The sequence below is a fragment of the Shewanella colwelliana genome (genome assembly GCF_001735525.1).
GTDB classification, from domain to species: Bacteria; Pseudomonadota; Gammaproteobacteria; order Enterobacterales; family Shewanellaceae; genus Shewanella; species Shewanella colwelliana.
The window spans coordinates 1-57,671 of record NZ_MCBT01000008.1 but is presented as its reverse complement, the minus strand read 5'-3'; the positions used below and the strand labels follow the sequence as shown (position 1 = coordinate 57,671).

56 protein-coding genes, 1 pseudogene and 1 riboswitch are annotated in these 57,671 nt (G+C 46.9%); of the genes and pseudogenes, 32 read left to right on the top strand and 25 right to left on the bottom strand.

What is annotated here, in order from left to right; genetic code table 11:
* Positions 1-145: 145 nt before the first annotated feature.
* Positions 146-538, bottom strand: a complete 393-nt coding sequence (locus tag BEL05_RS02960) for an H-NS histone family protein (protein ID WP_028763516.1) — start codon at positions 536-538, stop codon at positions 146-148.
* Between the two features lie 297 nt (positions 539-835).
* On the opposite strand from BEL05_RS02960, the gene BEL05_RS02955 reads away from it, so the two are divergent.
* The 3 genes from BEL05_RS02955 to BEL05_RS02945 all read left to right on the top strand — a co-directional run bounded on the left by BEL05_RS02955 (position 836) and on the right by BEL05_RS02945 (position 4,520).
* Complete coding sequence (locus BEL05_RS02955; RefSeq protein ID WP_028763517.1) at positions 836-1,585, top strand: electron transfer flavoprotein subunit beta/FixA family protein; 750 nt, start codon at positions 836-838, stop codon at positions 1,583-1,585.
* Positions 1,585-2,508, top strand: a complete 924-nt coding sequence (locus tag BEL05_RS02950) for an electron transfer flavoprotein subunit alpha/FixB family protein (protein ID WP_069670218.1) — start codon at positions 1,585-1,587, stop codon at positions 2,506-2,508. The genes BEL05_RS02955 and BEL05_RS02950 overlap by 1 nt, the downstream gene beginning before the upstream one ends.
* Before the next feature lie 148 nt (positions 2,509-2,656).
* Positions 2,657-2,873, top strand: a riboswitch (Lysine riboswitch).
* A 78-nt stretch (positions 2,874-2,951) separates the two neighbouring features.
* Positions 2,952-4,520 carry a Na+/H+ antiporter NhaC family protein gene (locus tag BEL05_RS02945; RefSeq protein WP_069670217.1) on the top strand — a complete coding sequence of 523 codons (1,569 nt, stop codon included), beginning with the start codon at positions 2,952-2,954 and terminating at the stop codon, positions 4,518-4,520.
* An 81-nt stretch (positions 4,521-4,601) separates the two neighbouring features.
* Here BEL05_RS02945 and BEL05_RS02940 read toward each other — a convergent pair whose 3' ends face one another.
* Complete coding sequence (locus BEL05_RS02940; protein WP_069670216.1) at positions 4,602-6,740, bottom strand: M3 family metallopeptidase; 2,139 nt, start codon at positions 6,738-6,740, stop codon at positions 4,602-4,604.
* A 264-nt stretch (positions 6,741-7,004) separates the two neighbouring features.
* Here BEL05_RS02940 and BEL05_RS02935 point away from each other — a divergent pair, with 264 nt between their 5' ends.
* Complete coding sequence (locus BEL05_RS02935; RefSeq protein ID WP_028763521.1) at positions 7,005-7,583, top strand: thymidine kinase; 579 nt, start codon at positions 7,005-7,007, stop codon at positions 7,581-7,583.
* A 147-nt stretch (positions 7,584-7,730) separates the two neighbouring features.
* On the opposite strand, the gene BEL05_RS02930 is transcribed toward BEL05_RS02935, so the two are convergent.
* The 8 genes from BEL05_RS02930 to BEL05_RS02895 all read right to left on the bottom strand — a co-directional run bounded on the left by BEL05_RS02930 (position 7,731) and on the right by BEL05_RS02895 (position 16,358).
* On the bottom strand, positions 7,731-8,387 hold the full coding sequence (locus tag BEL05_RS02930; protein ID WP_028763522.1) for a 3-oxoacid CoA-transferase subunit B: 657 nt from the start codon (positions 8,385-8,387) through the stop codon (positions 7,731-7,733).
* Positions 8,388-8,398: 11 nt separating this feature from the next.
* Positions 8,399-9,106, bottom strand: a complete 708-nt coding sequence (locus tag BEL05_RS02925; protein WP_028763523.1) for a CoA transferase subunit A — start codon at positions 9,104-9,106, stop codon at positions 8,399-8,401.
* Between the two features lie 47 nt (positions 9,107-9,153).
* Positions 9,154-10,044 carry a hydroxymethylglutaryl-CoA lyase gene (locus BEL05_RS02920; RefSeq protein ID WP_069670215.1) on the bottom strand — a complete coding sequence of 297 codons (891 nt, stop codon included), beginning with the start codon at positions 10,042-10,044 and terminating at the stop codon, positions 9,154-9,156.
* Entirely contained in the window at positions 10,041-12,080 is a 2,040-nt protein-coding gene (locus BEL05_RS02915) for an acetyl-CoA carboxylase biotin carboxylase subunit (RefSeq protein ID WP_069670214.1), read from the bottom strand. The genes BEL05_RS02920 and BEL05_RS02915 overlap by 4 nt, the downstream gene beginning before the upstream one ends.
* 55 nt (positions 12,081-12,135) lie before the next feature.
* On the bottom strand, positions 12,136-12,942 hold the full coding sequence (locus BEL05_RS02910) for an enoyl-CoA hydratase-related protein (protein ID WP_069670213.1): 807 nt from the start codon (positions 12,940-12,942) through the stop codon (positions 12,136-12,138).
* A 51-nt stretch (positions 12,943-12,993) separates the two neighbouring features.
* Positions 12,994-14,601: a carboxyl transferase domain-containing protein gene (locus BEL05_RS02905; protein WP_028763527.1), complete on the bottom strand. Its 1,608-nt coding sequence runs from the start codon at positions 14,599-14,601 to the stop codon at positions 12,994-12,996.
* 91 nt (positions 14,602-14,692) lie between these two features.
* Positions 14,693-15,862, bottom strand: a complete 1,170-nt coding sequence (locus BEL05_RS02900) for an isovaleryl-CoA dehydrogenase (protein WP_069670212.1) — start codon at positions 15,860-15,862, stop codon at positions 14,693-14,695.
* A gap of 100 nt (positions 15,863-15,962) precedes the next feature.
* On the bottom strand, positions 15,963-16,358 hold the full coding sequence (locus BEL05_RS02895) for a MerR family transcriptional regulator (RefSeq protein WP_028763529.1): 396 nt from the start codon (positions 16,356-16,358) through the stop codon (positions 15,963-15,965).
* Between the two features lie 404 nt (positions 16,359-16,762).
* Between BEL05_RS02895 and BEL05_RS02890 the strand changes: the two genes are divergently transcribed.
* The 6 genes and pseudogenes from BEL05_RS02890 to BEL05_RS02865 all read left to right on the top strand — a co-directional run bounded on the left by BEL05_RS02890 (position 16,763) and on the right by BEL05_RS02865 (position 20,844).
* Positions 16,763-18,667: a propionyl-CoA synthetase gene (locus BEL05_RS02890; protein ID WP_069670211.1), complete on the top strand. Its 1,905-nt coding sequence runs from the start codon at positions 16,763-16,765 to the stop codon at positions 18,665-18,667.
* Between the two features lie 137 nt (positions 18,668-18,804).
* Positions 18,805-19,137: a VOC family protein gene (locus BEL05_RS02885; protein WP_069670210.1), complete on the top strand. Its 333-nt coding sequence runs from the start codon at positions 18,805-18,807 to the stop codon at positions 19,135-19,137.
* A 33-nt stretch (positions 19,138-19,170) separates the two neighbouring features.
* Positions 19,171-19,551: pseudogene (locus BEL05_RS21140) on the top strand (GFA family protein).
* Between the two features lie 102 nt (positions 19,552-19,653).
* Positions 19,654-20,070: a GNAT family N-acetyltransferase gene (locus BEL05_RS02875; RefSeq protein ID WP_028763532.1), complete on the top strand. Its 417-nt coding sequence runs from the start codon at positions 19,654-19,656 to the stop codon at positions 20,068-20,070.
* A gap of 50 nt (positions 20,071-20,120) precedes the next feature.
* Positions 20,121-20,570: a hypothetical protein gene (locus BEL05_RS02870; protein ID WP_028763533.1), complete on the top strand. Its 450-nt coding sequence runs from the start codon at positions 20,121-20,123 to the stop codon at positions 20,568-20,570.
* A gap of 82 nt (positions 20,571-20,652) precedes the next feature.
* A complete protein-coding gene (locus BEL05_RS02865) occupies positions 20,653-20,844 on the top strand; it encodes a DUF3185 family protein (RefSeq protein ID WP_028763534.1) in 192 nt (63 codons plus the stop codon).
* Positions 20,845-20,913: 69 nt separating this feature from the next.
* On the opposite strand, the gene BEL05_RS02860 is transcribed toward BEL05_RS02865, so the two are convergent.
* A complete protein-coding gene (locus BEL05_RS02860; RefSeq protein ID WP_069670209.1) occupies positions 20,914-21,912 on the bottom strand; it encodes an NADP-dependent oxidoreductase in 999 nt (332 codons plus the stop codon).
* Positions 21,913-22,109: 197 nt separating this feature from the next.
* Between BEL05_RS02860 and BEL05_RS02855 the strand changes: the two genes are divergently transcribed.
* Entirely contained in the window at positions 22,110-22,598 is a 489-nt protein-coding gene (locus tag BEL05_RS02855; protein WP_083250284.1) for a MarR family winged helix-turn-helix transcriptional regulator, read from the top strand.
* Positions 22,599-22,849: 251 nt separating this feature from the next.
* A complete protein-coding gene (gene gnd / locus BEL05_RS02850) occupies positions 22,850-24,391 on the top strand; it encodes an NADP-dependent phosphogluconate dehydrogenase (RefSeq protein WP_069670208.1) in 1,542 nt (513 codons plus the stop codon).
* 91 nt (positions 24,392-24,482) lie between these two features.
* Here gnd and BEL05_RS02845 read toward each other — a convergent pair whose 3' ends face one another.
* On the bottom strand, positions 24,483-26,015 hold the full coding sequence (locus tag BEL05_RS02845; RefSeq protein ID WP_028763538.1) for a DUF3612 domain-containing protein: 1,533 nt from the start codon (positions 26,013-26,015) through the stop codon (positions 24,483-24,485).
* A 190-nt stretch (positions 26,016-26,205) separates the two neighbouring features.
* On the opposite strand from BEL05_RS02845, the gene BEL05_RS02840 reads away from it, so the two are divergent.
* Positions 26,206-26,754, top strand: a complete 549-nt coding sequence (locus BEL05_RS02840; protein WP_069670207.1) for an aldolase/citrate lyase/malate synthase family protein — start codon at positions 26,206-26,208, stop codon at positions 26,752-26,754.
* Between the two features lie 63 nt (positions 26,755-26,817).
* Here BEL05_RS02840 and BEL05_RS02835 read toward each other — a convergent pair whose 3' ends face one another.
* Positions 26,818-27,693: a 1,4-dihydroxy-2-naphthoate polyprenyltransferase gene (locus tag BEL05_RS02835; RefSeq protein WP_028763540.1), complete on the bottom strand. Its 876-nt coding sequence runs from the start codon at positions 27,691-27,693 to the stop codon at positions 26,818-26,820.
* Positions 27,694-28,102: 409 nt separating this feature from the next.
* Between BEL05_RS02835 and BEL05_RS02830 the strand changes: the two genes are divergently transcribed.
* The 6 genes from BEL05_RS02830 (at position 28,103) to ompW (ending at position 34,379) form a co-directional block, all read left to right on the top strand.
* A complete protein-coding gene (locus tag BEL05_RS02830) occupies positions 28,103-29,020 on the top strand; it encodes an SDR family NAD(P)-dependent oxidoreductase (protein WP_028763541.1) in 918 nt (305 codons plus the stop codon).
* 108 nt (positions 29,021-29,128) lie between these two features.
* The gene (tesB, locus tag BEL05_RS02825) at positions 29,129-29,992 is read left to right on the top strand and encodes an acyl-CoA thioesterase II (RefSeq protein ID WP_069670206.1); all 864 of its coding nucleotides are present in this window, start codon (positions 29,129-29,131) and stop codon (positions 29,990-29,992) included.
* An 18-nt stretch (positions 29,993-30,010) separates the two neighbouring features.
* On the top strand, positions 30,011-30,409 hold the full coding sequence (locus BEL05_RS02820; RefSeq protein WP_028763543.1) for a YbaY family lipoprotein: 399 nt from the start codon (positions 30,011-30,013) through the stop codon (positions 30,407-30,409).
* A 166-nt stretch (positions 30,410-30,575) separates the two neighbouring features.
* Positions 30,576-32,777 (top strand): glucosidase family protein, encoded by a 2,202-nt coding sequence (locus tag BEL05_RS02815; RefSeq protein ID WP_069670205.1) that lies wholly within the window; start codon positions 30,576-30,578, stop codon positions 32,775-32,777.
* A gap of 65 nt (positions 32,778-32,842) precedes the next feature.
* Positions 32,843-33,460 carry a nucleotidyltransferase family protein gene (locus BEL05_RS02810; RefSeq protein ID WP_245686927.1) on the top strand — a complete coding sequence of 206 codons (618 nt, stop codon included), beginning with the start codon at positions 32,843-32,845 and terminating at the stop codon, positions 33,458-33,460.
* A 271-nt stretch (positions 33,461-33,731) separates the two neighbouring features.
* Positions 33,732-34,379: an outer membrane protein OmpW gene (gene ompW / locus BEL05_RS02805; protein ID WP_069670203.1), complete on the top strand. Its 648-nt coding sequence runs from the start codon at positions 33,732-33,734 to the stop codon at positions 34,377-34,379.
* Positions 34,380-34,442: 63 nt separating this feature from the next.
* Here the strand turns inward: ompW and BEL05_RS02800 are convergent, their stop codons facing one another.
* Positions 34,443-35,225 carry an SDR family NAD(P)-dependent oxidoreductase gene (locus BEL05_RS02800; RefSeq protein ID WP_028763546.1) on the bottom strand — a complete coding sequence of 261 codons (783 nt, stop codon included), beginning with the start codon at positions 35,223-35,225 and terminating at the stop codon, positions 34,443-34,445.
* Between the two features lie 119 nt (positions 35,226-35,344).
* Here BEL05_RS02800 and BEL05_RS02795 point away from each other — a divergent pair, with 119 nt between their 5' ends.
* From BEL05_RS02795 to BEL05_RS02775, 5 genes are all read left to right on the top strand, one after another.
* Positions 35,345-35,746 carry a YbaY family lipoprotein gene (locus BEL05_RS02795; RefSeq protein ID WP_028763547.1) on the top strand — a complete coding sequence of 134 codons (402 nt, stop codon included), beginning with the start codon at positions 35,345-35,347 and terminating at the stop codon, positions 35,744-35,746.
* Positions 35,747-35,824: 78 nt separating this feature from the next.
* Positions 35,825-36,778, top strand: coding sequence for a homoserine O-acetyltransferase MetA (gene metA / locus BEL05_RS02790; protein ID WP_069670202.1), 954 nt, complete (start codon positions 35,825-35,827; stop codon positions 36,776-36,778).
* A complete protein-coding gene (locus BEL05_RS02785; RefSeq protein WP_028763549.1) occupies positions 36,775-37,308 on the top strand; it encodes a GNAT family N-acetyltransferase in 534 nt (177 codons plus the stop codon). The genes metA and BEL05_RS02785 overlap by 4 nt, the downstream gene beginning before the upstream one ends.
* Positions 37,309-37,481: 173 nt before the next feature.
* Positions 37,482-38,102, top strand: coding sequence for an NAD(P)H-dependent oxidoreductase (locus BEL05_RS02780; RefSeq protein ID WP_069670201.1), 621 nt, complete (start codon positions 37,482-37,484; stop codon positions 38,100-38,102).
* A 2-nt stretch (positions 38,103-38,104) separates the two neighbouring features.
* Entirely contained in the window at positions 38,105-40,057 is a 1,953-nt protein-coding gene (locus BEL05_RS02775) for a monovalent cation:proton antiporter-2 (CPA2) family protein (protein ID WP_069670200.1), read from the top strand.
* An 81-nt stretch (positions 40,058-40,138) separates the two neighbouring features.
* Here BEL05_RS02775 and BEL05_RS02770 read toward each other — a convergent pair whose 3' ends face one another.
* Complete coding sequence (locus BEL05_RS02770; protein WP_069670199.1) at positions 40,139-40,972, bottom strand: RluA family pseudouridine synthase; 834 nt, start codon at positions 40,970-40,972, stop codon at positions 40,139-40,141.
* Positions 40,973-41,188: 216 nt separating this feature from the next.
* On the opposite strand from BEL05_RS02770, the gene BEL05_RS02765 reads away from it, so the two are divergent.
* A complete protein-coding gene (locus BEL05_RS02765) occupies positions 41,189-42,049 on the top strand; it encodes a substrate-binding periplasmic protein (RefSeq protein ID WP_245686926.1) in 861 nt (286 codons plus the stop codon).
* 115 nt (positions 42,050-42,164) lie between these two features.
* Here the strand turns inward: BEL05_RS02765 and BEL05_RS02760 are convergent, their stop codons facing one another.
* A complete protein-coding gene (locus BEL05_RS02760) occupies positions 42,165-42,947 on the bottom strand; it encodes a transporter substrate-binding domain-containing protein (RefSeq protein WP_069670197.1) in 783 nt (260 codons plus the stop codon).
* A gap of 203 nt (positions 42,948-43,150) precedes the next feature.
* Between BEL05_RS02760 and BEL05_RS02755 the strand changes: the two genes are divergently transcribed.
* The 6 genes from BEL05_RS02755 to BEL05_RS02730 all read left to right on the top strand — a co-directional run bounded on the left by BEL05_RS02755 (position 43,151) and on the right by BEL05_RS02730 (position 48,254).
* A complete protein-coding gene (locus BEL05_RS02755) occupies positions 43,151-44,902 on the top strand; it encodes a phospho-sugar mutase (RefSeq protein ID WP_069670196.1) in 1,752 nt (583 codons plus the stop codon).
* A gap of 195 nt (positions 44,903-45,097) precedes the next feature.
* The gene (locus tag BEL05_RS02750) at positions 45,098-46,099 is read left to right on the top strand and encodes a hypothetical protein (protein WP_245686925.1); all 1,002 of its coding nucleotides are present in this window, start codon (positions 45,098-45,100) and stop codon (positions 46,097-46,099) included.
* A gap of 124 nt (positions 46,100-46,223) precedes the next feature.
* Positions 46,224-46,607, top strand: a complete 384-nt coding sequence (locus BEL05_RS02745; RefSeq protein WP_028763556.1) for a VOC family protein — start codon at positions 46,224-46,226, stop codon at positions 46,605-46,607.
* A gap of 28 nt (positions 46,608-46,635) precedes the next feature.
* Positions 46,636-47,103: a GyrI-like domain-containing protein gene (locus tag BEL05_RS02740; protein WP_069670195.1), complete on the top strand. Its 468-nt coding sequence runs from the start codon at positions 46,636-46,638 to the stop codon at positions 47,101-47,103.
* Between the two features lie 51 nt (positions 47,104-47,154).
* Complete coding sequence (locus tag BEL05_RS02735) at positions 47,155-47,844, top strand: helix-turn-helix transcriptional regulator (protein ID WP_028763558.1); 690 nt, start codon at positions 47,155-47,157, stop codon at positions 47,842-47,844.
* Entirely contained in the window at positions 47,841-48,254 is a 414-nt protein-coding gene (locus BEL05_RS02730; protein WP_069670194.1) for a thiol-disulfide oxidoreductase DCC family protein, read from the top strand. The genes BEL05_RS02735 and BEL05_RS02730 overlap by 4 nt, the downstream gene beginning before the upstream one ends.
* A gap of 59 nt (positions 48,255-48,313) precedes the next feature.
* On the opposite strand, the gene panP is transcribed toward BEL05_RS02730, so the two are convergent.
* The 8 genes from panP to BEL05_RS02690 form a co-directional block, all read right to left on the bottom strand.
* Entirely contained in the window at positions 48,314-49,957 is a 1,644-nt protein-coding gene (gene panP / locus BEL05_RS02725) for a pyridoxal-dependent aspartate 1-decarboxylase PanP (protein WP_069670193.1), read from the bottom strand.
* Between the two features lie 173 nt (positions 49,958-50,130).
* Entirely contained in the window at positions 50,131-51,276 is a 1,146-nt protein-coding gene (locus BEL05_RS02720) for a glycerate kinase (RefSeq protein WP_069670192.1), read from the bottom strand.
* A gap of 85 nt (positions 51,277-51,361) precedes the next feature.
* Positions 51,362-52,720, bottom strand: a complete 1,359-nt coding sequence (locus BEL05_RS02715; protein ID WP_069670191.1) for a GntP family permease — start codon at positions 52,718-52,720, stop codon at positions 51,362-51,364.
* 247 nt (positions 52,721-52,967) lie between these two features.
* On the bottom strand, positions 52,968-53,738 hold the full coding sequence (locus BEL05_RS02710) for a gamma-glutamyl-gamma-aminobutyrate hydrolase family protein (RefSeq protein WP_069670190.1): 771 nt from the start codon (positions 53,736-53,738) through the stop codon (positions 52,968-52,970).
* A 307-nt stretch (positions 53,739-54,045) separates the two neighbouring features.
* Positions 54,046-54,240 carry a hypothetical protein gene (locus tag BEL05_RS02705; RefSeq protein WP_028763563.1) on the bottom strand — a complete coding sequence of 65 codons (195 nt, stop codon included), beginning with the start codon at positions 54,238-54,240 and terminating at the stop codon, positions 54,046-54,048.
* Between the two features lie 89 nt (positions 54,241-54,329).
* A complete protein-coding gene (locus BEL05_RS02700; protein ID WP_069670189.1) occupies positions 54,330-54,779 on the bottom strand; it encodes a hypothetical protein in 450 nt (149 codons plus the stop codon).
* Between the two features lie 118 nt (positions 54,780-54,897).
* Positions 54,898-55,335: a hypothetical protein gene (locus BEL05_RS02695; protein ID WP_028763565.1), complete on the bottom strand. Its 438-nt coding sequence runs from the start codon at positions 55,333-55,335 to the stop codon at positions 54,898-54,900.
* A gap of 92 nt (positions 55,336-55,427) precedes the next feature.
* Entirely contained in the window at positions 55,428-55,742 is a 315-nt protein-coding gene (locus tag BEL05_RS02690; RefSeq protein WP_069670188.1) for a hypothetical protein, read from the bottom strand.
* A gap of 342 nt (positions 55,743-56,084) precedes the next feature.
* On the opposite strand from BEL05_RS02690, the gene BEL05_RS02685 reads away from it, so the two are divergent.
* On the top strand, positions 56,085-56,429 hold the full coding sequence (locus BEL05_RS02685) for a hypothetical protein (RefSeq protein ID WP_069670187.1): 345 nt from the start codon (positions 56,085-56,087) through the stop codon (positions 56,427-56,429).
* Here BEL05_RS02685 and BEL05_RS02680 read toward each other — a convergent pair.
* Positions 56,422-57,599 (bottom strand): IS3 family transposase gene (locus BEL05_RS02680; protein WP_139151798.1). Its coding sequence is split into 2 segments (ribosomal slippage): positions 56,422-57,332 and positions 57,332-57,599, totalling 1,179 coding nucleotides; the frame shifts between segments, so codons are not numbered across the junction. The genes BEL05_RS02685 and BEL05_RS02680 overlap by 8 nt on opposite strands.
* Positions 57,600-57,671 lie beyond the last annotated feature (72 nt).

The window sequence follows — 57,671 nt, the reverse complement described above, 5'->3', positions numbered from 1 at the left end:
ATGCTGGTCTTATCAGTTTATCATTTAGCGGTATTGTAAACGCGCCAAGTTAGTTCAACGCTGTCGACGAAAAAATAAAGCCAACATAAATATGTTGGCTTTATTTCTGACTAAGTCATTTACTCACTTAGTTTTGCAAAATGTGTTAGATAAGGAAGTCTTCTAGACTCTTACCATTGTCTAACTCATTTTTAAATACAGTCGGTGTACGACCTTGGCCCGTCCAAGTGATTGTTTCACCATCGACGACAATTTTATATTTAGCTGGACGCGGGGCACGTTTCTTCGGTGCCGCTTTAGTCGCTACAGCACCTAAATCATCAATAGATAAACCGACAGCTTCCATCTGTAGGCGGATCTCTTCGATTTTTGCATTACGTTCAGCCATTGCTGCACTTTCTTCTTCAGCTTGCTGGGCTTTTTCAGTGATGATTTTTTCAAGCTTAGCTGCAACATCTTTTAAATCTTCAACTGACAGTTCTTTAACAGCAGCTTTAAAACGGCGACCATGGGTCAAAATATCTAGAAATTCGCTCATGTTAATAAATTCCTGCTCGAATATATAAAGTAAATATGATTACGGCGTTAATAATAGAAACTAATATCCGCTTTATCAAACTAATTAAATAATTATTTAGCTATATATTGTAAATATTATTTCATAAGGGCAATTTCGGCTTAATTAGCTACTGTAATTCAGGCCATACATCCTAGACACAAACAACTGTTTGACTTCTTGTTGACGTTAACGTCAATGGCACGTAAAGTGACATAAGTTTGTGATAGCTCGCTATGCACTATTTTGTCCAGATTAAAGACGTAAGAAGGAAGCCTTATGAAAGTTTTGGTGCCAGTTAAACGCGTCGTCGATGCCAATGTTAAAGTCAGAGTTAACGCTGACAATACTAATGTCGATACCGCAAATCTTAAGATGGCGATTAACCCATTTTGTGAGATTGCTGTAGAAGAGGCCGTTCGTTTAAAGGAAGCTGGTGTTGTCAGCGAAATCGTTGTCGTAACGATTGGCCCTAAAGCGGCACAAGAGCAACTTCGTACAGCCATGGCACTTGGTGCTGATCGCGGTATCCATGTTGAGACCGATGATGAGTTTGCATCGCTTTCAATTGCTAAGATGCTTAACGCGATTCAAAATCAAGAACAGGCACAGTTAATCCTTCTGGGTAAACAATCTATTGATGGTGACAACAACCAAACAGGCCAGATGTTGGCGGCGCTTGGTAACATGCCACAAGCGACTTTTGCTTCTGAGGTCAAGGTTGAAGGTGACAGTGTTATTGTGACTCGAGAAATCGACGGTGGACTCCAAACCCTTAAGATGCCTATGCCTGCGGTGATCACCACAGATCTGCGTTTGAACGAACCTCGTTACGCAAAACTGCCAAATATTATGAAAGCAAAACGTAAGCCACTCGATACTGTTACGGTTGAAAGCTTAGGTGTGACGTTGAAGCAGCATCAAAATATCGTCAAGGTTGCACCGCCAGCGCAGCGTCAAGCGGGTGTGATGGTTGCGTCTGTGGAAGAGCTGGTTGAAAAGTTAAAGAATGAAGCGAAGGTGATCTAATGGCTATTTTAGTAATTGCAGAACATGATAATGCGACCCTAAAACTAGATACGGCTAAAGTCGTTGCCTGCGCTCAGGCAATTGGTGCTGACGTTGATCTATTGGTTGCAGGAGAAGATTGTAGTGCAGTGGTTGATGCTGCGAAACAGTTAACGGGTGTGCGCAAGGTATTGGTTGCCGATAATGCCGTGTATGGCAATGGTATTGCTGAAAACCTAGGTGATTTATTGGTGTCGATAGCCGCTGATTACCAACATATGTTAGCAACCGCATCGAGCTTAGGTAAAGATGTCATGCCACGCGTTGCGGCGCTACTTGATGTCGCGCAGATCTCTGAAGTGGTTGAAGTGGTTAGCGAAGATACTTTTGTGCGTCCTATCTATGCTGGTAGCGCATTGGCAACAGTGCAGAGTTTAGATGCGGTCAAAGTAATGACCGTTCGTAGCAGTGCATTCGATGCCGTTGCCAATGATGGCAATGCAGAGGTGGTTAGCTTAGATGGCGTATTTAACAGTGCGGTAGAGTTTGTGTCGCAAACTTTGACTAAATCTGAGCGCCCAGATCTGGGCGCTGCATCAGTGGTGGTTTCAGGTGGCCGAGCGATGGGTAGTGCAGATAATTTTGCAATACTTGAGCAGCTTGCCGATAAACTTGGCGGCGCACTAGGTGCCTCACGTGCTGCAGTGGATGCGGGTTATGTGCCTAATGATCTTCAGGTTGGACAAACGGGTAAAATCGTTGCACCGGATCTCTATATCGCTGTAGGTATCTCAGGTGCGATTCAGCACTTAGCCGGGATGAAAGACTCTAAGGTGATTGTGGCGATTAACAAAGATCCAGAAGCGCCTATTTTCCAAGTTGCTGACTACGGTTTGGAAGCGGATCTGTTTGATGCGGTGCCTAAGCTACTTGAGCTTATTTAAAATTATGTAAACAGTTGGTGAATGCGTTGGTGTTCATTACAATCTTATTGTGATATAGATCACAGCGAGCGGCTTTGAGGTAGCATCCTTTAAGCCGCTTATGTTTTTATGTGCCTCACGTTGACCGATAGTGACATTGGTTGGCGTCCTGAGACGTAGAGGTGCATTAAATATCAGTAGTATTCGTTAGGGTGATGCCGTATAGCGAATAGGAAAGGATTTGGTGCCGAAGTGGTTGAGTTCATCAAGGCTCGCTGCTGGGGCTGTCATCGAATAGAGACAGTACTGCCATAGTGCTTTTTATCCGGAATGATAAAAAGATTGTATACCGAAGCATGGTATCACTATGGAGCGCTACTGATAGGACAGGTGAGGTATCGTTAGCTATATGCCACCAGTTCAGTTGCCCTCCATTCGTAATTAAACGAAGACAATATAAAACAATGACAACTTTGAGTTATGCCGATTCGGCACTTTCTTTGCTGCCGCCTGTAGTAGCGATTCTGCTTGCGATTTTTACACGCCGTGTTTTGCTCTCTTTGGGGTTAGGGATCCTGCTCGGTGCCATTTTTATTGCCGACTATTCACTCTCGGGCACAGGGCAATATCTAAGTCAGCAGGTGGTGGGACTATTTTGGGATGATGGTTCCTTAAACAGCTGGAATGTTTATCTACTCGGCTTTTTGATTTTACTGGGGATGATAACAGCGCTGATCACTGTCAGTGGTGCCGCGAAAGCCTTTGCCGATTGGGCACGTCAACATATCCGTAGTAAGCGTGATGCCAAGTTACTCACCATGTTCTTAGGTTGTGTGGTCTTTATCGATGACTACTTTAACAGCTTAGTGGTGGGGAGTGTCGCGCGTCCATTGACCGACCGCTACTATATTTCGCGCAGTAAACTCGCTTATTTGCTGGATTCAACTGCTGCACCGATCTGTGTGATTTCACCAGTATCAAGCTGGGGCGCTTATATTATTGCCCTCATCGGCGGCATCTTAACCGCGCATGGCTTTACTGACACGGGCCATTTGAGTGTGTTTATTCAGATGATCCCCATGAACTTCTACGCCATCTTTGCGCTATTGCTGCTACTTTGCGTTGCCTTTATGGGCTTAGATGTTGGCCCAATGCGCCAGCATGAACTCAATGCCCAAAAAGGCATATTATATGATGAGAGCAAAGGCTTACCGCCAGGCGCAAACAGTGATCTACCCGAGGCCGATACGGGGAAGATTCTGGGTCTGTTTTTACCGATAACGGTATTGGTCTTTGCGACTATCTATTTCATGATCAGCAGTGGGGCTGACGCCCTCGCGGCCGACAGCCTGCCCTTTAGTGTGATTGGTGCGTTTGAAAAAACTGACGTTGCTTCATCACTCTTTTACGGCGCTATCGTTGGTTTACTGGCGACTTTAGTGTTGGTTGTTAGCCAAGGGCTAGACAAGAAGTTAATTGTTAAAGGTGTCGTTGCAGGCGCACGCTCTATGCTGCCAGCTATCTATATCTTGTTGTTTGCGTGGACCATCGCCGGTGTCATTGGACAGATGGAAACAGGTAAATATATGGCTAGCCTAGCCACTGGGAATATTCCGTTTGCTCTGTTGCCTGCGGTACTGTTTGTACTGGCGGGGCTGACAGCATTTTCAACAGGCACCAGCTGGGGAACGTTTGGGATTATGTTGCCTATCGCTGCCGATATGGCGATGGGTACGCATACCAATATGATGTTACCTATGTTAGCGGCTGTGTTGGCGGGCGCGGTATTTGGTGACCACTGTTCACCTATCTCTGATACGACTATTTTGTCGTCAACTGGCGCTAACTGTCATCATATCGACCATGTGCTAACCCAGTTACCTTATGCAGTGATAGTAGCGGTGATCAGTCTTGGCGGTTATACAGTGCTTGGCTTTACTGAGTCATTAGCTGCTGGATTGGCAACCTGTAGTGTATTGTTTGTGATAAGCATTTTGATACTACGTCACAAGGCAAACCAAGCGGTTAGCTGATTTTGAATGTGTTTAAATAATAAAAATGCCGCTAACTTAGCGGCATTTTTTATGGGGGGCTTGCTTGGTGACAAGCCTCGTTTAGTTTAGTCCACGACGCTTAAGTAGCGCATCTGTGGTGGGGGCTTCACCGCGGAAGGCTTTATAGGCTTCCATTGGAGGGATGCTATTACCCACTTCACGAATGGTCTTACGGAACTTCATTCCTATCTCACGGTTTAAGCCGCCTTGCGTCTGCACGTAAGCAAAGGCATCGGCCGCTAAGATCTCACTCCACATATAGGCATAGTAGCTGGCAGAGTAGCCACCTGGGAATGCATGAGCAAAGTAGGTCGACTTATAGCGTGGCGGCACGGCGGCGATATCGACGCCATGTTTTTTCAGTGCTGCCGCTTCAAACTGTGCAACATCTTGCAAGGAGGCGTCTGCAGGCAGTGAATGCCACTCTAAATCTACCAGAGCTGCAGCCATATACTCGAGTGTATCGAAGCCTTGGTTAAAGCTGCGAGATTTGAGCAGTTTGTTTAAAAGCTCCTCAGGGATCACTTCACCTGTCTGATAGTGTTTGGCGTAATTGGCTAACACTTCTGGGTGCGCGGCCCAATCCTCTTCGAAAGTCGATGGGAACTCAACAAAGTCACGGGATACTGCCGTTCCAGATAGGCTAGGGTAGGTCACCTTTGAGAACATGCCATGGGTACCGTGACCCATCTCATGGAACATGGTGGTGACTTCATCGTAGCTGACGAAGGTTGGCTCGCCATCCGGTGCCTTTTTGATGTTCATGACATTGACGACTACAGGCTTGCTGTTTAATAGTGTTGATTGGGTCACGAATGAGCTCATCCATGCACCGCCACGTTTGCCTTCTCGGGCAAAATAGTCGGCGTAGAAGATAGCCATTGAGCTACCATCGACATCAAACATCTCGTAGGCTTTAATATCTTCATGGTATACAGGCAGATCAGGACGTGGTTTTAAGGTGACACCGTAGAGTTTTTCTAGGGTAAAGAAGACACCATCTTCTAGTACGCGGTTGAATTCAAAATAGGGTTTGATTGAAGCTTCATCGAGATCGAATTTTTCCTGACGCACTTTTTCGGCATAGAATGCCCAATCCCAAGGCGCTAGCGTAAACTGGCCGCCCGTTTTGTTGATCATCGTCTGAATGTCGTCGGCTTCTTTTTGGGTGTTGGCCACAACAGCAGGAACCATAGAGCCAAACATCTCGTATACAGCTTCAGGCGTTTTAGCCATCTGCGGCGTCAGGCGATAGTCAGCCCAGCTATCATAACCTAGCAGTGCCGCACGCTCGGCGCGCAGCTGTGCTAGGCGTGATACCAATGAGGCGGTTTCATTGTCACCGCTCATGCCGCGATCAGAAGAGGCTTGCCAGACTTGTTGGCGTAGTTCCCGATTTTCCAGTTTAGCCAATATCGGCTGACGGGTGGTGTTGGTAATACTGATAAGGTACTTCCCCTCATGACCTTGTGCTTTGGCGTCAGCCTTTGCTGCGCGGATTTCACTGTCGGAGAGGCCTTTTAGTTCACCTGCAGAATCAACGATGACCGCGATCTCTTTAGTGAGTCTCAGTAGGCGCTGACTAAATTCGTTGGTCAGGGTCGATTGCTCTTCATTAAGCACACGAATTTGGGCTTTTTGGGTGTCGGTTAACTTAGCGCCAGCCATGACGAAACGTTGATGGTAGATCTCAATGAGGCGCACTTCTTCGGCAGTTAGCCCTAACTGCTGGCGTTGCTGATAAAGGGTGTCGATACGGGTAAATAGCGCCGAGTTAAGGTGGATGTTGTCAGAGTGCGCCGCCATTTTGGGGGCCATCTCACCTTGAATTTTCCGCAAGGTTGGGTTGCTGTTGGAGCCCGCTAAATTATAGAACACCTTTGAGGCGCGATTCAGTAGTTCGCCACTGGTTTCTAGGGCGACGATAGTGTTTTCAAAACTCGGTTGCTCGCTGTTATTAGCAATCGTGAGTACTTGCTGATAATGCGCCGCAATGCCTTGTTCTAGTGCAGGTTGAAAATGGATGTCTTTAATGATGCTAAAGTCAGGTGCTTGATATTGAAGTAAGCTGGCACTCATCAATGGGTTTTGACTTTGAGGTGCGGCTACAGCTGGGGAGTTTGTGGTGTTATCACTTAACGAACAGCCTGAGATCATCAATGTCGTGGCTATCGATACTGCAAGTAATGTTTTACGCATGTGTGGAAAAGTCCTCAATTGTTGTATGACTATTATTCTTGTAGATTCAAGGTAACAAGGCTTACTTAAAACTGTCTGAAAACCTTGATGGTTCACGCTCATTATTCATGGTTTTCGAGGCGCAATTATATTTAATGTGCTTAATTGAGATTTGCGTTGTAAAAAGCGTGTTAAAGGTCTTTTTATACGCGGGGTTTACGCTGCTAAATTGCACGAGATAATGCTAGAATCTCAAGCTAAAAAATAAATAAAGGAAACTTTCCCTTGGCGCAGCTCTATTTCTACTACTCGGCGATGAATGCGGGTAAATCGACGTCTCTATTACAGTCTTCTTATAACTATCGTGAACGTGGTATGAACACCTTAGTGATGACCGCATCCATTGATGATCGTTATGGGGTGGGTAAAGTCGCATCACGTATCGGTATTGAGACCGATGCTCAGGTGTTTGGCAGTAATGATAATTTAAGTGAGATGATTCGTAGCGCCAATGAAGCACAAACATTGCACTGTATCTTAATCGATGAATCTCAGTTTCTCAGTAAAGAGCAAGTTAAGCAGCTGACTTATGTGGTGGATATATTAGACATCCCTGTGCTGTGTTATGGCCTTAAAACCGATTTCCAGGGGGAGCTATTTAGCGGTAGCCAATATTTGCTCGCATGGGCAGATAAGCTGGTTGAACTTAAAACCATTTGTCACTGCGGCCGTAAGGCGAACATGGTAGTGCGATTAGATGGTGAAGGTAAGCCGATGAAAGAGGGTGAACAGGTCGCTATTGGTGGTAACGAGAGTTATGAGTCGGTGTGCCGTAAACACTTCCGTGAGTTTTTGTGGGACTAACTCCACTTCTCCCACTGTATATTCACAAAAAGGTGACTTGAAAATGTCTCTTTTATGTTGAGTGAGCCAAAGCTGTAAGTCCTGTATTTGATCAGAAAACCACCCAGTTGGGTGGTTTTTGATACTGACGCTATTGGATAGGTAATACTAAAACATCATCTCAGGGACATGCTCGGGTACGACAAGCTTACCTGCTGTTTTTTCAACGATCTCCTCAACACTAACACCTGGTGCACGCTCAAGCAGGTGGAAGGCACCGTCTTTGATTTCAAGAAATGCTAAATCAGTGAGCACTCGTTTAATGCAGCCATATCCTGTTAGCGGTAACTCACATACAGGTAACAGCTTTGAGTTGCCATATTTATCAGCGTGCATCATGGTGACAATAATATTGTCAGCACCAGCCACTAAGTCCATGGCACCGCCCATTCCTTTGATCAGTTTGCCAGGGATCATCCAAGAGGCGATTGAACCGTTCACATCGACTTCAAATGCACCAAGTACGGTTAAATCAACATGGCCGCCGCGGATCATGGCAAAGCTTTCCGCCGATGAGAAAAAAGACGCGCCAGCCACTGCGGTAACGGTTTGCTTACCCGCATTAATCAGATCGGCATCGATAGTCTCTTCAGTGGGGAACTCCCCCATACCCAGCAGGCCGTTTTCAGATTGCAGCATGACTTCCATGCCATCAGGAATATAGTTAGCAACTAACGTTGGAATACCAATACCTAGATTGACATAAAAGCCATCTTGCAGCTCTTGGGAAACACGTTGTGCCAGTTGTTCTCTTGATAAAGCCATGGTGTTTCCTTCTAGTTAGCCGCTGTTTTAACGGTACGTTGCTCGATGCGTTTTTCAAAAGTCCCTTGGATCACGCGGTCAACATAGATCCCCGGAGTGTGGATATGATCCGGATCAAGTTCGCCAGGTTGCACGATATGTTCAGCTTCTACCACGGTAATTTTACCTGCGGTGGCCATCATAGGGTTGAAGTTAGCGGCTGTTTTGCGGAACACTAAGTTACCCATTGTGTCGGCTTTCCACGCACGAACTAAGGCAAAATCTGCTGTGAGTGCAGGCTCTAGCACATAATGACGCCCTTCAATCTCTCGGGTCTCTTTGCCTTCAGCGACTGGCGTGCCGTACCCTGTTGCGGTAAAGAAAGCGGGAATCCCCGCGCCGCCCGCTCGAATTTTTTCAGCTAAAGTTCCTTGAGGCGTCAAGATAACGTTTAGCTCGCCCGACAACATCTGCTGCTCAAAGGTGGCATTTTCGCCCACGTATGAGGCGATCATTGTACTGATTTGACGGCTTTTAAGCAGCAAGCCTAAACCAAAGTCATCAACGCCTGCGTTGTTTGAGATTGCGGTAAGTCCGGTAGGACCCATTTTGACCATCTGCGCGATGAGCCCCTCTGGGATACCACATAAACCAAATCCGCCGACCATAACGGTCATGTTGTCGCTTAACCCTGCGAGTGCTTCATCGTAGCTGCCAACCAGCTTATTGAGTCCTGCCATTATAATTATCTCCTTTGAGAGTCATCCTAGACTAGGTCTAAGACTATTTATGCTGTTGTCGCTAGCGCGACCTTTGAACCCGAGGCTCTACCAATCGCGCGGCTAATACTGTTACCAGCGTCGATAAGTTGCTGAAGTTCGATACCAGTATCAATACCTAATCCATGTAACATATAAACGAGATCTTCCGTCGCCAAATTACCCGATGCGCCTTTGGCGTAGGGACAACCGCCAAGCCCTGCGACTGAACTATCAATCACGCTGACACCGGTTTCTAAACAGGCGAGGATATTGGCAAGTGCCTGACCATAGGTGTCATGAAAGTGAAGTGCGAGCTTATCAACGGGGACTTTATTGGCGACAGCTTCCACCATATTACGGGCATTTTTAGCTGTGCCAACGCCTATGGTGTCACCCAGTGAAATCTCATAGCAGCCCATTTTGTAAAGGATTTCTGCCACGCGAGCCACTTCGCTCACCGCAATATCCCCCTCATAAGGGCAACCCAATACACAGGACACATAGCCACGAACGCGGACATTGCTCGCGCTAGCGCGCTCCATTACTGGGATAAAGCGTTCAATAGACTCTTCAATTGAGCAGTTAATATTACGTTGGCTAAAGCTTTGCGACGCGGCGCCAAAGATGGCAACCTCATCGGCACCAGCGTCAAGCGCAAGTTCCAGTCCCTTTAGGTTAGGGGTGAGGGCGCTGTAGACCACACCGCTACGCTTGTTGAGGCGTTTGAATATCTCAGCCGAATCGGCCATCTGCGGTACCCACTTAGGTGATACAAAGCTGCCCGCTTCAATGCGGGTTAACCCTGCGGCACCGAGTTTGTCGATAAGCAGCAGTTTATCGGCTGTCGTGACGGCTTTCTCATTTTGCAGCCCGTCGCGAGCCCCAACTTCGAAGATGCTAACTTTAGTTGGCATCATGATGGTTTATCCTCTTTAGGCGTGACCTCTAACAGTAGCGCACCGTCGCTGACCAGTTCACCTGGTTCAAAGAAGAAAGCGTTAACTGTGCCATCAAATGGCGCTTCGATGGTGTACTCCATTTTCATCGCCTCCATGACCATTAAGCCTTGGCCCTGGGTGACCTCACTACCGACCTCCACCAAATGGGTCACAATAGTGCCATTCATCGGCGCTTTAAGCTTATCTTCACTACTGGATTGTTCTTCAATCACTTCGGTTTGAAGGGCACGGTAGTGGTAGCTGCCCGTTGGTAAAAATAGGGTAAAGTCATCACCTTCACGGCTGACAGGAACTTTACTCTTATGACCATTGATCTCGGCATGCAGCAGATCTTGTTTAAGCTCGCCGCTGAGGTTCAGTCGCTGCTCATTGAGCATTAGGTAGTAACAATCGCCCACTTGGCTTAAGGTGAGGTGCTGTATTTGTTGCTGATCATCAAGCAGTGACAACTGATGTATGCCGCTGCGATTTAGTCTAAACCCTGTGACCTCACCCCATGGTGAGTAGGGATCTTGGCTGTTTGTTGCGGTCAGCTTTGCCTGCTCTTTTTGCGCGCTCAGATGATAAAGTGCGGCCAGTGCTAACGCACTATTTTGCTCGCCACTACTGTCACCATCGAGATCTGCACCAATCAGGGTTTCGCCGTAACGGTCTATGAAGTCGGTGCTAAAGTCAGCGTCACTAAAGGCTCGATGCTCAGCAATATTGGCTAAGAACTCGATATTGTGTTTTAGGCCACTGATTTGATAAGACTCAAGCGCATGCACTAAGCGTTGCAGTGCACGTGGCCTCGACTCATCCCAGACGATGAGCTTGGCGATCATCGGATCGTAAAAGTTACTGATCACATCGTTTTCGCGAATACCAGAGTCGATACGCACATAGCGGTTTTGCTCTGGTTCACGTAGAAAGTTTAACTTACCGCTAGCGGGTAAAAATTCATTTTGGGGATCTTCAGCGTAAATGCGCACTTCAAACGAGTGGCCGTGAATACGTACTTCATCTTGGCTGAGGGGTAACTCGCTACCGCTGGCGACCATTAACTGCCATTTGACCAAGTCTTGCCCTGTAACCATCTCGGTGACCGGGTGTTCGACCTGCAGACGGGTGTTCATCTCCATAAAATAGAAACTGCTGGCTTCGTCAGTGGCGTGGGTATCGAGTAGGAACTCGACCGTACCAGCGCCTACATAATCAATGGCTTTAGCCGCTGCCACTGCTGCCTCTCCCATGGCGCGACGTAAGCTGTCTGATAGACCCGGTGCTGGGGCTTCCTCTACCACTTTTTGGTGACGACGTTGAATTGAGCAGTCTCGGTCTGACAGATAGATGCAGTTACCTTGGGTGTCGGCAAATACTTGTACTTCCACATGGCGCGGCTGTCTTAAATAACGCTCAATCAGTAACTTATCATTACCAAATGAGGAGGCGGCTTCACGGCGGGCAGAGTTAATGGCCTCTAAAGCTTCCTTTTCAGACTCAACAATTCGCATCCCTTTCCCGCCGCCGCCATAGGCTGCCTTGATAAGTTGTGGGAAACCAATCTCTGTTGACGCCTTAAGGAGCGTCTCATCGCTCTGATCGTCACCATGGTAGCCAGGCACTAATGGTACATTGGCTTTTTCCATGATGATCTTAGCCGCACTTTTACTGCCCATGGCATCGATGGCATCGGCACCAGGCCCAACAAAGGCGATACCCGCTTGTTCACACTGGCGAGCAAAGCCTGCGTTTTCCGACAGGAACCCGTAACCTGGGTGAACGGCTTGGGCGCCACTGCGCTTAGCGATATCTAAAATTAGCTCACCTTTTAGGTAAGACTCGCTCGGTGCGCTGCCGCCCAGATAGAAAGATTCATCAGCCATGGCCACATGACGTGCATCTTTGTCGGCATCAGAGTATAAGGCTACGGTTTTTACGCCCATGGCATTGGCGGTCTTGATGATGCGACAAGCAATTTCACCGCGGTTGGCAATAAGTAATTTGGTAAACATAACTAGCGTGCTCCCGGGTTTGGCTTGGCAATAGGGTATTGATTCATCGTTGTTTTCATATCGCTTTCCAATCAGGCTTGCGTTTATCAAAAAAGGCGTTGAGTCCCTCTTGGCCCTCATTGGAGACCCTAATGCGGGCAATGCGCTCACTTGTATAGGCCAGCGTATTGGCATCGATAACCCCATCTTCGAGACGGGACAATAAGGTTTTGACCCATGCCATGCCCTGAGGACTGTTGCTCAATAGGGCTGCAATGATCGGCTCGGCGGCGGCTTCAAGATCGTCGCTAACTTCATGCACCACATCGAGCTTTAGCGCTTGCTCGGCGCTAAAACGTTCGGCGGTTAGCATGTAACGGCGTGACGCGCGTTGTCCCATGGTGCGTGCCACGTAGGGGCTTATTACGGCTGGAATTAATCCCAGTTTTACTTCGCTTAAACAGAAGCTTGCTCGTGTGGTGGCGATAGCGATATCACTGGCGCAGATTAAACCCAGCGCGCCGCCAAATGCAGCGCCTTGCACTAAAGCAACTGTGGGTTTAGGAAACTTATCTAATTTATGCATCAAGGTGGCTAGCGCATTGGCATCGGCCAAGTTTTGCTCAAAATCCATCTTTGCTTGTTTGCGCATCCAGTTGAGATCGGCACCGGCGCTGAAATTCTTGCCATTGGCTTTAAGCACTAATACTTGGCAGTCATCATTGCTGGCAAAGCCATCTAGCGCAGCGATCATCTCGCTTATCATCACCTCATCGAAGGCGTTGTGTTTTTCGGCGCGATTTAGCACCATCTCTCCCACGCCGCTATGTAAAGCGCAAGAGAGGTACTCAAATTGTGCGGTGTGTGGTGTGTTACTTGTCATGATATTGCTTCCTTAGCTGCAGGTCAGAAACTCGGTTAACTGGAGGTTCGCTTACATGCGGAACACACCAAACTTAGTCTCTTTGACTGGCGCATTTAAGGCCGCTGACAAGGCTAAACCGACAACATCACGTGTTTGTGCTGGGTCAATAATGCCATCATCCCACAAGCGTGCGCTGGCATGATACGGATGACCCTCTTTGTCATATTGCTCAACAATCGGCGCGCGAAACGCGGCTTCATCCTCACTTGACCATTCAACCCCTTTACGGGCAAGTCCGTCTCGGCGAACGGTCGCCAATACGCCTGCTGCTTGTTCGCCACCCATGACTGAGATTCGTGCGTTAGGCCACATCCACATCATGGTCGGTTCAAATGCTCGGCCACACATACCGTAGTTACCTGCGCCATAACTACCACCAATAATGACAGTGAATTTAGGCACGTTGGCACACGATACCGCAGTCACCATTTTGGCTCCGTGTTTCGCAATGCCTTCATGCTCATATTTTTTGCCTACCATAAAGCCTGTGATGTTTTGTAAAAACAGCAGTGGGATTTTGCGTTGGCAACATAGCTCAATAAAGTGTGCGCCTTTTTGCGCCGACTCTGAGAATAAAATGCCGTTGTTGGCCACGATACCGACAGGATAGCCATGAATACGGGCAAAGCCACACACTAAGGTTGCGCCATAGTTAGCTTTGAACTCGTCAAAATCAGAGTCATCGACGATACGGGCAATGACCTCTTTAACATCGAAAGGCTTCTTCAAATCGGTACCGACGATGCCGTAGAGTTCGTTAATATCGTACTTAGGGGGTTTAGCTGGGCTGAGTAAGCTTTCTATCTGCTTATTATGATTGAGACGTGTAACGGCTTTACGTGCCAGTTCTAATGCGTGCTCATCATTTTGTGCCATATGGTCGGCAACACCCGATATTTTAGTGTGTACTTCAGCGCCACCGAGTTCTTCGGCCGTGACCTCTTCACCGGTTGCAGCCTTTACTAATGGTGGCCCCGCCAAGAAGATAGTGCCTTGCTCTTTAACAATAATTGACTCATCGGCCATGGCAGGCACATAAGCGCCACCTGCGGTACATAGACCCATCACCACAGCGATTTGCGGAATACCCAACGCTGACATTTGGGCTTGATTGTAGAAGATGCGGCCAAAATGGTCGCGGTCGGGGAACACCTCATCTTGACGTGGCAAGTTAGCTCCGCCCGAGTCCACCAAATAGATGCATGGGAGGTGACATTGTTTGGCGATATCTTGAGCACGAAGATGCTTTTTGACCGTAATAGGGTAGTAGGTGCCGCCTTTAACGGTGGCGTCGTTAGCGATGATCATGCATTCGACACCACTAACACGGCCAATACCCGCAATGATCCCTGCTGCGGGCACGACATCATCGTAAACTTGATAAGCGGCAAACTGTGAGATCTCTAGAAAAGGCGAACCCGAGTCGAGTAGTTTCTCAACCCGCTGGCGTGGTGATAGTTTACCGCGCGCCAGATGGCGCTCCATGGCGACAGGTCCGCCACCTAGCTCTATGTCGGCGAGTTTAAGTTTAAGATCGGCGACCACATCGCTCATCTGTTGATGCTTAGCTTTGAACTCATCGCTGCGGGGGTTGATTCTACTGCTCAGTTGCGTCACGGCAATGTTCCTTTTTAATACTGTGAAGGTCTCGATAAGCGCGGTGGCTTACCCGTTGGCCGAGCAGTGCTCGGCCTAGTAGAAGCTAAGCCTATTTCGACTCGTTAAACAGTTCTCGGCCAATCAACATACGGCGAATTTCCGAGGTGCCTGCGCCAATTTCATACAGCTTGGCATCACGCAGCAAGCGACCCGTCGCGTATTCGTTAACGTAACCGTTACCGCCAAGTAATTGGATAGCATCTAGGGCCATTTTTGTGGCCAACTCGGCTGAGTAAAGAATAGCGCCAGCGGCATCTTTGCGGGTGGTTTCACCGCGATCGCACGATTTAGCAACGTTATAGATGTAAGATTTTGCCGCGTTCATACCTGTGTACATGTCTGCGAGCTTGCCTTGAACTAGCTGGAATTGACCAATAGACTTACCAAACTGCTCACGTTCATGGATGTATGGCACCACAATATCCATACAAGCCGTCATGATGCCAAGCGGCCCGCCAGACAACACGACGCGCTCATAATCTAGGCCGCTCATCAGTACCTTAACGCCATTGTTGAGGCCACCTAGGATGTTCTCTTCAGGTACTTCGCAATCTTCAAACACAAGTTCACAGGTGTTTGAGCCGCGCATGCCCAGTTTGTCTAGCTTCTGTGCTTGACTAAACCCTTTGCTGCCGCGCTCAACGATAAAGGCTGTGATGCCGTGGGCACCTTTGTCTAAATCGGTTTTGGCGTAGATAACATAGGTGTTAGCATCGGGGCCGTTAGTGATCCACATCTTATTGCCGTTGAGGATATAACGATCACCCTCTTTACGAGCATGTAGCTTCATCGACACCACATCTGAGCCAGCATTGGGCTCACTCATGGCCAAAGCGCCAATATGTTCGCCACTCACCAGTTTGGGCAGGTATTTAGCTTTTTGCGCTGCGTTGCCGTTGCGGTTGATCTGGTTAACACACAGGTTAGAGTGCGCGCCATAGCTGAGACCAATTGACGCAGAGGCACGTGATATCTCCTCCATCGCGACGACATGAGCAAGGTAGCCCATGTCTGCGCCGCCATATTCTTCGGGGACGGTAACCCCTAATAGTCCCATGTCACCTAGGACTGGCCAGAGTTCATTTGGGAAGGTATTTTCCTGATCGACCTTGGCAGCGATAGGGGCGATTTCGTTGGCTGCGAAGCTTTGCACTGCATCACGCAGCATATCGACATCTTCACCAAGGCCGAAATTTAGAGAGGAGTAGAGTTGAGTCATTGTTTTATCCTACAGGTCTATTTTTTATAATTTTTTTAATAATGATTGTTCTAGTATTCGTTGCTTGTGTTAATTTTGTATGGTCTACGCTAACAGATGATCATTGCTGTTGTTCAAGCGCTGCACGGCATTGCTGCTCGGCGGAGTTGAGTTCCATTAGCACAACTTTGATATCATCCATCTGCTGCTGCAGCGCCGATTTTTTATCTTCAACGAGCTCAAGCATGGTATGCAGTTGGCTAGAGCTGTTTTTGTCGGCATCGTAAAGCTCAAACAAGCGACGTGTTTCCGCCAAGGAGAAGCCGAGGCGTTTACCGCGTAAAATCAGTTTGAGGCGTACCCTATCTTTCAGACCATAGATGCGAGTTTGCCCACGACGCTTGGGCTTTAGCAGGCCTTGGTCTTCATAAAAGCGGATACTACGGGTGGTGATATCAAACTCTTTCGACAGCTCGCTAATCGAATAAGTGGTTTGGGGGCTGTGTTTGTCACTCATCAAAAAATACCATAACAATTAACATTCATTGAACGATATATGAAGTTTACGTAAAGGTAAAGATTTTAGGTTTGTCATTTGGGGTTAATTATTGATTTAGCTGTCAGGATTTTGTGACGTAAAAGGGCAATGCTTTTTTGCTGAGATTTAGCTAACCAATTAATTAAAATCAATAAAGTTAGTGTTTAGTTAGTTTTTCTTTCAAGTGTGATATTTCTCCTCGCGCTGTTTTATCTACTTTAGGGGTTATCCCAAGGTCTAATGGGCAATGTGTGGCCTTTGTTCATAATGGCTGCAATGGTCTGATGGCGGATAACGCTGTTGTGCCAACCAAACACGCAGGAAGGGGTAGTCGACAGTCAATGTGACCATAGTGTCAACGGCTGTCATGGGGAGACGGTCACATGAAGGAATTGCATAACCAGTTACATCAAGAATCAATTAATCATCCAGAAACCTTTTGGGCAAAGGCTGCTGATGCCTTGAGTTGGCAAACGCCGTTTGCCAAGGTGCTCGATGCTAGCGACGCGCCAATGTATCGCTGGTTCAGCGGCGGGGAGCTTAATACTTGCTATAACGCCGTGGACAGGCATGTAGAGGCAGGTCGAGGTGATCAGGTTGCTATTCAATATGTTAGTCCGGTGACAGATACCGAGTATGGCATAACCTATAACGAGTTACTGGCGCAAGTGAGCCGTCTAGCAGGTTACATGGCAAGCCAAGGAGTGACTAAGGGGGATAGGGTGATCATCTATATGCCGATGATCCCTGAGACCGCTTATGCGATGCTGGCTTGCGCGCGTCTTGGTGCCATTCATTCGGTAGTGTTTGGTGGTTTTGCTGCCAATGAGCTGGCGACACGCATTAATGATGCAAAGCCAAAAATGATCTTATCTGCCTCTTGTGGTATCGAACCCTCAGGTGTCGTGGCTTATAAACCTCTGCTTGATGATGCAATTGCTCAGGCAAGTCATCAGGTAGAGCAATGCCTTGTTCTGAGTCGCTCGCAGTTGCATGCTGATTTAGTGGCGGGACGGGATGTGGATTGGCAAAAGGCGATGGCCGATGCGCCAAATATTGATTGTCAGCCCGTTGCTGCCACTGACCCACTCTACGTGCTTTATACCTCAGGTACTACAGGGCAACCAAAAGGCGTTGTACGGGATAATGGTGGCCATGCCGTGGCGCTCGCTTGGTCGATGAAGAACATTTATGACATTAATGCTGGCGATGTATTTTGGGCGGCCTCAGATGTGGGTTGGGTCGTTGGCCACTCATACATTGTTTATGGTCCCCTATTAGTCGGTGCGACCACCTTGCTATTTGAAGGTAAACCAGTCGGTACTCCCGACCCTGGTATTTTTTGGCGCATCATAGCCAACTATAACGTTAAGAGCTTCTTTACTGCACCGACAGCGATTCGCGCAATTAAGCGTGACGATCCCGATGGTGATTTTTTAAATGATGTCGATTTAAGCGGCTTACAAACCTTATTTTTGGCGGGCGAACGTTGTGACCCAGATACCTTACATTGGGCTGAGCAGCGACTTAATAAACCTGTTATCGACCACTGGTGGCAAACGGAGACAGGTTGGCCTGTAGCGGCAAACATGATGGGCACAGCACCGGTTCCGGTTAAGGCCGGATCGCCAGCGTTAGCCGTGCCTGGTTATGACGTGCAAGTGGTTGATGAGGTGGGCGAACAGGTACCAGCTGATCAAACGGGTAATGTGGTGATTAAATTGCCATTGCCCCCAGGTACCTTGGCAACCCTTTGGCAAAATGAGGCGCGTTATAAAGAGAGTTACCTGTCGATGTACCCGGGATTTTATCTTACCGGCGATGCGGGTTACATGGATGAAGAGGGCTACCTTTATATCATGAGTCGCATTGATGACATCATCAATGTTGCGGGTCATCGTCTATCGACGGGGCGTTTTGAAGAAGTGTTGTGTCAACATGAAGCAGTAGCTGAGGCTGCGGTGATCGGTGTCGATGATAAGCTCAAAGGTCAGGTGCCGTTGGGACTGGTCGTTCTGAAGAAGGGGTGTACCTTAAGTGATGAACAACTCTATAAAGAGTTGATTGCTATCGTTCGTGATCAAATCGGCCCAGTGGCTTCTTTTAGGCTGGTGAGCGCGGTACCTAAATTGCCCAAGACACGTTCGGGTAAAATTTTGCGCGGTACCATGCGTAAAATTGCCGATAATCAGAACTATAAGATGCCCGCCACTATTGAGGATCCCTATACGTTAGAGTTAGTGCGCAATGCATTGACCCGCATGGGGTACGCCGATGCACATGTATAGCGAAAAAGTCGCTTAGCATCAACTAAAGGGCCTTTTGGCCCTTTTTTTAACGTCATTTTTTAAAAGAGACTTTATTCATTGTTAAAGAGTGATGTAGCTTAGCGAGACACCTTGTTTAGCAATCATGGCGACCAAAGATGAAGTATAGTCATTTAGGCATCCCAACGACTGAACCTTTTGAAGGCGAAATTGATATTCCGCATCTTCAATTGACTGTATCAGATCACCTTAATAACCCATATGGGATTCAATGGATGCGCTTTTGGCCGGATGCACCCTATCCTGAATTGGTTAAAACCGTGCCACATGCTGCATTTGAAGTTGATGATCTCGTTGCAGAACTTAAGGGAAAAAATGTGCTGATTGCCCCCAACTCGCCTAGTGACGGGCTACTGGTCGCTTTTATTGAGGTAAACGGGGCACCTGTAGAACTGATGCAATATGTGAATACAGCAAAGATAAGTCGGTAAGGAATCAATATGATGATCAACTAAGTTGGTAACATGGTTATTGAGCCAATCCATCGGGCGACCTGTGATTGCGGCGCAGTTGAGTTAGCATTGACCTTGCCAAACGGTATCGAGAATCCTCGGCGTTGCGATTGCTCTATTTGCAGAAGGAAGGGCGCTATCGTTGGCTCTGTGGCGTTAAGTGGTATTAACCTTGTTAAAGGAGCCGAGTTTTTGAAGGCTTATCAATTTAATACCTGTATAGCCAAACACTACTTTTGCAGCCAATGTGGTATCTAGACTCATCACCAACGTCGTTCGAATCCTGGTGAGTATGGATCCAATAGTGGCTGTTTAGAGGGGGTTAACCCGTTTGATTTAGGTGATGTCGTGACGAATGACGGGGTTAATCACCCCGCAGATAGAACTGAGTGAAATTGGGCAACAATCGAATTGATTTCGTTGAGTCACAACTGATATCTCGTATCTTAGCTTGACGGGACTGCTTGCCATCAAAGTTAACGTTAAGGAGATTATGTGACATTTGAAGTGATTAACGAAGAAGATACGCAGGTGTTTGACACCTTGGTTGCAGGCGTGCGGCAGCACAATATTGAACATATTAGCGCCGAAACTTCTAAGCCGTTATCTGTGGTGTCACGTGATGGAGCTGGCAATATTATTGGTGGTGTGTCAGGGCGAACCGTTTATAAAAACTTCCTTATAGGCGTGCTTTGGGTCGATAAGGTGGCCAGGGGAACGGGGCTTGGTCGTCAATTAATGGCCTTGGCTGAAGCAGAAGCCAAGCAGCGCGGCTGTGTAGTGGCTCAGGTTGATACCTTGTCAGTACAAGCGCCGAAGTTCTATGAAAAACTGGGGTTCGATGTTGTGGGCAGAGTACCGAGTTTTGCGGGTAGCCCTGAGCGGTTTTTTATGTTGAAACAATATCAGTGATAGATAGCGGATTTCGCTATTGTGTCTTGGGGTAAACAGGCAAGATCTTAATGCATAAATCGATATCATTAGCAGCGTATGTAAAAAAGCGTAATGGGGTGCCACTTGGCGAATCTGGCTCGATGCGCAATATGTTGCAGCGCTCATTGGGGGCTGGTAATTTTTATTTCTTTTGGCGATATTGGAACCCTATTTGGGGCTATTATCTGTCGCGGCAAGTTATGAAGCCACTAAGCTATGCGTTACCCATCTGGTTGGCGACCATTTTGACCTTCAGTGTCAGCGGGGCATTGCATGATTTAGCTGTGATGTTAGTAAAGTGGCAACTCGTTTTCTTATTTACGCCCTGGTTTACGCTGATGGGAATAATCGTGGTGTTGTCAAAGCAGTTTGACTGGTCTTATGCAGGTTTCCCTTGGGTAGTGAGAATGTTGTTTAATGTTGCCTTTATTGGCGGTAGTCTCATGCTAGTGCACTGGGGGCAGTCGTTGATAGGATAAGACGAGCTTGATCTTATCTCGTTGGATTCTAGCTGCTGTATAAAGTACATAAATTCATAAAAATAAAGGATGTAGATTCATTATGGTCAACAAATTAATAGGTATTGCGTTCATCGCGGTCGGTGTCGCGTTGGCGGTGTGGGGCTATAACATTTATGATTCGGCGACGTCTCAGATAAGCCGCGCATTCAGTGGTGATACGCCACTTGAAGCGTGGGCTGGTATGGTGGGTGGCGGAGTATGCGTGCTGTTAGGTATAGTTAAGTTAAAATAGTCTTACGCGATAACGAAATGAAAAAGCCGACTCATCATAAGTCGGCTTTTTAACCGTTAAGTAACGAATTTAGGCGACTTTTACCACCATTTTGCCGCTGTTCTTACCTTCAAATAGACCGATGAATGCATTTGGTGCTTGCTCAAGTCCTTCGTAGATAGTTTGCTCAGCTTTGACCTGACCACTCGCTAACCATTGCCCCATCTGCTTGGCAAATTCAGGATAGTGTGCCCAGTGCTCAAATACGATAAAACCTTCAATCTTCAGTTTTTTCATGATGATGTAGGCTAGATTACTCGGTCCTGGTGTGGGGATAGTGTCATTGTACTGTGAAATCATGCCACACACGGCGATACGGCCATGGTCGTTCATGTTATCCAGCGCTGCAGAAAGGTGCTCGCCACCTACGTTTTCAAAATAGACATCGATACCTTGTGGCGCAGCGGCTAATAATGCGGCGCTTAAATTATCAGTGGTCTTATAGTTAATCACTTGTTCGACGCCCATGGCTTTTAGGGTCTCAGCTTTTTCATCTGAGCCAACAGACGCGACCACCTTTGCTCCCATTAACAGCCCAAGCTGGCAGGCTACACTGCCCACAGCACCAGAAGCTGCTGACACGAAAAGTGTCTCACCTTTTTTGAGTTCGGCAATACGGTTAAGACCTGTCCACGCCGTCATCCCAGGCATTCCCAGCACGCCAAGAAAATGTGATGGGCACAATGGTGTTTCAGGTAACAGGGTATGGTCGCTGCCGTCTGTTATATAGTGACTGCGCCAGCCATTCATGCTGCTCACTTTGGCACCGACAGGAAAATCAGCATGGTTAGATTCGATTATCTCGCCGATGGCACCGCCTTCAAGCACCTCGCCCAGGGCAAATGGCGCGATGTAACTTTTTCTATCAATCATGCGGCCTCGCATATAGGGGTCGACAGACATCCAGAGATTCTTCACCAAAAACTCACCCGCTTTGATTGGCGCTAGGCTGGCATCAGTGAGCGAGAAGTTTGTTAGGCTTGGCATGCCTTCGGGACGAGAATTCAAAACAATTTGTTGTACGTTCATAAAAAACCTTTTTACTTTGTGCGCTAATTAATTGTGGTACACTCTACAACCATCTTGTGCACAATGCAAATGCTTTGCGCGCAAAGTAAGTGTGACGCTAGACTATCTGTTTTGCCGAGATTGACACAAGGCTTACTGCATCATAGTGTGCAAAATGCGGCTTTCAGTATATAGAGATAAATAAGTAATCTAGGGTAATGACAGTGACTGAACAATCCATTCCATTGACATCCGTTGGTGATGAAACGGCAAGCTTAACCACAGGCAAAGGCTTGTCTGATAATGTTTGCTTTGCACTTTATACTGCGTCCAATGCGCTGGTTCGTGCTTATCGCCCATTATTGGAGCGCTGTGATCTCACCTATCCGCAGTATTTGGTGATGCAGGCGTTATGGTTTGAAGATGACGCAAGTTTGACGGCGCTGTCGCTGGCGACTCGACTTGATCTGGGAACCTTGACCCCTATTGTCAAACGATTAGAAGCAAAAGGCTTGGTGGCGCGTAAAGTGGACCTGACTGACGAGCGTAAGAAGGTGATTAGCGTAACTGCGGCAGGCGTAGCCCTTAAGCAAGAGGCCTTGGCGCTGAAACAGGTGTTACTCGAAAAGGTAAGTATCTCAGAGCAAGAGATTGTTCAGTTGCGCGATCTCTGTCTGACTTTGACTCATGATTTGAATCAAAAGTAGTGTTTTGATTCAACAAATTGTGCTTATTTTTTTTGAGAATACACTGTTCGCTACTGTGTTCAGTGATTCGAGATATTGCCTAGTAATTAACTTACCAATTTTTGTATAATCCCCGCCAATTTATTGCCTATCAACAGTGCAATGTCATGAGCGTGGTTGTAAACGAATACAAGCGCCTGATTTGACTAAACTTGAGCTGAAAACTATAACAGATAGGCGTCTACAATCTCTGTTTCCCGTGGGAAAATCTAATGCAAAATCACCCAGACCTTCTCGATATAGGTGTGATTGGCTTAGGTGTGATGGGTAAAAACCTCGCACTGAACATTGCCGATAATCACTACAACGTTGCCGCTTTCGATCTCGATACTCAAAGAATCGCTGGGCTGCTAAAGCAGGAGAAAGATGAACGGCTTGCAGGCAAAGCACAACGGATTGAAGGCTGTAGCAATCTTTCAGAAATGTTGTCTAGACTCGTAAAACCAAGGGTGTTGGTGTTGTCCGTGCCAGCGGGTGGGCCCGTTGATGGTGTGTGTAACGCACTGATTGAGGCGGGGATTGAGTCAGACGATATTGTCATCGATACGGGTAATAGTCTATGGACTGATACCGTCGCGCGCGAAGCGCACTATGCAGGGAAGTTTGTCTTTTTTAGCTGCGCAGTGTCTGGCGGTGAAATGGGCGCGCGTTTTGGTCCATCGTTAATGCCAAGTGGTGATGCAAAAGCGTGGGATAGGATTAAACCTATTTGGCAAGCCATTGCGGCTAAAGTCGACCCGACGACAGGCTTACCCATTGAACGTCAAGAACCAGGTAATCCCGTGACAGAAGGGGAACCTTGCACAACCTACATTGGTCCTGCTGGCGCTGGCCACTACGTTAAAATGGTGCACAACGGTATTGAATATGCCGACATGCAACTTATTTGTGAAGCATATCAGCTATTAAGCGATGGCTGTGGCATGAGTGCCAGTGAGATTGGTCAGGTGTTTGCGCGTTGGAACAAAGGGGACTTAAACAGCTATCTGATGGAGATCAGCGCCGATGTGCTGTCTCAAGCCGACCCGATTACGGGTAAACCACTGGTGGAGATGATCCTTGATAAAGCGGGCCAGAAAGGCACAGGCTTATGGACCGCAGTCAGTAGTTTACAAATCGGCTGTCCAGCGCCGACCATTGCTGAGGCCGTTTATGCGCGAGCGGTTAGCACCCAGAAAACCCAGCGTCAACAGTTAAGCAAACTGTTAGCGGGCCCGCAGCCGATGAAAATGAGTGCTGAGGAGCAAACTCAATTTATTTCACAGCTAGAAAATGCCCTTTACTGTGCCAAGATTGCCTGCTACGCCCAGGGGTTTCAGTTAATGGCGATGACGGCAAAAGAGAAACACTGGCAATTGGACTTTGCTGAAATCGCTAAGATTTGGCGTGCAGGTTGTATTATCCGTGCCACGTTTTTGCAATCCATCACCAAGGCGTATCAAAAGGCCAGTGATCGCGGTGAAGAGCTCGCTAACTTGCTGATGGCTGACAGTTTCAGCAATGCACTGTCGGCAAAGCAGCTAGATTGGCGTCAAGCGGTAGCCAAAGCCATTATTGGTGGCGTGCCAGTGCCGTGTATCGGTTCTGCTCTGGCGTATTATGACAGCTATCGCTGCGAAACCTTGCCCGCCAATCTGCTTCAAGGTCAGCGTGATTTCTTTGGTGCTCACACCTTTGAGCGCATTGATGCACCAGCCGGTGAAAAATATCACCTTAATTGGAGCCATAGTGAGCGCACGATAGAGAAGCGATAAGCGCAAAGACATTATGATAAATGCTTAAAGGCCGCCATCTTGGGAAAGAGGGCGGCCTTTTTATTATACCCATCATTACTGGGCGGCAGCATTAACCACCGCAGGTGCCACTTTCATAACAGCTTGGTTTACGCGGACAGGTTGAGCCTCGAGAGCAAATTAATCGGGCTTCATTATCTATACCTCGTTCAACCCAATTGATGTTGAGGATTTTTGCAACGCGCTTGATATCTGTTTTTATGCTGGTGGGTAAGTTCGCCGAGCCACCATTATCAACGCAGACCTTTTTGAGTTCGTGAGCGATGGATTGTGCATCGCCACCTTGCGCTTCGATAGCAGGGTTCAGATCTATGCCTGCACACAACACATGAGGGTTGCCCGCTAAATCACTAACACGAATTGATTCGCAGCAATAGATTTTGGGTTCGGCAGCAACATCCAAAATTGATATCTGCGCTGATGAGCCCGTTGACGCGGCATTAATCATGCGAAACACAGCCCAATGTTGGCAAGGATCTTCGACTTGACGCATATTGCCCCAGGGCAGCGGGATACCGTTACCGCGATAAACGGCTTTGAGCTTACCTGGTGAGTACGCATCAAAATAGTGCCAATGGCTATAGGGAGAAACCGCTGTCATACGCCGCATGGCAACCGATGGTGAAACCCCCACAAGTTTAGCGACGTCAATTTCATAACCATGGCGGTCGAGCAGTTGTCTAAACGGGACTTTAGGGCAGAGCAGAGCACCGGCAAAAAAGCTGGACTCAAAATCACGCCACGCATGCAATATGTCCTGGGCATCGACCGTAGATGATTGCGGCGCGTTAAAGGTCTCCTCGCCAAGGCTAGTACCGTGGCTGCGACCAGCAATCATCACGCTCTTCAGACCATCTTTATTGTGTAAAACGCTGTGGCCAATATGGACCGCAAGGTCATATTTAAGGCGGTTGGTATGGGATTTGAGTAACTTATTAAGGTAGATTTTATTAGGCAGCTCAAAGTAGGAGGTGATGATATGTTGCTCGCTAGCACCGGCCTCTTTGACTATCTCTAACGGGGCTTTGTTAAACCATTTGATGGTGAGCCCTAAGCGTTCAACAATACCTTGCAGATCCTCAAGGCTCAGCGGCATACGCTTAAGCCCTACCTCTTCGGCAGCTCGTTCAAGATCTGGGAAGTGATTTTGGTGATGTTCCTGATGCGCTCTGATTAACAGATGAGCAAATTGTCGGCCGCTAATACCGGTTTGTGACAGCATCTCGGGAATGGCAATCTGTAAAATTTCATTAGAAAATAAAAAGCTGGGCTCCAGTGCCATGCCGCTAATTCCACCACGAGAACCTTTTACTGGCGTGATCGCTTGCTCTTCTGGAGCATCGTCGAGGAACCAGTCGACCTCTTTTTGAAATACTGCGGCTATTACCGCTAACATGCCCGCACTGGGTACTCGCTTACCCCTTTCTATCATAGATAAGTAGGAGACAGAGGGTGCGGAGTCGGCATCGACTCTGACACAGCGAGCCGATAGATCTTCCATGGTCAAATTATTTCGTTTTCTAAGGTTGCGGATCTTAGTGCCTAGAAAATGTGACTTTCTCATCAAGCTGGTCGTTGTCTTCATTTTGTAAAATTCACACTGTGAAATTTCTATTGTGAAATTGTAATGAAAAAAGCGCTAGACTACAAATTAAGCAATCAGGGAAGTTTACTGGATGTCCAATTAGCCTAGTTTGGCTGGGTTCATTCACTGAATTCTTGAGATGCAAAACGCGAGCGATACCCTACTAAGTCACTAATAAAAGGATGAGGCTATGAATATTCAGGCAGCGCAACATAATCTAATAGACCAAAGTATTTACAACTTCATCAAGCAGGTAATACCTATGACATTGAGCAACGGAAATACAGCCATAGATCAAACCAACCAAACTAATAATACGATGGTTTATGCCAAGCAGATCCTTGACCAGTACTTTCCACTCAGTGTCGGCTCACACCAGGATGTGTGTAGTTATGTGATTTACTACAATCAGTTACTCGCCTTTTTTGCCGATGGCACTCAAAGTGGCCTAGAGCAGCCCAAGCAGTTTGTGGCATTAACCGGACATAAATGCGAACCCACCTCTTTGGTGTTAAAGAATAACGGCTTCCATGTTGAGATCTCCATCGATCGTCGTGGCGTGCAAGGCATTGAAGACCTAGCTGGTATTGATGATGTGCAAGTAGAAGCGGCACTCATGACGATTGTAAACAGTGAACAAGCACCGAATAAACGCAGTTGGAGCAGCCTTGTCACTGGACAAGCAGGGTGTAGTGGTAAGCAGTTTACAGCTAAAGATGGTAGTGACTACCAGTTATAAGCTAGGGGATGCTCGCTAGATAGCAAACGCCAGTCGATAGACTGGCGTTTTTTGTGGTTGCGCTTACTGAATGGCGATTAACCCAGCACTAAAGAGTGCACTAAAGATAACCGTTAATTTAGCGGTTCTCCCCAACAGCGGATTAAGCGCCTCGCCAGAGGTTTGGCTAAACTCGCTATGCAGTTTGCGGGCTAATATAATCGACAGTCCCGCTAGTAGTACGGGCATGCCAGGTAAAAAACCCAGAAAGAAACCACCAATAATGAGAGCGAATGGCAGGTAAACCAGTGCTTGGTAGAGCACACGGGCCTGACCTTCACCAATCTTAACGGCCAAAGTATGTTTACCCGCTTTGGTGTCGGTAGGAATATCGCGGGTGTTATTGACTAACATTACCGCGGCATTGAATAGTCCGATAGCACTGCCTAGCAGCCAAGCGGCACCACTGGTGTCACCGGCTTGTAAAAAGTAACTGCCAACAACAGCGACTAGGCCAAAAAAGATAAAGGCCGCAACTTCACCCAGCCCGTGAGAGGCTAACGGATAGGGGCCACCACTATAACCCAATGCTCCCAGCACTGATGCGGCGGCTAATATCGCAATCGGCCAGCCGCCGTGGTAGATGAGGTAAGAGCCAACAGTTAATGCCAATATTAAGCATAACCCCATCGCATTACGCACTTTTTCCGGCGAGAGTAAGCCACTTTGTGTGACACGTACAGGACCCAAACGCTCTTCGGTATCGACCCCACTTTTAAAGTCAAAATAGTCGTTTGCTAGATTTACGGCAATCTGCAATAGCAAAGCACAAAGCATTGATACAGCCGCGACTAGCCAGCTAAATTGGTCTAAATGTAGGGCGAGAGCGTTGCCCACCAGTAATGGGCCAATCGCTGCAGGTAGCGTACGGGGGCGGGTAGCAAGGATCCAAGGATTCATTATTATAGTTCAATTATGTTAGGTGAAAGGCAGAACGCTTTAAACCAACAGCATAGCAAAAAATGGCAATCTGCTGAAGCGCTTGTATTGGCTTATTGTGAACTCTCCCTGTTAATTTACGCAGATTAATAGCGGGCTATCTGCTTAAGAGTTAAGCGATTTGTCAACAGCTGTTAATAAATTGTGAAATCATGATCGGGCGCACATACATCGGCTTCAATTTAGTGAAATTTGTCGATAGCTTCAAAGAATAAGCTGATGACATGTGCTGTTATAAGGCACTGTAGTGTGCAAGGTTATCTCTCTATAAATTATTGTATCTAATTGGTTTATATTGTTTTTACATTAATTAGGTGGGTCTGTATTGAGCGTGCACATGTAAGCTGATGTTGAATAAGGAATTAAGCTGATGCGTTTTGATGATCAAGTTGCTGTGATCACTGGAGCAGGAGCTGGCTTAGGAAGAGCTTATGCTATCGCCCTCGCTGAGCGTGGTGCTCGGGTTGCACTCATTGATTCAGGTTGCGCCGATAGTCGCTATCCTAAAGAGCTGCGCTCAGGGCTTGATAACACACTAAGAACGCTGAAGGAGCTTGGCGCTACAGCGGTGAGTTATCGAATCGATGTGCGAGATCATGATGCTGTTGTCACTATGATTGAGTGTTTGCAGTCATTGTGGGGACGTATCGATATTTTGATTAATAATGCCAGCATTCATCAACCCTGCGCATTTGATGCGCTTACCATAGAGCAATGGCAGCAGCAGTTAGATGTCGATGTCAACGGTAGTTTTTACTTAGCCAAAGCGGTGTGGCCACTAATGAAGCTGCAGGGATATGGCCGAATAATCATGAGTGGCGCGGCCAGTGGTCTCTATGGTGATATGCATGAAACCTGCTTTAGTACCAGTAAAATGGCATTAATGGGCTTGGTCAATAGTTTGTCTATTGAGGGAAGAGAGTACAACATTGGGGTTAACTCGATTACGCCCCATGCATTAACCGACATGACGGCCAGCCATTTAGCCCCTTCGGTTAAACCGCTATTTTCAAAGTCTTCGGTCAATGCCACTATGTTATACCTAAGCTCAAAGTGGGCACCAACGGGTCAACATTTTCTGGTGGCTGCTGGCAGTGTCAGTCATGGTATGTTTACAGAATTTCAACCGCTTAGAATTGGCGAAGATGATTGTAAGCCTGAAGTTATCCACGAAAATTGGCATACCCATTATCAACAACTCCCAGTGGTGTTACATCAAAGTGGCGAAGAGCAGATAACGGCTTGGGCCAAACGCAGCGCCGCAGAGCGCCATGTGGTTATCGAGTAATGGTTATGTTGGTTTAGGTTACAGGGTTAAAATCGCAGCGACGCTAGCAAGATAATGGCTAACTAAGGTAAGCTTACCGGTCTATATTTTTGTGGTCGGTGGGATCTCATGAGCCAAGTGTTAAATGATCTATTGTCGCTGCTCTCTCTAGAGCAGATAGAGGTTGGACTGTATAGAGGACAAAGCCAAGATTTGGGTTTTGGCCATGTCTTCGGTGGCCAAGTGATGGGTCAAGCCTTAAGTGCTGCCGCGCAAACGGTAGCGGCAGACCGACAAGTTCATTCATTTCACTCCTATTTTTTGCGTGCTGGCGATGAGAAACTCCCCATTGTTTATGATGTTGAAATCATGCGAGATGGCGGCAGTTTTAGCGCTCGTCGTGTCAAAGCGATTCAAAAAGGTCGGCCTATTTTTTATATGACTTGTTCATTCCAACGTCATGAAGAAGGGTTTAATCATCAGAGTCAAATGCCAGAGGTGCCAGGACCTGATGGGTTGCTCAATCAACAAGAACTGGCAATGACACTTCGCAATAAAGTGCCTGCAAAAGTGTTAGAGAAGTTTATGGCCGACTCACCGCTGGAGATGCGTCTAGTTAACCCCAGCGATCCCTTTGCGCCTAAAGAGAGCGAGCCTAAACGCTATGTTTGGATCCGTGCCAATGGTAGTATCCCTAGCGATCTCTCTGTACATGAGTATCTACTGGCTTATGCATCAGATTTTAATTTCTTGGTTACCGCAGCGCAGCCACACGGTGTGTCTTTTGTGACCCCAGGAATGCGTATGGCTACCATAGATCACGCCATGTGGTTCCACCGCCCCTTGGATCTTAATCAATGGCTACTTTATGCCATTGATAGTCCTAATGCTGGTGGGGGCAGGGGCTTTGTGCGTGGTGAGTTTTATACCCAAAGTGGTGAGTTAGTTGCGTCAGCCACCCAAGAGGGATTAATGCGTTTAGTGAAAGATTAAACCGTTACTAGGATATAAATGAATATGAAAGTGAAAAGTGTAATCGCGTTTTTTTGTCTGTTGCTGTTAAGTGCGTGTGTGACTGTTGAGCCTGAGCCACCGGTGATTATTAATGGTGCGGCGGGGTATTTGGAAAAGGTCAACTTGCCTCAAGGTAGCTCTATTACCATTGCGGTGATCGATTTGGACACGCCTGGCGCTATCATCGCACAGAAGTCGTTTAATATTGCCAGAGCACCCGTGCCCTTTAAGTTTACCTTTGATGCTGAAACCATTGACAGCAAAGTTAATTACGGTGTGGTAGCCATGATTCAATATCAAGGTAAGGTGATCTTTCAAACCTATGACAAGTTTCCTGTGATAAACAATGGTAAGTTCACCACTGAAGTACTGATGAAATTGGTAAATAACCGATAACTAGTATTATGAGCTATTGATTAAAAGGAGCTAAGGCTCCTTTTTTTGTGGATGATAAATAAGGATATACTGATTAACAATGAGCTTTTTTCATCTATAAAGGCTTGCTCTTGAATATTGTATCCAATACTCTGGTTGGATAATAATAATTTCAAGGAGTGAATACGTGACTTTTATTGGCAGTCATCAAGTTATTGGTAGCTCGCGAGCCAGCGAGTTATCTGATGAGCAAACGTGTGACACTGTTTACTCATCCCCTACCCAGATGCATTTAACCGCCCCTCAATGCTTGCCTCATCTCGGCCTATTGTTGATAGGAATCTTCATGGTGTTGATAATGGGATGTGGCCGGTCCCCGTCAGAAAAACTGCTGACAGAGTCGCCCAAGTCAATTGAGCAAGCAAGCCCACAGGCTACAACCGTGGCCTCCGTTAATGCGCTGTCCAAGGAGTATCATCAATATTGGCAGTTGGCGGAACAGGGGATCCGCTGGCAAGTTGGGCAGCCACATAGCGATCAGTTAGAGATGAGTGGCCTACAGATATCGGCAGTGATTGATTATGGTGTGGATGAGGCGGGTAATACAGCACTGTCGCGCACATTAGTGTGGCCAATGCTCAGAACACTGCCTAACGATACCCATGCAAGCTTAATGCGCACTTTTAGCACCTCGGTGATGCCACAGCTAACCCTAGATGGAGAAGAAGTGACAAACAGGGGGCTAGTCGAGGTGATCTTTGATGGTGTACTGACATTGACTCAGCAGCTGACAAAAGATGTCAGCTTGGTGCGAACCTTGACCATCGACCCCTATGAGCCCGGATTTATTGAACGCTGGCAGATAACCAATTTAGGTGAACAGCCTGTTTTAGCAGTACTAACTGAGATTGACTATCAAGAGGTCACTGGGGCTGAAAATGGCCTGTATGGACGCTATAAGATAGCGGTGAGCGCGCCAGCTAAATCTCTGGTTATTGCGCCAAATAGCCACTTAATTAACGACATTGTATTTAGCGCTCAACTCGTAGATGAGATGGTCTATATCGATCCTACCGAGGCAATCGCTACCAGACATCGTCAGCTGGATGGTTGGCGTAATACGCTGCAGTTTGAAAGTCCAGACCCTCTGCTTAATCAAATGTTTGAGTTTGCCAAATTACGCGCGACAGAGTCTATTTTTGCCACGCGTAATGGCTTGGCCCATGGCCCTGGCGGTACTCGCTACTACGCTGCTGTCTGGGCAAATGATCAGGCCGAATATGTCAATCCATTCTTTCCCTACTTAGGAGATGCGAAGGGTGTAGCATCGGCGCTCAATAGTTTTAAATGGTTCGCCAATTACATGAACCCTGAGTTTAGTGCGCTTCCTTCATCTATCATCGCTGAAGGCACTGATTTTTGGAATGGTGCTGGCGACCGTGGTGATTGCGCCATGATAGCTTATGGTGCCAGCGACTTTGCCCTAAGCTTAGGTCGAGAAGATAAGGCACGTGAACTATTGCCTTTGATTGAGTGGTGCCTTGAGTACAATCGCCATCAACGCATGGAAAATGGGATCATTGCTAGTGATAGTGATGAACTTGAAGGGCGTTTTCCTGCGGGGAATGCCAATTTGAGTACCAATATGTTGGCCTATGGCGGACTCGTTCGCGCAGCAAGATTAAAAAAGGCTCTAGGCGACGATGATCAAGGGCTGGAACAAGAGGCACAAGCGCTAAAACTAGCTATCATAGCTCATTTCAGCGCCGAGGTTGCTGGTTACCAAACCTACCGTTATTACGAAGGCAATGACAAGCTTAGAGCCTGGATAGCACTGCCATTGGCCTTTGGGTTTGAGCACCACAAGGCGGGTACCATAGATGCCTTGTTATCAGAAAATCTGTGGACTAAAGATGGCTTATTGACCGAGGAGGGAGATAAAACGTTTTGGGATCGCTCTACCTTATATGGTTTTAGGGCGTTAATGAAAGCCGGTGAATTACAGCGAGTATGGCCCTATTTTGAATATTACTCCCACAAACGTCTTACTGGTGAACATGTGCCCTATGCGGTGGAAGCGTGGCCTGAAGGGGATCAGCGACATCTCAGCGCAGAAAGTGGTTTGTATGCCAGAGTGATCATTGAGGGACTATTTGGGATTGAACCGATAGGTTTTCAGCAGTTTATGTTGGCACCTAGATTGCCAGCGCATTGGAATGACATGGCACTTAGGCATATTAAGGCCTTTGGCGCTGATTTCGATATCGTGGTTAGACGAGTTGAGGGCGGAGTCAATATTGATATTATTAGTGCGGGCAGGGTGATACAGCAGCATTTTTGGGATCAAGGCTCGCCACTACCAGTAACGCTCACATTAATTCAGCCATAAAAGTCATCGCCTCAATCTTATCGCTGGGGTAGGATATTGCTACCCCAGAAGCCGATAACATTCTTGTGAATCATCAAAACATCTCTAATTCCCAGCAGTTGTGTCTGTGGCTAAAGCAAGATGCCATGCGTATGGATGCACTGAAGTATGCTGCGCAGCTTAACCTTCCTCAGTGGTGTATTGCCGCAGGGTTTGTGCGTAACTTAGTGTGGGATAGGCTTCACGGGCGTTTGAATACCCCATTAACCGATATTGATGTTATCTATTTCGACCCCTCTGATCTCAGTAAAGACAGTGAATATGGTTATCAAGCCAAGTTGCAAACATTAGCGCCGGATTATCCATGGTCGGTAAATAATCAGGCTAGAATGCACATTCGTAATGGCGATGAGCCTTATACCTCGACCCTTGATGCCATGGGTTACTGGCCTGAGTTAGAGACAGCTGTGGGCGTGAGCTTTTCCTTAGCTGAGGCCGCAGAGCCTCTGGTGCAGCATGCCCCTTTGATTAGCAACCTTGACACACTGCAGGGCATCGAGATTTTTGCCCCGTTTGGGCTTACTTCGCTATTTGATTTAAGAGTTAGCCCTAATTCAAAACGGGATATTAAGCTATTCCATCAAAGGGTGAAGCAAAAAAGCTGGCTTGGACAATATCCTAAACTCTCCTGCACTACCGAATAAGTCGCATATCCTACCTTTGTTAACGCGTTAAGTGGGTAATCTCTAATTTACCATTGGCTTAATTTGCACCATGTCACTTTTTTCAAAGGTGCATTGTCTATAACGTTTATCTTTTTGTGATCGATATGGCTTTTGCCTATCTAAAAAGTGGTGTAGCGACCTGATATTGATTTGGATCAAGATGTAGCGAGTTTGGATCTGGCAGGATACGCGCAAATGTTAAGGATTTTGATAATAATAACGACGTAAACTGTTGTATTAATGGAGTAGTATGATGAAAAAAAGTATCGTTTCAGGTCTAATCGCAGCCGCCCTACTATCGACTGGTTTTGCCGCTTCTGTTTCTGCTCACCAAGCTGGTGATATCATTGTTCGCGCTGGTGCGGTAGTTGTTGCACCAAATGAATCTAGCCCTGTTGTTGCAGAAGTTGCAGAGTTCACTGTCAGCAACAATACTCAGCTAGGGCTAAACTTTGGTTATATGCTAACTGACAATATCGGTGTTGAGTTGTTGGCTGCGACGCCATTCTCACACGACATATCTTTAGGGGCGCTTGGTAAGATTGCTGAGACAAAGCATTTACCGCCTACTTTAGTGGCTCAGTACTATTTTGGTTCTGCTGACTCAAAACTACGCCCATATATCGGTGCTGGTGTTAACTTCACTAACTTTTTTGACAATGAATTTACCAATGACCTTGATGGCGCATTAACCGATCTAAGTTTGTCAAATTCATGGGGCTTAGCGGCACAAGCTGGTATCGACTACCAAGTAAATAAAAATTGGTTGGTGAATGCTTCAGTTTGGTATGCGCAGATCAGCACTGACGTAACGTTTAATTTAGGTGGCGCTGCTCAGAAAGTTGAAACCGATATCGACCCATGGGTATATATGGTCAGCGTTGGCTACACCTTCTAAGGTTTATTGAACTTGATCAAAAAGGAGCCGTTTGGCTCCTTTTTTTGTGGCGGTTGTACCGGTTTATTTTGCAGTCTTGTTGGCTTTCTCTGCCGCTTTAGCTTCCAATCGCTGGGCTTTGGTGCGCCAGTGCCTAGTGTTATAAATAAACTCTGGTAATAGCTTGGTTAACCAGGCGACCAATCGCCAGCGCTTAGTGATATACACTTTCCGTTTAGCTTTTTTCATTGCACTAATCACTTGTCTTGCCACCTCGTCAGGTGGCGAAAGCCATAGTCGACTCTTTTGCATGGCCGCTTTATCGAGTAACCCGAGCTGGAGATCTGTGATGGTTATCGGCAGTTTTAGACGCTGAGCGTGCATGCTCAGCCCCTCAAGGTAGTTGGTCGCATAGGCTTTCGATGCATGGTAGGCCACGCTAGGACCGCCTCTTAGTCCAGCAATGGAGTTTATGGCCGCTAACTGACCATAGCCTTGCTGGGTAAATAGCCGAAAAGCCGTATTGCATATGGCGCTAAAGCCCTGCACATTGACGGTAATAATATCTTCTTCTGGTTGCCATGGTAATGCGGGATCATAGCTATTAAGGCCAGTGTTCACGATCACTAAATGCGCACCGTCTAATTCATGCCACAGAGATTCTAAGGTGGCAATAATGGCTTGAGGTTGATCAATTTGCAGTGGAAGCACACGGACTTTGGTTGGTAATGATTGAGCAAATTCAGATAACGAATCCGGATCTTGGGCGAGAAGTGCTAATTCAACACCTTGCTCAGCAAGTTGTTTGGCGACTTCGCGACTTAATAGTGAGCTTGCGCCCACAATAATGGCAGTAGCTTGGGTCATTAGGCTATTCGATGACAAATGGTTGGCCTATGATATGAACATCTCAACGATAGAACAAGATTTAAAGTGTAGACATATGGACATCCAGAAGTCTTGATGTATGATTAGGAGCATAGAGTATGAACAGATGGTTAAAATCCCTTTTGCCTGTGGCGATGGCAGCAAGTGTGTTAGTGGGGTGTGCAACACCTAATGCCAGTGTCGAGATCCAAGGCGAGGTGTGGTTTAAAGAGCGTATTGCACTGCCAGCCGAGGCGATATTGTCGGTGCAACTGCAAGATGTCTCTAAAATGGATGTCCCCGCAGTGGTAATTGCCGAGTTGGAGCGCAGCGATGTGACAACGCCCGCGCCATTTCAGTTTGTTATCCCAAGTGATCAATTTGAACCCGGGCATCGCTATGCCATTGGAGCCAAAATCACCTTAGGCGATGAGCTGATGTTTATTAATACTCAGTCGTACCCTATCGACATTAGCAATCAAGGGCCTATGTCGGTACTTATACAAAAAGTCGGTCGTTAATCTTATCCATTACCGCGTCGACTTTATGGTCATGGCATGCCTCTATGGGTATGTTTCACACAGTTAAAGAGGCGCGGTATGCCGGTAAAAATTCCAGATAATCTGCCAGCAGCAGGTATTTTAGAATCTGAAAACATCTTTGTTATGTCCGAAACTCGGGCGGCAAATCAGGATATTAGACCGATGAAGGTACTGATCTTAAACCTGATGCCAAATAAGATTGAAACCGAAACTCAACTGCTGCGCTTGCTGGGCAATACGCCACTTCAGGTGGATGTGGATCTGCTGCGTATTCACGATAAAGAGTCAAAACATACCTCTATCGATCATATGAACAATTTCTATCGCGACTTTGAAGATGTGCGCCATAGAAACTATGATGGTTTAATCATTACTGGTGCTCCTTTGGGGCAGATAGCCTTTGAAGATGTGGTCTACTGGGATCATATCCGTGAGATCATTGACTGGTCTCAGGCCCATGTCACTTCAGTGTTATTTCTCTGTTGGGCGGCCCATGCGGCGCTCTATCACTTATACGGGCTAAAGAGAAAACTACTGGCAAAGAAGCGCTCTGGGGTATTTTCTCACCAGCGCAGTAAACACTATTTTCCATTACTGCGTGGTTTTGATGAGGAGTTTTATGCACCCCATTCACGCTTTGCTGAGATGGATGTTGATGAGTTAAAAGCGCACCCTGAGCTGCAAGTGCTCACCGAGTCAGAAGAAGCGGGTGCCTATATGGTGCTTAGCCGTAGCAATCGCAACCTATTCGTGACGGGTCATCCCGAGTATCAAAAGGCAACCTTGAAAGAGGAGTATCAGCGTGATCTTGGTGAAGGACTTAACCCCGATGTACCAATGAACTATTTTCGCAACGATGATCCGACGCAAGAGCCCGTTGCACGCTGGCACAGCCATGGAAGCTTGCTAGTTAGTAACTGGCTGAATTACTACGTCTATCAGCTTACGCCTTATGACCTTGATGACATGAGCGCTATGACCCCTTGGGAAAGTGATGGGGTCGTTAAATGAGCGAATTGTCAAATACCACCTTGATAGATACACCAAGATTGCAGATGCGTGAGTTTACCCTCGATGATGCTGACGCGGTACTGGCCTTTTCGATTCATCCTGAGGTGGTACGATACACAGGTGATGCAGGCAAGGTTAACTCGCTTGAAGATGCCAAACGGGTTATCAAAGATTATTGGTTGGCGGGGTATCGCGAACATGGTTTCGCGCGATATGCGCTGATCTGCAAGCAAGATAATCAATTGATCGGGTTTTGTGGCATAAAATATGAACCCCATCTCAATCGTGGCGCCGGGGGAATCGATATTGGTTATCGGATGTTACCCGACTATTGGGGGCAAGGATTGGCCACAGAAGCGGTAAAGGCTTGCTTGGACTATGCGCACAGCACCTTAGGGGTCGAAAAGGTTTACGCAGAAGTGATGGTTGAAAATAGCGCCTCAAGTAAGGTGTTGCTCAAGGCGGGTATGCGGCATATTGATAGCTATCAAGATGACGGTTACCAACTGTATCTTTATGAGACCTGCTAGGCGCCACGTTTTAAGTAAATCATATCTCGCTTGAGAAACCACCTCCAACAGGCTATTTTATCTAGACTTATCAGGTTCTATTGGCTTTTTTTCTAGAACCGTCGCGACGTTTCATACTCCTCCCATTAACCCATCATTTGACTAATGGTAGAAGTATTAGGTAAAGGACTGCTATGTCTGAGATTAAAAAGCGTATTTTGTTATTGCTGGCGCATCCCTCACAGCACCGCTCTGAAGTAAATATTCCCTTATTTGAAACGGCTAAAGCCATTGAGGGGGTCACGGCTGTTGATCTATACGGTGAATACCCCACCTTCGATATTGATATTGAGCAAGAGCAGCAACGGCTTGTGGATCACGACATCATTATTTTTCAGTTTCCTCTCTATTGGTACTCCACTCCAGCAATTTTAAAGGAGTGGCAAGATCTGGTGCTGGAGTATGGGTTTGCCTATGGCACCGATGGGGAGCAACTCAAGGGTAAGCCGTTTTTGTGTGCCTTGACCGCAGGGGGAAAAGAGGAAGCTTACCAAACTCAAGGTTATAACCATTTCACAATCAGGCAGTTATTGGCGCCCCTTGAACAAACTGCCAGTCTCACCGGAATGCACTATCTACCGCCATTAGCACTATTTGGCGCGAGAACGGCATCAGAGGATGATCGTATGGATGCCCATCGCCGCAAGTGGCGTCGATTACTTAAAGCACTAGTGGAAGATCGCGTCGATTTAGACATGGCGTCTGGGCTGGGGAAACTCAATCACAGTTTAGATCAAATTATCTTGGGGGATTAAGGATGACCGGGTATTTCTTACAAGCCTTTATCTATTTAGTCGCTGCGGTGATTGCTGTACCGCTAGCCAAACGCTTTGGTTTAGGCTCTGTGCTGGGTTACTTAATTGCTGGGGTGGTCATTGGTCCAGTGGTTGGCTTAGTGGGCGATGAGACTAATGTGATTCAACACTTCGCTGAGTTTGGTGTCGTCATGATGCTATTTGTGGTGGGCTTGGAGTTGGAGCCTAAGATGCTGTGGGCGATGCGCCACAGATTGATGGGGCTGGGTGGTTTACAAGTTGGACTAACGACTATCGCCGTGATGGCTATCGCACTGTGGTTTAGTATCCAATGGTCCATCGCTCTGACCATTGGCTTAGTGTTTGCGTTGTCGTCGACCGCTATTGTGTTGCAAACCTTTAACGAGAAAGGTTTAGGCAAGACCAAAGGAGGACGCAACGCGTTTTCAGTACTGCTGTTTCAAGATATCGCTGTGATCCCTATGCTCGCCTTTATTCCATTGCTCGCATTGCCGGAGTTGATCGACAAGGCACAGTTGGCTGTTGGCGAGGCGGCAGAGCATCATGAGGAGATAAGCTTAGTGGCTGGATTACCTGGTTGGGCTTACGGTTTGGTGATCACTGCTGCTATCGCCATGGTGGTGGTCGGTGGCCACTATCTTAGTCGGCCACTATTTCGGTTTGTGGCCAGTTCGGGTTTACGGGAGATATTTACCGCCACCGCACTGATGCTAGTGATAGGAATTGCCGCCTTGATGAGTCTAGTCGGGCTTTCACCTGCCTTGGGCACGTTCCTCGCTGGAGTCGTGCTTGCCAATAGTGAGTTTCGTCATGAGCTGGAGTCCAATATCGACCCATTTAAAGGCCTATTGTTGGGGCTCTTTTTTATTACCGTCGGCGCGGGAATTGATTTTGGCATCTTAGCCCAAGACTTAGGTTTAATCTTAGGTCTGACTTTAGGCCTTATGCTGCTTAAAGCGCTGGTGTTGCTGCTGCTTGCGGTTGTATTTAAAATCCGTCATAGCGATAAGTGGTTGTTTGCCCTGAGCTTGGCGCAAGCGGGGGAGTTTGGGTTTGTACTGCTCAGTTTTACGGTGCAAAACCATGTGATTCCGATGGAAATGGCGCAGGTTTTATCCTTAGTGGTGGCGCTGAGCATGTTTTTTACCCCAGGATTATTTATTCTGTTTGATAAGGTCATTGTGCCGCGTTATCGACAGGGTAGTCATCAGCGTGAGGCCGATGTGATTGATGAACAAGGAACGGTGATTATTGCTGGTGTTGGTCGCTTCGGCCAGATAGTCAATCGGATGCTCACCGCGAATGGGGTGAAAACCGTGGTACTGGATCATCAAGTCAGCCAAGTTGATATTCTCAGAAGTATCAATGTTAAAAGCTACTTTGGTGATGCCACCCGGCCTGATCTGCTTCATACCGCGGGTATCGAAGAGGCTTCGTTATTAGTGGTGGCAATGGACAATCCTGAGAGCACTACGGAGTTGGTGAAGTATGTTAAGCAGACCTATCCCAGAGTGAAAGTGTTAGCGCGGGCATTTGACCGTGGTCATGCCTATATCTTACACAGTGCCGGGGCTGATCATATTCAAAAGGAGACTTTTCATTCTAGTATTGAACTTGGGGTCGACGCGTTGAAGTGTCTTGGGTTTCACCCATTTCAAGTTGAGCAGCAAAAAAATACCTTTAAGCGGATTGAGCAGCGTAGTTCAAAAATTCTCTACCAAGCGTGGTGTGATGACAGCTCAGGTGAGCGTTTCGACAATAACTACCGCAAGCTGTTTATTGAGCTTGAGGAAACCATAAAGGCGGCGATGCTAAAAGATCGCAGCGATAAGCATGCGACCAGTGAACGAGGTTGGACACCGCCACCAAAAGGGTATGATGAGGTGCTTGATCATGACGATGCTCAGCGAGCAGATAACGATGCCAACGGATAGCTAGCGTGAGAAAAAGCCATCACAATCGTGATGGCTTTTTCGTGGTGTGCACTCATTGAATTCCCATGCAGGGGACAATGTTTACAAATGAGGTTTTAACGCATCAGGCAGCTCTTGATTAACTGTCTCACCGCTTATTGGGCAGATAAAAGTGAGAAAACAGGCAGTGAGCTGCAAATTTGGCGCATGTTCGTCTGCATGACCATGTTGACGATCGCCAACGACGGGATGACCTAAACTGGCCATATGAATGCGAATTTGATGCTTGCGGCCCGTATCAATCTTCACTTGGACGAGTGAGCGATCTTGTTTCTTGTCATATTCAATCAAGGTTGCGTGAGAACACGCCACTTTGCCATCAACATCTGAGTCAATGTGCTGTGTCCTTGATGGAAATTCACCTTCAACGATAACCCGATACTGTTTGTCTAATTGACGCTGCTCAAACAGTGCTGCCAGTGCCGCTGTTGCAGATTTGCTGTGACCAATTAAGACTAAGCCTGTTGCCGCTCTATCTAATCGATGAATGATAAACGCTGGACGCTGCGGGCTTAAGTGCGTTTCAACAAAGCGATTGATGGTGGTATGGTCGCTCCATTTTGAGCCTTGGCATAGCATAGCGTAAGGCTTATACCAAATGCTGTAATCGCCTTTATCTAACAGCAATAATGCATCATCAACTGTCTGTGCCAACACGGCTTGGTTGTAATAAAGATGCAGCTCATCACCAACTTTTAAGCGTTTTTTAGCACGACGAAGACGTTGGGTATATTTACCACGAGTTAGCCATACCGCCCCCTTTGTCATGGCTTGCTTGATTACCTGCTTAGACAGTTGGCTGTGCGCGGCTAACAAGGCCACCGCATCATCGTCAGTGGCAATGGTAAGGTGGCATTCAAATTTACTGCTGGTCATTGGAGCGCTTTCTCTTGGGCTGTTCGGCGCGTGCAAGTTTACACTAACTTGGCGGGCATTGGACACCTGCTTATACTGTGGGTGGTTTAATGTGTTTAGTGTTAATCGGCAAATTTATGCTGCTATAATGAGGTGGTGTCATTTGTTGCCGACTGCTCGATTGAGAGCAACGCCGAGGCAAGTGGATAGATGGAGTTAACTTCAAAGGATGAAGCCATGATTCGACTGCTGTTGAGCTGCTACCTGCTCATGATGTGCTGGAGTACAGCGACACAGGCCGCTGAGCCTATGTTGGTGCGTTATAATTTGTCGATACAATTTGTTGATCCCAAACAAAGCTATTATATCGACCTGTTGCGCTTGGCAATGGAGAAAAGTCGCAGTCAATATGGTGATTATCAGTTAGAACCTGTCACGATGGAGATGCCCCAAGTGCGGACGATAAAGTTGGTCGAACAGCAACAGTTAGATGTGGTTTGGACTATGACATCTAAAACGCGAGAGCAGACCTTAAGCGCTATCTATTTCCCACTGTTAAAAGGGTTAATGGGCCACCGAATCGCCATTGTTCGTGCCGAAGACAAACAAAAATTTGCCGATATCAATAGTGTCGAACAGCTTAAGCGATTGATTGTGGGTCAGGGTACCGATTGGCCCGATAGCGATATTTTGCAGCAACAAGGCTTTACTTTAGTGCGCGGCGCGGCGAAGAACTTAATTGCCATGTTAAATAAGGCGCGTTTCGACTATTTTCTCCGCGCGTTACATGAGCCTTGGGATGAAGTGGTTGGGCACCCAGAACTTATTGTTGATGAGTCTTTTATGGTGACTTACCCATCGCCAATCTATTTTTTTGTTAATCGAGATAATACCTTGCTGGCAGAGCGCATTGAGCATGGACTGCGCGCTGCGTTAGTGGATGGAAGTTTCGATGACCTGTTTTATCATCATGCAATTACGGCCGATATGTTACAGCGCGCTAACCTACCTAATCGACGTGTATTTAAACTCGACAATCCGTTGTTATCTGATAGCTCCAAGAATCTACTCAGTGAACGATCTTTGTGGTTTGACTAGTTGTGCCTATTCATACATCGCTATGTTACGCCAATCATAACCTTGCCAATACACCCTCTCAAACCCTCACATTTTCTCGTGTCCAAGCCATGTTAACTATGTTCTGCTTTGCGCTTTAGCGCGACTCCTCAGACTTTGCAGGAAGAGCTGTATCATATTGTTGCATTTTCTGTTGCCACTGGTAGTTACTTATCAGCTGCTCAATCAGGGGGGTTATGGCGTTAAACTCAGCACTTAGCCGCTTTGGCACCAATATATGACGGGTGTATTGGTCATGGGGCACGCTGGAGAAGTAGAGTGCTTGGTTAGTGTTCAGTAAATTTTGGTAATAAATGGTCGTGGCACGGGAAACAATAGCGCAGTCAAAACGATTCTTTAGCAGCATTTTTATCAGTTGCGATTCATTGGCCGTGTTAATGCGGGTTACAAACCCATCGGCAACGAGCTGATCAATCGTGTGGTAACGAAACCCTGTGATCCCGCCGACTCGCTTATCGTAAAGGGCTTGTGGCGTCTTAAACTCCACAGGGTTACTCAAGTGCGAAATGATCTCATCTTGGTCCTGCATAAATGGGACAGACCATAGATAGGTGGATTGATTCAAGTCTTTAAACCAGATGGGATTAACCCCAATGACCATACCTTCAAATTCATTGAGACTGAGTTGGTAATTAAGACGTTTACGCGGAATATAGGAGACTGTAAATTTATAGGTTTGCTGATGTTGATTAAAAAATCTCGCAATATCATAGAACAAGCCAACCTCCTTTGCGGGATTAATCACATAAGGTGGCATGTAATGATAAGTGTAAAGTGCAATATCTTGACGCTCACCGTCAGAGGTACTTGCCCAAGCTGAACAACACAGTAGCGATATGGCGAACCAAAAAAATTTCAATAGTCTTTCTCCTCTCCCTATTAAAGTTAACGTGCAATGACAAGCTCGCAAGTTTTAAGACCGTTTTTCGTTCATTTAAATTACATGGTTAAATCATCTTTAATGCAAATTCACTTGTTCTAGGTGCGTCACCAGCATACTGTTAATGGTAATTGTTCTCAGTAATTTTTGGCAAAAATAGTCATGCTAAAAAGGGGTTGGTAATGGACACACATTTACAGGCAAAGATTCACCATTGGTTGAATCTTGATAAAGATGAAAGCAGTCGTCGTGAGATCCAAGCATTAATCGATAGTGGCGACAGCGAAGTATTAGCGGCACGTTTTAGTGGGCGTTTAGCTTTTGGCACCGCAGGCATTCGCGGTGTTGTTGGCGCAGGACCGATGCGGATGAATCGCCTTGTGGTACAACAAACGTCCATGGGGGTAGCACAATATTTGATGGCGCAGGTCAGTGACTGTGCTGAACGTGGTGTGGTTGTTGGTTATGATGGTCGCCATGACAGTAAGCAATTTGCCCATGATACGGCCATGGTGTTAGCCGCTGCAGGGATTAAAGTGTATCTCACGGTCAAGATTGCACCGACACCGCTGGTGGCCTTCGGTGTTCTGCATCTTGGCGCAGCGGCTGGCATTGTGGTGACTGCAAGTCATAATCCGCCGCAATACAATGGCTATAAGGTTTATTGGGGTAATGGTGCGCAGATTATTTCTCCCCATGACACAGGTATTGCTGCCTGTATTGAACATGCCGCCACAGCACCTATTGGTTTAATGTCACTAGAGAAAGCACGCTTAGCGGATCGTTTGGTGATGCTAGATGATGATTTTTATCAAGCTTATCGACAAGGTATTCGTCAGGCCGAGGTGCTGCAAAATCATACATCGCCAGAAAAAGTGAGTTTGGCTTACACCGCCATGCATGGCGTGGGGGCCGAGATGGCTGAAATGGTACTGAAGGATGCCGGGGTGACCCAGGTCTATAGCGTAGCGGCGCAACGAGAACCCGATGGCGACTTCCCTACGGTGAACTTTCCAAACCCTGAGGAGGCTGGGGCGATGGATTTGGTCATGGCAGAAGCGCATAAACACTCGGCGATGTTAGCGTGTGCTAACGATCCCGATGCCGATCGTTTTGCCGTAGCGGTTCGTCTCAGCCATGCCACGCCCGAGATGGATGCTAGTGCTGCCTATCAAATGTTAACGGGTGACCAGGTTGGCGTGCTCTTTGGTCACTATCTGTTGTCCCATGCCAGTGATGATCAGCGCCTCACGTGTCGCACCATTGTCTCATCCAGCTTGCTATCGCAAATTGCCACATCGATGAATGCGGTTTGCGAAACTACCTTAACAGGGTTTAAATGGCTCACCAATGTAGGGATGAGTAAACAATCTGCCGATAACCGCTTCATATTTGCCTATGAAGAGGCACTCGGTTACACCATAGGTAATATGGTGTGGGATAAAGATGGTCTTTCGGCCCTGGTTGCATTTGCGCAGCTCACTGCTGAGTTGGCATCCAAGGGACAAACGATTTGGGATCGCTTAGACGCCATCTATCGACAGTATGGTTTTTACCTTAATGAACAGGTCAGTATTGCTTTATCTGCGAGCGATATGAGTCAACCAACGATAGGTGATCGCCTTCGTCGTCAGCCACCGACTGAGATAGCGGAGCGCGCAATTATCAGTGTCGATGATATCAGTATTGGTATACGGCGTTTTGCCGACGGCAGTGAATGTGTTATCGACCTCCCTGTCAGTGATGTACTGATTTATCAGCTTGAAGGAGGCGCGAGAGTGATCGTAAGGCCTTCAGGCACTGAGCCGAAAGTGAAGTGTTACTACGAGGTGATTGAGCAATTCAGCGCCGATGATACCTTGCAGGATGTGCAGCAACGCGCAGCGCTGGCAATGGCTAAGCTAACCACAATGCATCAACAATCTTTAGCGTAAAGGCTCTCGCTTTCGGGTTTTAATATCGGCGGCAGTTTAACGTATTGTTGCCGTTATAACCCATTGAGTCAGCGTGCTTTGTTACTGCAATTGGTACGCAACAAGTGTTAAGATTAGGCATGATTTTTGTTGTGGGCCTGTCTGTTGATTAAGTGCTTTTTGATTATCTGTTGCTTGAGTATAGGCTTACTGCCTATGCTACTGGTTGTCGCCCAAGCGGCACCTATGGCTTTGCTAGGGAATGCTAAAGCGGCGAGCACACGCCAAGATGAGCCTTCTGCCAGCAAAGCGCCTTCAGCCGAGCAAGCCTCTTCACCTAAGCTCGCCGAGGCGCCAGCAGATGATCCCTGTTTCAGCCAGTCTCAAATGGACACTAGTTTTGACCAAGCCTTTGACTATCTAAATACTAAATTTTGCCAACCTGCCATTTGGTTTGACAGCTTTTTTGTCGATGATCGGATAGAAGAAGATGCCCGAGCCGGCACCATAGTGCGCTGGTATAACGACTTTTCCTACTACGAGAAAGAGGGATTTAAGTATCGCGCAAACCTGAATGCAAGACTCAATTTACCAGGGGTGAATAAGCGGCTCAAACTGATTTTAGACTCCACCGGTGAGGATGACCCCTTTGCATTTCTCAAAGGGCCGGATGACACAGGTGAGCGTGATGTTGGATTGCGATATGATTGGTACTCGCGCGATCGAGTCAGTTTTAATCTGAGTGCCAATTTTAAGCCCAAGCTGCAGGCGCGTTGGCGTTATACCTATCCGCTGACCCAAAACACCATTACGCGTTTAACCCAAAAGCTCTATCAGGAGAAAAAGGTCACCGGTGAGTCCACCGAGTTCGATATTGAACACTCTTTTAATGAAACCTTTCTTGTCCGTTGGAGCGCTGTAGCTCAGTATGAAAATCGTGGTAATGGTTGGGAGTTTGGCAGTAGCGCTAAGCTATATCAATATATTAGTAACAAAGCGGCGATCAGCTATCAGGCCAGTATTTATGGCGTTGCTCAACCCTATCACTATGTCAAAAATGCTAATGTCGGTATGACCTATCGGCAAAACTTTCTTCGAGATTGGTTGTTTTATGCCATTACACCAGAGTACAACTGGGGCAAAGAGGATGAGCAAACACCACGACTTAATCAGGCCATCATTACGCTAAGTTTAGAGATCATGTTCCAAAATATTTAGATCCATATTTAAGTCTACTGACACTATGCTGTCAGTAGGGACGATTTACTCTATTTGGGTTGCTAAGTGTTTGAGCCGTTGTCGCAGTTGACAGGCACATTTAGCCTAATTCAAGGAGAGAAATATGTTACAGCAAGCACCGCTCGTTTGGGGCGAAATCGCCGTTGAGAATATGGATCGAGCTTTAGCATTTTATGGTCAACATTTTGATGTGAGCTTCCGCCGTGAAATCATGAATGATATGGAGATGGCGATATTGGAAACCGAAGATAAGCAAGCTGCAAGTATAGGTTTGGTGAAGCATGAAATGATGTTGCCAAGCATGAATGGTAGTGTCGTTTATCTGCATTTGTCCGATAAGCTTGAACCGCTTGTGGCGCGTTTAGCTGCTAACGGGGTCAGCATATTGTTGCCCGTGATGGCGATTAAAGAGGGGGAATGCGGTTTTATCAGCTTGTTTGTCGATAGCGAAGGCAATAAAGTGGGTTTGTGGTCAGCCAACCGATAACCATTGGTCATGGATAGGAGAGAAAGAGATGGAACTTGTTACCCTTCATAAGATGGTGATTCATGGCGTGACAACTCGGACTACTAATGCGGATGAAACTGTCGCAGAGAGTCAAAAAATCGCTCCGTTATGGCAGCGCTTTATGGGACTGTATGGCGAACAGATCATCAATAAGCAGCCGGCCTATGGTGTTTACTATGGCTATGAGTCCAACATGGATGGCGCTTATTCTGTCATGGTAGGGTTTATGGCGGATGGCGAGAACGGTGGGCTTATTGGCGATGGCCTTGAATCGATAACCCTAGCGCCGGGTAACTACTTACATTTTCATGCTCAAGGTGAGATGCCACAATCTGTGGTGGGCTTGTGGCAAGAGATCTGGCAATATTTTGCAGCGCCATCTTGCCCCTATACGCGTCAATATCTTACCGACTTTGAGTGCTATCCATCCGGTGATAGCGTTGATATCTATATCGGCGTCCATACCGCAATTTAACATTCATCATTGTGAGGGCGCTATCCATGGCGCCCTAATTTGGGGAGAGTGATGCGCCGCGCCGACCGTTTATTTCAAATTGTCCAGCTGTTAAAAGGGCGAAGACTCGTCACCGCGCAGCAGATGGCTGAACGCTTAGAGGTTTCAACACGTACTATCTATCGTGATATTCAAGATCTGTCCTTATCGGGTATTCCCATCGAGGGGGAAGCCGGTGTCGGTTACTTATTGAGGCATGAAGTCAACGTGCCGCCATTGATGTTTAATGAACAGGAACTTGAGGCGATACAAGTGGGGATGCGTATGGTTCAAGCTTGGGGGGGGCATGAGCTTTCCAGCGCGGCCAAACAGGCGATGATTAAAGTTGAAGCGGTACTTCCCGCTCGGCTTCAGGCATACCAGTCGTTGATGTTTGCCCCTGATTTTTACATCAATAACCAAGAGTTTGCTTTTTTAGATGTGTTACGTAAAGCCTCGCGGGAGCGAGAATATCTCCAGCTTAGCTACCAAGATGCCAATCAGAGCGCCAGCCAAAGGCTGATTAGGCCATTAGCCCTCTATTTTTGGAAAGGGGTATGGACACTGCTTGCTTGGTGCGAGCTGAGAAATGACTTTCGAAACTTTCGTGTCGACAGAGTGATTGACCTTGCTCCGCAAGCTGACCATTTTACGCTAACCCCTGGCCAGGAGATGACCGATTACATCGCCTTGATGCAGGCCCAATATCAGGAGTCCTTGTGACTGAGAGTCAATCTTATCTGGTGGTGTTTGATGGTATCTGTAATTTATGTCATGGCGCCGTCAGCTTTATTATCGCGCATGACCCTAATGCGGTGTGTCAGTTTGTTGCCTTGCAGAGTCCCACCGCACAAACTTTGCTTGCTAAGGCATCTATCTCACAAGCTGCAATGCAAGCGGATACCGTCTATTTGATCAAAAATGGCGAAGTTTTTATCAAGAGTGAAGCGGCGATTGAAATTGCTCAGTCCTTAACCGGTTGCTGGCCTTGGCTGCGTTTTTTTCGCTGGTTGCCGTTAGGGGTAAGAGATGGTTGCTATGACCTTATTGCGCGTTATCGCTATCGTCTATTTGGTCAGCGTCCGCTCTGTTTATTGCCTGACGATGAAACCAAAAGCCGCTTCGTGAAATAACGCGGCCGTGTGGTGCATACAATAGAAGGCTGACTTTTGCGCTTGTTTAAAGCTAACGGTTAGCTTAAGGCTAACAGTTGCGGTAAGAACAACGCGTCTTGCTGCGCTATTTCACGTTGCTCTGCGAGTACCTGTTGCAAGATGTCATGGCCCGTTAGCGGGTTTGCTAACACCACCCTAAACACCACAGAGGTTAAGCCTAAGTTGTTATCTGGCGTGATACGCGTGCGTGATACAAATGACTTGCCCTGTTCCCGTTGACGCTTTTGCACAAACTTAGTTAAGCCATCGAGTAGCTGGTTTATTTGGGTCACTAACTCTAGGTCGTCATGCTTGACTGCATGAGTCAGTAGGGCTTGTACTTGAGCTGGCACATAGCGATAAGTCAGCAGGCATAGCTCTGGCGCCGATACCAACTGAAAATCACCTTGCTGCTTAATCAGTTCGGCAAAATAGCGTGCTTTTTCTAAGCTGTTGTTAATCAGTATCTCATAGCCGTCTCGGCCAATGACCTGTAAACAAGCATGCACTAACATCGCCATCCCAGGGCGCGAACCCTCTAGGGTTTGGCTGCCTAAATCTTTTGAACCTTTACGCAGAATATATTCGGCGTGATGTTTAATGGCGTTGGCAAATTCAGGGTCTTTAAACAGCACCATGCCTGCGCCCATAGGTACATACATCTGTTTATGGGCATCAATGGTGATGGAGTCGGCCCGCTCGATACCTGCCAGCAGATAACGATATTTGTTTGATAACAGGCTAGCGCCGCCCCATGCGGCATCTACATGGAAGTGACACCCTAACGTATGGGCTAAGTCGGCCAGTTCATTCAGTGGGTCGATATTACCGGTTTCTGTGGTGCCAGCAACGCCAACAATAGCCATCACTTTGATATTTTTTGCCGCAAGCTGTTCAGCGGCTTGGCGCATTTTATCTACATCGACTTTGTTGTCATCGCTACAGGGAATACTGACAATATTGTCACGGCCTATGCCTAACAGATCGGCCGATTTTCCAAGGGAGTAGTGCCCTCGGGTTGACACCAAAATGGCTAAATCGTCATAGCCATAATGACGTAGACCAGCCATTAGGCCTGATGCCGCGATCCCTTTAAAGTCGCCACTAGCTTGTAGTACACGGTTACGGGCAATCCATAATGCGGTGATATTGGCCACGGTGCCGCCGGAGCAAAATGCCCCAAGAGAGTGGCTAGCACTGTGCATCCAATTGTTATAAAAACTATCGCTTTGGCCATATACCAAATGGTGCATCATGCCCAGCACTTGACGCTCTAACGGCGTGAAGGCTTTGGATGTTTCTATCTTAACGAGGTTTTGATTCAGCCCGACCATCATCTTAGACAGTGGCAAGACAAAGTAGGGCAGCGCAGAGGTCATGTGACCGATAAAGCTCGGTGCAGAGGTGTGCACGCTGTGGGCTACTAGGGTTTGCATCATCTGCTCGGCATAGTCGGAGACAAAGCTCGGTGAGGCTGGAACCTGGTGCGCTTGGAAATCTTTTTCTATCTCGGTTAACGGCTTTTCGACAGCAACAATGTTCTCTTTAAGAAAGCCCATTAGGTTTTCAGAGAGCTCTTTTTCAATTTGCCCCAAGGTGGAATGGGGCGCTTCTGGCAGGGTGAATATGCGCATTAACGCTTCTTCGGATGCCGTTGCTTGTCGTGGTGGTTTTGATGTCATCGAACTGTGTCGCTTAACTGAGACTCAGCCTAAAATGCAGGCATCTAGTCGGTCAAAAAAAGGAGCTAACTGTACTGTAAGCTGTATACGGCATCAAGGAGAAAAATGAAATGCTTGGTCGACTCAGTGTAAAGAAGCGAGTCAGTCTATTGACCTGAACTCGCGCCTTACCCTTATCTAGGCCGATTGGTGTTATACAATGCAGCAATGTTAATAGAGGTTGTGTAGAGGTTGTGCTTGGCATTGCTCAATACACTCTCTAGAGCCATGGCTCGGGGGGTAATGGAAAAAATGGCATCAATACCATGCTCAAGTAAGATGTTGGCATCATCGCTGACACACCCAGCAATAGCGATTACAGGAATACCGAGTTTATTGGCTTCACGTGTCACGCCCATTGGGGTCTTGCCATGTAATGTCTGACTATCTAAGCGCCCCTCTCCTGTGATCGCAAGGGTTGCGCCTTTAAGAGTGTTAGCCAAGCCCACCGCCTTCATGACAATATCGATGCCGGGCTTTAGGTCAGCATTAAGAAAGGCTAACACTGCAAACCCCATGCCGCCAGCCGCGCCAGCGCCAGGAGAGTGTCGATGGTCGGTTAAGGTCTGTGTTGCCGTGACATCGGCTAACTGAGACAGGGCTTTGTCGAGCTGTTCAATCATCTCTGTTGTCGCGCCTTTTTGAGGGCCAAAGACCGCAGAGGCCCCGTTGCTGCCGCAAAGTGGGTTGTTGACATCACAGGCAACCTCAAGTTGACAGCGTGACAGCCCAGGATGCAACTGGCTAATATCGATAGTACACAGTTGTGCAAGGGCTGCTCCACCAGGGGAGATAGGTTGACCATGGGCATCAAGAAAATGTGCGCCAAGTGCTTGTAACATCCCCACGCCCCCATCGTTGGTAGCACTCCCGCCTAAGCCAAGAATGATATGTTTGATCCCCGCATTGAGGGCATGGCAAATTAGCTCGCCTGTACCATAGCTGGTGGTATATTGCGGATCGCGGCGACTGTGAGGCACATGTTGGAGCCCCGATGCAGCGGCCATTTCAATCACTGCCGTGTGGGTATTCTCGCCACCCATAATACCGTAGTGGGCACTGACCGGCTCACCAAGGGGGCCGATAACCGTCAGCTCAATTATTTTACCGCCGGTCGCATCAACCATAGATTGCACCGTTCCTTCGCCGCCATCAGCAACGGGCACTTTTACATAGTCAGCATTGGGGAGCACTTCACGAAATCCGCGTTCAATTTCGTTCGCAACTTCCATAGCGCTCAGGCTTTCTTTGTATGAATCGGGCGCAATGACTATTTTCATTGATATTTCCTATAAGTCAGGGGGGAATAACCAGAGTTAATGGCTGTCATGATACTGGTAGGCATCATGACGGCCATGACAGGCTTTAGAGTAGAACGAGGCTGAGTAAATAGACAAGTATCATGGCGGTCACCCCTTGTACTAAGGTTGCCATGGTTTGTGCTTTATAGGCTTGTTTAACACTCATGCGGCTAAATTGGGTGACGACCCAGAAAAAACTATCGTTGGCGTGGGAAACGGTCATGGCGCCTGCACCAATGGCCATCACTGTCAGCACGCGGCCCATGTCGCTGGCAAGACCAATATCACCCAACATGGGCGCAACAAGTGCTGAGGTTGCGACGAGCGCCACAGTCGATGAACCTTGAGCTGATTTAAGCGCCGCTGCAACGATAAAGGGCATAAAGATGCCAATGCCCAATGCTGACAGCGAACTACCCAAAAAGGTTCCGATCTCAGTGGCTTTTAACACTGCGCCAAATGCACCACCTGCACCCGTGATAAGCAAAATCGGGGCAGCGACCACGAGCCCTTGGCTGATGCGCTCGCTAAACTCCTTAATCTTGTTACTGCCTTTTAATAGCAGTAGCGATAATAGTAGACCTATCATCAGTGCGTTCACGGGTTGGCCAAGGAATACCAATAGGTCAAATAGCCCATCAGTCCCAAGGGGCTTAGAGGGGAAGTTGGCAATCGATCCTAGGCAGATCAGTAAAATCGGGACAAAGATAGGAGCAAAGGCTTTGGCCGGAGAAGGCAAGGTGCCGTACGCGGCTTTGAGCGATTCAAAATCTTCAACGTGCTGTTTTAACTCTTCAGCGCCCTCGCCATCGGGTTCGACATTAGCAAAGCGGTTAGCCCATAGCATTCCCGCTAGAGCGGCAACGGCAGCCACAAATACCCCCACACCGATGACTAGACCGAGGTTTGATTCAAGGCCTAAGTTACCTGCCGCCGCAATAGGACCGGGTGTTGGCGGTACAAAAGTATGCGTGGCATAAAGGCCCGTTGCGAGTGCGACACTCATCGACACGCTTGAGACTTTCATGCGATTGGCCATGGATTGCTTTAATGAGTTGAGGATGACAAACCCCGAATCACAGAACACAGGAATAGAGACCAAGTAACCTATGATTGACATGGTCAGTGTTGGAAAGCGTTGTCCCAACACTTTAATGACCACATCAGCCATGGTTATTGCCGCGCCACTCTTCTCTAAAATTGTACCGATAATGGTACCGAGCACAATAACCAGACCGATATAGCCTAATATACCGCCAAACCCTGTAGTGATGGTTTTGGCAATATCGCTACTCGGCAGCCCATAGGCAAATGCCGCAATAAATGAGGCTAAAATCAGGGTTAAAAATGGATGAAGTTTAAACTTGGAGGTAGCAATGACGATAAACGCAATCACCGCTAGCAGGATCAGTACTAGGTTCATAGGGGTCCCTATCTTGGGTTAGTATTGTTTATTAATTTGAACTATGACCCGCTTAGTCTGCGTCACATATGTGAGGGCTAAGGTATTTCAGGCTTTGGCTATTATCCGCAGATTAAGACAATCTGGCTTTATTCTTACCCACTAAAATAAGCCAATAATTACATTGATTTTTGTGCGAGCGCACAAAGCTGGGCGGGCGACAAACCCAAATGGCCCCATTTGGGTTTGCTGTACAGCGGTTAATGAGTTACTTGCTTAGCGCATGAGCGCGACAAGCCTCGCCGAAGGTTTGAAATAACTTGATTGAATCGGGGTTGTCACGGGTCTGCCACTCAGGATGCCACTGAACACCTAAAATAAATTGCTCGAAGGCAGGGCCATGAATCGCTTCAATTAGGCCGTCGTCAGCATGAGCGAGTGGCTCAAGGCCCTCACCTAAGGTATCTATGCCTTGGCCGTGAAGTGAGTTAATCGTGGTGCAGTCGCCTAATAGGGCATGCAGCCAAGTGCCTGGGACAATGTTTACCGTGTGCCGTGGACCATACTGTTCATCGACCGATGTATTAGGGTCTTCACGATGGTCATCAAGATGATCTTCGGCATACACTTTTTGGTGCAGATCACCACCAAGGGCGACATTGATCTCTTGCATGCCTCGGCACACGCCCAATAACGGCAGTTTGCGTTTTAATGCGGCATGAATAATGGCAATGTCAAAATTGTCTCGGTCTACATCTTGAGTCTTTTCAGGGGTGAGGTTTTCTTGGCCATAAAGCGCAGGGTCAATGTTTGACCCTGCTCCTGAAAGGTAAACGCCATCGGCCATATCAAGGTACTGTTCAATGTCATCAATACCAAAACAGCTTGGCACCAGCAATGGGATACAGTTGGCAAATTCGACAATGGGTTGCATATATTTGTGGGTCATGACTTGGTAGGGGTGGCCATTTCTGTCTTGTCGTCCCATGGTCATTAATATCGTGGGTTTCTTAGCGTTTTTTGTTTGTGTTGTGGGCATAGATCACCTGATGCAAATATCATTAATGAGCTTTCGTCTTAGCCGTTTCATCATGCTAAATTCGAAAGGCGAACACGTGATAAGTTCACATTGTTCGAGCTTCAGTCTGCCCCAATATTGTTCGTTATGTCAAACAAATTTAAAGTGATGTTTTTAATATTTTACGCTAGTAATCATTTTGCCCTAGTAGTCATTTGATGGAAGGGGAAAGGTTACTAACCGTGACTGGCTTTTGGCTAGCGTCGAATGATGAATGGGTAAGGGGGGAGGTACTTCACCCTATAGCAAAGTACGCTAACCAGTATCGTTAGCCTTTTTTATTAGCCCAGTAGCCACAGTATAGCCAACCAACTGGCGGCATAGTAAAATTAAGCAGTAGCGCGTAAAGACCAACTAATGCCAAATTGTCGGCCTTTCCCTTAGCAAATTTTAGTGTGCTAACGATCATGATGATGGCTAATACAAACACGATTTGGCCTATCAGTGTCGCGTTTATCGACATGTAAAATCCTTTATTAAATGACTAGAGTGGGCGATTGCCGCTCACTCTATCTGCAGTTATGTGCTCGTTACTGTAATGGCTATTTTGGATCAGTGGACGAACTTGCGAGGCATAACCCTATTGGGCATTCGCTCAAACGCCAACAGCCAAAGGATAGGCATGAATAAGATTTCTAAAAATATCCCCACCGAGCCAGCATCACCGCGTAACAAGGTGTCATTAAAAAACCTAACAATGCCTACGGGATCCCAAGGCACATAATGGATGTTGCCGTGTAAACTCATTGAGAGAACAATAACAAGGCCAATGCATAACCACTTGTTATCAGATTCATAACTGTGGACAAGGTAGGCTGGGAGTAGGGCCGCTAGACCAATACCGATAAAATTTTGGGCGATATGGTAAAAATGGAAGTTATCTTGCCATTGAAACCACCAAAATATTTTACCGGCAGCAGCGACTCCAATAGCGGCAATAGATAGTGCGTAGTAACAAATCGCCAGGCTGATACTCAATAAGAGCAATCTAACAACAGTCATCTTTTCTTCCTTGAACGGTTAATGATCTGCGCATGTTAGCGCAAAGCTTGTGCGCTAACATGCGCGGTAATTATTCGCTAGTCAACTGTATAGCTTTTTCTTAATGGGGTTGTACAGGTTATACATTGAGGCGTGGCCACATTTGCAAGGTACCGACGGCGTACAATAATCCTATGGTTAAGCATATCCCTGAACTCACTAGCCAGAACGTCAGGCTATTGCCTGGAAACATTGGCATTAGCCATATAAAACCGACACCACGGATTAAATAGATAGATGAAATAACAATTAAAGCTAAACGAATAAGAGGCAGCTGACGAATCACCTTTGCGGCAGATAAACCGTATAAAGTCCAGATTGAAAGTACAACGACAATCACTGACGTAACGGCTGAAGGATACCAATGACCTTGCTCTGCTAGTGTTGCCATCTGTTCACCTGCACCGAAAAAACGATACCAATCACCACCAAAGATGATACAACCTAAATGAGCCATTGCAGCTAAACCACTGCAATAAGCAGCCAAAACTAAGGCTTTATTCTCTGCGTTGAACATTATTCCTCCTTAAAAATGGCTAACGCTTTGGCTAGGGACGACTGCTATTTACGTGCCCCTGCCCAACTTGTTGGGCGAACTCAACAAACTTGTTATGAGTCACAAGGTTTAATGCCATGTGTATTCCAATGTTTCAGCATGTATAGGTTAAAAGTTGAGGCATAAATAGGTGCTATTGCTTGCAACTTTTCTTGCTCGTAACTATCGACCATATCCGAAATTTGAATTAATCGCACCTTGTCGTCAGTGATACATTCTTCATCAAAATATGGAACCGTGATAAACATACCAATAACGCCGACAAATCGACGATCTCCACTCGCAATTGATTTTTCAAAATCTTCTTTGGGATCTGCATTTAGTAACCACTTCAGCTCCTCGGAGACTTTGCTTTCACCTGTATTCACAACCTAATAGAGAAAATATGACTAAAAAGAGAATCCGTAGTTTCATTTTTTGAATGACTCATAGCGTCGAGATCTGGAGGGAGGATTAGGGGCACCCGCGAGTAAACGTTCTGTAGCAGCGTCTTATTAAGTAATAGATTTCTATTGTCTCTTTACGCATTTGGGTAAGTTCCTAATTTCTTTTTGGGGGTTGAATGATTCGCCGGCAAAATTGAACAAGTTGATATAGAGGTTTCTACAACAATTGATTAAATCACTTAAGGTGACAAGCGTCAAAGAAATAAGTACTTCGATACAGTAGCGTTAATATCAGTGTCGAACTTAGATCTCAGGCAGATAGTCATGAACAGATTTTCAATACCACTATTCACAGCACTTATCCTCATGACAAGCGTTAACGCTTGCGCTGATGACGATCTCATTATCCTTACCGCGAGTCAGTTTCAGGAGTGTATAGATGCCTCTGTGATACTAAAGCAAGATGTTAAAGAGGCGGACGAGCGCACTGACATTATAGAAAGAGACAGCAAGCACAACACTGCCTACAGTGGTGCGATTGAAGGGCTTGAATTTAGAATTAAATCTTTTGAAGAGGAATTTTGGTCTGATATTGGCTATGAACTGATGAACTTAGATTTCGAGCTCATGGATCTAGATGAGGAACGTCATTCTGTAGTGGTCAACTAATATTGGCCACGATCTTAGAGTTTAACCAGAACAATCGTTCCGATTCATTGGGCGTCAGTCCGCCGTTATATTGATGTGGACGAAGCTGGCAGTAATATCCAATTATGTATCGTGTAATTTCGTTCTGAGCTTCTGTAAAATTACGATACCCTGTTGTTGGTATCCATTCTGTCTTAAGGCTCCTAAAAAAGCGTTCCATTGGACTATTATCCCAACAATTCCCACGTCGAGATAAACTTTGTTTGAGCTGGTATCGCCATAAAAGTTGTCGATATTTTCTGCTTGTATAGTGAGTCCCTTGATCGCTATGGAACATAACATCTTTAGGTTTACCACGACCTTCATAGGCCATCGTAAGCGCTTTGCCAGTTAAACGGCTATCAGGTGATAATGACATAGCCCAGCCAATCACTTTACGGGCGAATAGATCAATCACAACAGCTAAGTACATCCAGCGGTTACCAGCCCACACGTAGGTGACATCACCAACCCAGACTTCATTCGGAGCTGTAACTGCGAATTGTCGACCTAGGTGATTAGGGGTTTCAATATGTTCTAGCGTGCCTTTTCGGTATTTGTGCTTAGGAACCTGACAGCTAACTATACCAAGCTCTTTCATCAACTTAGTGGCACGATAGCGGCTTAGCAAGACACCTTGCTGGCTAACCATATCTGCAATGGTTCTAGCACCAGCCGACCCATTACTTGCAGTGTGTACTTCGCTAACTAGGCTCCGAAGTTTAACTTTATCGGCATTAATGGTTGTTGGCCGCTTTTTCCAATATTTGTAACTACTACGATGAATACTGAACACTTCGCATAATGTTTTTATGCTGTAGCTCTGCCTGAGTTTCTCAATTATTAAGAATTGTTCAGTGAGTCCGACATCAACAGAGCTGTGGCCTTTTTTAATATTTCGTTGTGCTCTTGGAGGCGAGCGAGTTGCTTTTTTAACTCTCGAATTTCAATTTGTTCTGGTGATATAGGTGATGCTTTAGGTTGCTTACCTTGTCGCTCTTCTCTTAATTGTCGAACCCATTTATCCATGGTTGATTTGCCTACACTCATGGCTTGAGCAGCTTCAACAATTGAGTAATTTTGATCTAGCACTAATTGAGCTGATTCAAGTTTGAACTCTGCGCTAAAAAGTCTTCTTGTACGTTTTTTCATAGTGTCACCTGTTAACTTATGAGGTGATGATATCACCTCTAACTAGGTGGCCAAATTCACCGTACCACTACA

Excerpts from the sequence above, each read along its gene's own strand:
- BEL05_RS02925 (WP_028763523.1), bottom strand. The coding sequence starts at position 9,106 with ATGGCAGGACTCAATAAGCTGGTTGGCAGCTACGATGAAGCACTCGCA.
- BEL05_RS02945 (WP_069670217.1), top strand. The coding sequence starts at position 2,952 with ATGACAACTTTGAGTTATGCCGATTCGGCACTTTCTTTGCTGCCGCCT.
- BEL05_RS02920 (WP_069670215.1), bottom strand. The coding sequence starts at position 10,044 with ATGATGCCAACTAAAGTTAGCATCTTCGAAGTTGGGGCTCGCGACGGG.
- BEL05_RS02745 (WP_028763556.1), top strand. The coding sequence starts at position 46,224 with ATGTTACAGCAAGCACCGCTCGTTTGGGGCGAAATCGCCGTTGAGAAT.
- BEL05_RS02840 (WP_069670207.1), top strand. The coding sequence starts at position 26,206 with ATGAATATTCAGGCAGCGCAACATAATCTAATAGACCAAAGTATTTAC.
- BEL05_RS02890 (WP_069670211.1), top strand. The coding sequence starts at position 16,763 with ATGAAGGAATTGCATAACCAGTTACATCAAGAATCAATTAATCATCCA.
- BEL05_RS02910 (WP_069670213.1), bottom strand. The coding sequence starts at position 12,942 with ATGACAAGTAACACACCACACACCGCACAATTTGAGTACCTCTCTTGC.
- BEL05_RS02820 (WP_028763543.1), top strand. The coding sequence starts at position 30,011 with ATGAATATGAAAGTGAAAAGTGTAATCGCGTTTTTTTGTCTGTTGCTG.
- BEL05_RS02930 (WP_028763522.1), bottom strand. The coding sequence starts at position 8,387 with ATGGCTTTATCAAGAGAACAACTGGCACAACGTGTTTCCCAAGAGCTG.
- BEL05_RS02885 (WP_069670210.1), top strand. The coding sequence starts at position 18,805 with ATGAAGTATAGTCATTTAGGCATCCCAACGACTGAACCTTTTGAAGGC.
- BEL05_RS02705 (WP_028763563.1), bottom strand. The coding sequence starts at position 54,240 with ATGTCGATAAACGCGACACTGATAGGCCAAATCGTGTTTGTATTAGCC.
- BEL05_RS02765 (WP_245686926.1), top strand. The coding sequence starts at position 41,189 with ATGATTCGACTGCTGTTGAGCTGCTACCTGCTCATGATGTGCTGGAGT.
- BEL05_RS02710 (WP_069670190.1), bottom strand. The coding sequence starts at position 53,738 with ATGCCCACAACACAAACAAAAAACGCTAAGAAACCCACGATATTAATG.
- BEL05_RS02800 (WP_028763546.1), bottom strand. The coding sequence starts at position 35,225 with ATGACCCAAGCTACTGCCATTATTGTGGGCGCAAGCTCACTATTAAGT.
- BEL05_RS02735 (WP_028763558.1), top strand. The coding sequence starts at position 47,155 with ATGCGCCGCGCCGACCGTTTATTTCAAATTGTCCAGCTGTTAAAAGGG.
- BEL05_RS02950 (WP_069670218.1), top strand. The coding sequence starts at position 1,585 with ATGGCTATTTTAGTAATTGCAGAACATGATAATGCGACCCTAAAACTA.
- BEL05_RS02900 (WP_069670212.1), bottom strand. The coding sequence starts at position 15,862 with ATGACTCAACTCTACTCCTCTCTAAATTTCGGCCTTGGTGAAGATGTC.
- metA (WP_069670202.1), top strand. The coding sequence starts at position 35,825 with ATGCCGGTAAAAATTCCAGATAATCTGCCAGCAGCAGGTATTTTAGAA.
- BEL05_RS02855 (WP_083250284.1), top strand. The coding sequence starts at position 22,110 with ATGACAGTGACTGAACAATCCATTCCATTGACATCCGTTGGTGATGAA.
- BEL05_RS02740 (WP_069670195.1), top strand. The coding sequence starts at position 46,636 with ATGGAACTTGTTACCCTTCATAAGATGGTGATTCATGGCGTGACAACT.
- BEL05_RS02915 (WP_069670214.1), bottom strand. The coding sequence starts at position 12,080 with ATGTTTACCAAATTACTTATTGCCAACCGCGGTGAAATTGCTTGTCGC.
- BEL05_RS02695 (WP_028763565.1), bottom strand. The coding sequence starts at position 55,335 with ATGTTCAACGCAGAGAATAAAGCCTTAGTTTTGGCTGCTTATTGCAGT.
- BEL05_RS02845 (WP_028763538.1), bottom strand. The coding sequence starts at position 26,015 with ATGAAGACAACGACCAGCTTGATGAGAAAGTCACATTTTCTAGGCACT.
- BEL05_RS02895 (WP_028763529.1), bottom strand. The coding sequence starts at position 16,358 with ATGAGTGACAAACACAGCCCCCAAACCACTTATTCGATTAGCGAGCTG.
- BEL05_RS02865 (WP_028763534.1), top strand. The coding sequence starts at position 20,653 with ATGGTCAACAAATTAATAGGTATTGCGTTCATCGCGGTCGGTGTCGCG.
- BEL05_RS02785 (WP_028763549.1), top strand. The coding sequence starts at position 36,775 with ATGAGCGAATTGTCAAATACCACCTTGATAGATACACCAAGATTGCAG.
- gnd (WP_069670208.1), top strand. The coding sequence starts at position 22,850 with ATGCAAAATCACCCAGACCTTCTCGATATAGGTGTGATTGGCTTAGGT.
- panP (WP_069670193.1), bottom strand. The coding sequence starts at position 49,957 with ATGACATCAAAACCACCACGACAAGCAACGGCATCCGAAGAAGCGTTA.
- BEL05_RS02715 (WP_069670191.1), bottom strand. The coding sequence starts at position 52,720 with ATGAACCTAGTACTGATCCTGCTAGCGGTGATTGCGTTTATCGTCATT.
- BEL05_RS02940 (WP_069670216.1), bottom strand. The coding sequence starts at position 6,740 with ATGCGTAAAACATTACTTGCAGTATCGATAGCCACGACATTGATGATC.
- BEL05_RS02685 (WP_069670187.1), top strand. The coding sequence starts at position 56,085 with ATGAACAGATTTTCAATACCACTATTCACAGCACTTATCCTCATGACA.
- BEL05_RS02750 (WP_245686925.1), top strand. The coding sequence starts at position 45,098 with ATGCTACTGGTTGTCGCCCAAGCGGCACCTATGGCTTTGCTAGGGAAT.
- BEL05_RS02755 (WP_069670196.1), top strand. The coding sequence starts at position 43,151 with ATGGACACACATTTACAGGCAAAGATTCACCATTGGTTGAATCTTGAT.
- ompW (WP_069670203.1), top strand. The coding sequence starts at position 33,732 with ATGATGAAAAAAAGTATCGTTTCAGGTCTAATCGCAGCCGCCCTACTA.
- tesB (WP_069670206.1), top strand. The coding sequence starts at position 29,129 with ATGAGCCAAGTGTTAAATGATCTATTGTCGCTGCTCTCTCTAGAGCAG.
- BEL05_RS02795 (WP_028763547.1), top strand. The coding sequence starts at position 35,345 with ATGAACAGATGGTTAAAATCCCTTTTGCCTGTGGCGATGGCAGCAAGT.
- BEL05_RS02835 (WP_028763540.1), bottom strand. The coding sequence starts at position 27,693 with ATGAATCCTTGGATCCTTGCTACCCGCCCCCGTACGCTACCTGCAGCG.
- BEL05_RS02700 (WP_069670189.1), bottom strand. The coding sequence starts at position 54,779 with ATGACTGTTGTTAGATTGCTCTTATTGAGTATCAGCCTGGCGATTTGT.
- BEL05_RS02780 (WP_069670201.1), top strand. The coding sequence starts at position 37,482 with ATGTCTGAGATTAAAAAGCGTATTTTGTTATTGCTGGCGCATCCCTCA.
- BEL05_RS02955 (WP_028763517.1), top strand. The coding sequence starts at position 836 with ATGAAAGTTTTGGTGCCAGTTAAACGCGTCGTCGATGCCAATGTTAAA.
- BEL05_RS02870 (WP_028763533.1), top strand. The coding sequence starts at position 20,121 with ATGCATAAATCGATATCATTAGCAGCGTATGTAAAAAAGCGTAATGGG.
- BEL05_RS02775 (WP_069670200.1), top strand. The coding sequence starts at position 38,105 with ATGACCGGGTATTTCTTACAAGCCTTTATCTATTTAGTCGCTGCGGTG.
- BEL05_RS02860 (WP_069670209.1), bottom strand. The coding sequence starts at position 21,912 with ATGAACGTACAACAAATTGTTTTGAATTCTCGTCCCGAAGGCATGCCA.
- BEL05_RS02830 (WP_028763541.1), top strand. The coding sequence starts at position 28,103 with ATGCGTTTTGATGATCAAGTTGCTGTGATCACTGGAGCAGGAGCTGGC.
- BEL05_RS02720 (WP_069670192.1), bottom strand. The coding sequence starts at position 51,276 with ATGAAAATAGTCATTGCGCCCGATTCATACAAAGAAAGCCTGAGCGCT.
- BEL05_RS02960 (WP_028763516.1), bottom strand. The coding sequence starts at position 538 with ATGAGCGAATTTCTAGATATTTTGACCCATGGTCGCCGTTTTAAAGCT.
- BEL05_RS02770 (WP_069670199.1), bottom strand. The coding sequence starts at position 40,972 with ATGACCAGCAGTAAATTTGAATGCCACCTTACCATTGCCACTGACGAT.